This is a genomic window from Enterobacter cloacae complex sp. HYC080_NIDB (assembly GCF_056673325.1).
Genome location: NZ_CP114212.1, coordinates 2,701,043 through 2,758,713, shown reverse-complemented (window position 1 = coordinate 2,758,713; position 57,671 = coordinate 2,701,043). Strand labels below are relative to the sequence as shown.

Annotated in this window: 52 protein-coding genes; 25 read left to right on the top strand and 27 right to left on the bottom strand. The window is 53.4% G+C overall.

Annotated features, from left to right (window positions below; translation table 11 throughout):
- Positions 1-42: 42 nt before the first annotated feature.
- The 6 genes from O1723_RS13115 to O1723_RS13090 all read right to left on the bottom strand — a co-directional run bounded on the left by O1723_RS13115 (position 43) and on the right by O1723_RS13090 (position 5,978).
- Positions 43-564, bottom strand: a complete 522-nt coding sequence (locus tag O1723_RS13115) for a fimbrial protein (protein ID WP_032636988.1) — start codon at positions 562-564, stop codon at positions 43-45.
- A 6-nt stretch (positions 565-570) separates the two neighbouring features.
- Positions 571-1,098, bottom strand: a complete 528-nt coding sequence (locus tag O1723_RS13110; RefSeq protein WP_023332699.1) for a fimbrial protein — start codon at positions 1,096-1,098, stop codon at positions 571-573.
- Between the two features lie 16 nt (positions 1,099-1,114).
- Positions 1,115-2,116 carry a fimbrial protein gene (locus tag O1723_RS13105; RefSeq protein ID WP_023338248.1) on the bottom strand — a complete coding sequence of 334 codons (1,002 nt, stop codon included), beginning with the start codon at positions 2,114-2,116 and terminating at the stop codon, positions 1,115-1,117.
- Positions 2,107-4,650 (bottom strand): fimbria/pilus outer membrane usher protein, encoded by a 2,544-nt coding sequence (locus tag O1723_RS13100; protein WP_023337091.1) that lies wholly within the window; start codon positions 4,648-4,650, stop codon positions 2,107-2,109. Before O1723_RS13100 ends, O1723_RS13105 begins: the two co-directional genes overlap by 10 nt.
- A 38-nt stretch (positions 4,651-4,688) precedes the next feature.
- Positions 4,689-5,360, bottom strand: a complete 672-nt coding sequence (locus O1723_RS13095; protein ID WP_014883384.1) for a fimbrial biogenesis chaperone — start codon at positions 5,358-5,360, stop codon at positions 4,689-4,691.
- 78 nt (positions 5,361-5,438) lie between these two features.
- On the bottom strand, positions 5,439-5,978 hold the full coding sequence (locus O1723_RS13090) for a fimbrial protein (protein WP_014883385.1): 540 nt from the start codon (positions 5,976-5,978) through the stop codon (positions 5,439-5,441).
- A 392-nt stretch (positions 5,979-6,370) separates the two neighbouring features.
- On the opposite strand from O1723_RS13090, the gene pabC reads away from it, so the two are divergent.
- From pabC to ptsG, 6 genes are all read left to right on the top strand, one after another.
- The gene (gene pabC, locus O1723_RS13085; RefSeq protein WP_023332703.1) at positions 6,371-7,180 is read left to right on the top strand and encodes an aminodeoxychorismate lyase; all 810 of its coding nucleotides are present in this window, start codon (positions 6,371-6,373) and stop codon (positions 7,178-7,180) included.
- A gap of 1 nt (position 7,181) precedes the next feature.
- Entirely contained in the window at positions 7,182-8,204 is a 1,023-nt protein-coding gene (yceG, locus tag O1723_RS13080) for a cell division protein YceG (RefSeq protein ID WP_023332704.1), read from the top strand.
- Positions 8,194-8,835 (top strand): dTMP kinase, encoded by a 642-nt coding sequence (gene tmk, locus O1723_RS13075; protein ID WP_014883388.1) that lies wholly within the window; start codon positions 8,194-8,196, stop codon positions 8,833-8,835. Before yceG ends, tmk begins: the two co-directional genes overlap by 11 nt.
- Positions 8,832-9,836 (top strand): DNA polymerase III subunit delta', encoded by a 1,005-nt coding sequence (gene holB / locus O1723_RS13070; protein WP_014883389.1) that lies wholly within the window; start codon positions 8,832-8,834, stop codon positions 9,834-9,836. Before tmk ends, holB begins: the two co-directional genes overlap by 4 nt.
- 10 nt (positions 9,837-9,846) lie before the next feature.
- Entirely contained in the window at positions 9,847-10,641 is a 795-nt protein-coding gene (locus O1723_RS13065; RefSeq protein ID WP_023332705.1) for a metal-dependent hydrolase, read from the top strand.
- A 298-nt stretch (positions 10,642-10,939) separates the two neighbouring features.
- A complete protein-coding gene (ptsG, locus tag O1723_RS13060) occupies positions 10,940-12,373 on the top strand; it encodes a PTS glucose transporter subunit IIBC (protein ID WP_014883391.1) in 1,434 nt (477 codons plus the stop codon).
- A 98-nt stretch (positions 12,374-12,471) separates the two neighbouring features.
- Here the strand turns inward: ptsG and fhuE are convergent, their stop codons facing one another.
- Positions 12,472-14,661, bottom strand: coding sequence for a ferric-rhodotorulic acid/ferric-coprogen receptor FhuE (gene fhuE, locus O1723_RS13055; RefSeq protein WP_248191167.1), 2,190 nt, complete (start codon positions 14,659-14,661; stop codon positions 12,472-12,474).
- 349 nt (positions 14,662-15,010) lie between these two features.
- On the opposite strand from fhuE, the gene hinT reads away from it, so the two are divergent.
- The 8 genes from hinT (at position 15,011) to O1723_RS13015 (ending at position 21,098) form a co-directional block, all read left to right on the top strand.
- Complete coding sequence (hinT, locus tag O1723_RS13050; RefSeq protein ID WP_008500786.1) at positions 15,011-15,370, top strand: purine nucleoside phosphoramidase; 360 nt, start codon at positions 15,011-15,013, stop codon at positions 15,368-15,370.
- A gap of 1 nt (position 15,371) precedes the next feature.
- Positions 15,372-15,746 (top strand): YcfL family putative periplasmic lipoprotein, encoded by a 375-nt coding sequence (locus O1723_RS13045; RefSeq protein ID WP_023332707.1) that lies wholly within the window; start codon positions 15,372-15,374, stop codon positions 15,744-15,746.
- 10 nt (positions 15,747-15,756) lie between these two features.
- Complete coding sequence (lpoB, locus tag O1723_RS13040; RefSeq protein WP_479983836.1) at positions 15,757-16,404, top strand: penicillin-binding protein activator LpoB; 648 nt, start codon at positions 15,757-15,759, stop codon at positions 16,402-16,404.
- The gene (gene thiK / locus O1723_RS13035; protein ID WP_023332708.1) at positions 16,385-17,209 is read left to right on the top strand and encodes a thiamine kinase; all 825 of its coding nucleotides are present in this window, start codon (positions 16,385-16,387) and stop codon (positions 17,207-17,209) included. Before lpoB ends, thiK begins: the two co-directional genes overlap by 20 nt.
- A gap of 11 nt (positions 17,210-17,220) precedes the next feature.
- Positions 17,221-18,246, top strand: a complete 1,026-nt coding sequence (gene nagZ, locus O1723_RS13030) for a beta-N-acetylhexosaminidase (protein ID WP_032645350.1) — start codon at positions 17,221-17,223, stop codon at positions 18,244-18,246.
- Between the two features lie 34 nt (positions 18,247-18,280).
- Complete coding sequence (ycfP, locus tag O1723_RS13025; protein WP_014883398.1) at positions 18,281-18,823, top strand: alpha/beta hydrolase YcfP; 543 nt, start codon at positions 18,281-18,283, stop codon at positions 18,821-18,823.
- Positions 18,824-19,060: 237 nt separating this feature from the next.
- On the top strand, positions 19,061-20,365 hold the full coding sequence (locus O1723_RS13020; RefSeq protein WP_023337096.1) for an NAD(P)/FAD-dependent oxidoreductase: 1,305 nt from the start codon (positions 19,061-19,063) through the stop codon (positions 20,363-20,365).
- Positions 20,366-20,558: 193 nt separating this feature from the next.
- Entirely contained in the window at positions 20,559-21,098 is a 540-nt protein-coding gene (locus O1723_RS13015) for a glycine zipper 2TM domain-containing protein (RefSeq protein WP_008500779.1), read from the top strand.
- Positions 21,099-21,157: 59 nt separating this feature from the next.
- Here O1723_RS13015 and comR read toward each other — a convergent pair whose 3' ends face one another.
- Complete coding sequence (comR, locus tag O1723_RS13010) at positions 21,158-21,793, bottom strand: TetR family copper-responsive transcriptional repressor ComR (protein ID WP_014883400.1); 636 nt, start codon at positions 21,791-21,793, stop codon at positions 21,158-21,160.
- Between the two features lie 244 nt (positions 21,794-22,037).
- Here comR and bhsA point away from each other — a divergent pair, with 244 nt between their 5' ends.
- Positions 22,038-22,295, top strand: coding sequence for a multiple stress resistance protein BhsA (bhsA, locus tag O1723_RS13005; protein ID WP_023332711.1), 258 nt, complete (start codon positions 22,038-22,040; stop codon positions 22,293-22,295).
- 73 nt (positions 22,296-22,368) lie between these two features.
- Here bhsA and ldtC read toward each other — a convergent pair whose 3' ends face one another.
- From ldtC to O1723_RS12990, 3 genes are all read right to left on the bottom strand, one after another.
- A complete protein-coding gene (gene ldtC, locus O1723_RS13000) occupies positions 22,369-23,334 on the bottom strand; it encodes a L,D-transpeptidase LdtC (RefSeq protein ID WP_014883402.1) in 966 nt (321 codons plus the stop codon).
- A gap of 148 nt (positions 23,335-23,482) precedes the next feature.
- A complete protein-coding gene (mfd, locus tag O1723_RS12995; RefSeq protein ID WP_248191169.1) occupies positions 23,483-26,929 on the bottom strand; it encodes a transcription-repair coupling factor in 3,447 nt (1,148 codons plus the stop codon).
- A gap of 150 nt (positions 26,930-27,079) precedes the next feature.
- The gene (locus tag O1723_RS12990) at positions 27,080-28,153 is read right to left on the bottom strand and encodes an acyltransferase family protein (protein WP_014883404.1); all 1,074 of its coding nucleotides are present in this window, start codon (positions 28,151-28,153) and stop codon (positions 27,080-27,082) included.
- A gap of 258 nt (positions 28,154-28,411) precedes the next feature.
- On the opposite strand from O1723_RS12990, the gene lolC reads away from it, so the two are divergent.
- From lolC to cobB, 5 genes are read left to right on the top strand one after another with little or no spacing between them, the layout of a single operon-like run.
- Complete coding sequence (gene lolC / locus O1723_RS12985; protein WP_014883405.1) at positions 28,412-29,611, top strand: lipoprotein-releasing ABC transporter permease subunit LolC; 1,200 nt, start codon at positions 28,412-28,414, stop codon at positions 29,609-29,611.
- Positions 29,604-30,305 carry a lipoprotein-releasing ABC transporter ATP-binding protein LolD gene (gene lolD / locus O1723_RS12980; RefSeq protein ID WP_023337100.1) on the top strand — a complete coding sequence of 234 codons (702 nt, stop codon included), beginning with the start codon at positions 29,604-29,606 and terminating at the stop codon, positions 30,303-30,305. Before lolC ends, lolD begins: the two co-directional genes overlap by 8 nt.
- Positions 30,305-31,549 (top strand): lipoprotein-releasing ABC transporter permease subunit LolE, encoded by a 1,245-nt coding sequence (gene lolE / locus O1723_RS12975; RefSeq protein WP_014883407.1) that lies wholly within the window; start codon positions 30,305-30,307, stop codon positions 31,547-31,549. Before lolD ends, lolE begins: the two co-directional genes overlap by 1 nt.
- Positions 31,550-31,602: 53 nt before the next feature.
- Positions 31,603-32,514, top strand: coding sequence for an N-acetylglucosamine kinase (nagK, locus tag O1723_RS12970; RefSeq protein WP_023337102.1), 912 nt, complete (start codon positions 31,603-31,605; stop codon positions 32,512-32,514).
- Positions 32,515-32,528: 14 nt separating this feature from the next.
- Positions 32,529-33,350, top strand: coding sequence for a Sir2 family NAD+-dependent deacetylase (cobB, locus tag O1723_RS12965; protein WP_014883409.1), 822 nt, complete (start codon positions 32,529-32,531; stop codon positions 33,348-33,350).
- Between the two features lie 45 nt (positions 33,351-33,395).
- On the opposite strand, the gene O1723_RS12960 is transcribed toward cobB, so the two are convergent.
- Positions 33,396-35,327 carry a methyl-accepting chemotaxis protein gene (locus tag O1723_RS12960; RefSeq protein ID WP_023337103.1) on the bottom strand — a complete coding sequence of 644 codons (1,932 nt, stop codon included), beginning with the start codon at positions 35,325-35,327 and terminating at the stop codon, positions 33,396-33,398.
- 237 nt (positions 35,328-35,564) lie between these two features.
- Here O1723_RS12960 and O1723_RS12955 point away from each other — a divergent pair, with 237 nt between their 5' ends.
- Positions 35,565-36,794, top strand: coding sequence for an EAL and HDOD domain-containing protein (locus O1723_RS12955; protein ID WP_023337104.1), 1,230 nt, complete (start codon positions 35,565-35,567; stop codon positions 36,792-36,794).
- Positions 36,795-36,841: 47 nt separating this feature from the next.
- Here O1723_RS12955 and potD read toward each other — a convergent pair whose 3' ends face one another.
- Genes potD through potA form a run of 4 tightly spaced genes read right to left on the bottom strand, consistent with a single transcriptional unit; the run spans position 36,842 to position 40,650 of the window.
- On the bottom strand, positions 36,842-37,876 hold the full coding sequence (gene potD / locus O1723_RS12950; protein ID WP_023337105.1) for a spermidine/putrescine ABC transporter substrate-binding protein PotD: 1,035 nt from the start codon (positions 37,874-37,876) through the stop codon (positions 36,842-36,844).
- Positions 37,873-38,664, bottom strand: coding sequence for a spermidine/putrescine ABC transporter permease PotC (potC, locus tag O1723_RS12945; RefSeq protein ID WP_014883413.1), 792 nt, complete (start codon positions 38,662-38,664; stop codon positions 37,873-37,875). Before potC ends, potD begins: the two co-directional genes overlap by 4 nt.
- Positions 38,661-39,518 (bottom strand): spermidine/putrescine ABC transporter permease PotB, encoded by an 858-nt coding sequence (potB, locus tag O1723_RS12940; protein WP_023337106.1) that lies wholly within the window; start codon positions 39,516-39,518, stop codon positions 38,661-38,663. The genes potC and potB overlap by 4 nt, the downstream gene beginning before the upstream one ends.
- Positions 39,502-40,650 (bottom strand): spermidine/putrescine ABC transporter ATP-binding protein PotA, encoded by a 1,149-nt coding sequence (potA, locus tag O1723_RS12935; RefSeq protein ID WP_176602112.1) that lies wholly within the window; start codon positions 40,648-40,650, stop codon positions 39,502-39,504. The genes potB and potA overlap by 17 nt, the downstream gene beginning before the upstream one ends.
- Before the next feature lie 237 nt (positions 40,651-40,887).
- Between potA and pepT the strand changes: the two genes are divergently transcribed.
- Together pepT and O1723_RS12925 are read left to right on the top strand one after the other, a co-directional pair.
- Positions 40,888-42,111, top strand: coding sequence for a peptidase T (pepT, locus tag O1723_RS12930; RefSeq protein ID WP_023337108.1), 1,224 nt, complete (start codon positions 40,888-40,890; stop codon positions 42,109-42,111).
- 117 nt (positions 42,112-42,228) lie between these two features.
- Positions 42,229-42,696 (top strand): REP-associated tyrosine transposase, encoded by a 468-nt coding sequence (locus O1723_RS12925; protein ID WP_032645233.1) that lies wholly within the window; start codon positions 42,229-42,231, stop codon positions 42,694-42,696.
- An 87-nt stretch (positions 42,697-42,783) separates the two neighbouring features.
- Here O1723_RS12925 and O1723_RS12920 read toward each other — a convergent pair whose 3' ends face one another.
- The 8 genes from O1723_RS12920 to rluE form a co-directional block, all read right to left on the bottom strand.
- Positions 42,784-43,905, bottom strand: coding sequence for a ribosomal protein uL16 3-hydroxylase (locus O1723_RS12920; RefSeq protein WP_014883418.1), 1,122 nt, complete (start codon positions 43,903-43,905; stop codon positions 42,784-42,786).
- A 91-nt stretch (positions 43,906-43,996) separates the two neighbouring features.
- Positions 43,997-45,460 carry a two-component system sensor histidine kinase PhoQ gene (phoQ, locus tag O1723_RS12915; protein WP_014883419.1) on the bottom strand — a complete coding sequence of 488 codons (1,464 nt, stop codon included), beginning with the start codon at positions 45,458-45,460 and terminating at the stop codon, positions 43,997-43,999.
- Positions 45,461-46,132: a two-component system response regulator PhoP gene (phoP, locus tag O1723_RS12910; protein ID WP_014883420.1), complete on the bottom strand. Its 672-nt coding sequence runs from the start codon at positions 46,130-46,132 to the stop codon at positions 45,461-45,463.
- A gap of 123 nt (positions 46,133-46,255) precedes the next feature.
- Positions 46,256-47,626, bottom strand: coding sequence for an adenylosuccinate lyase (purB, locus tag O1723_RS12905; RefSeq protein WP_014883421.1), 1,371 nt, complete (start codon positions 47,624-47,626; stop codon positions 46,256-46,258).
- Positions 47,627-47,645: 19 nt separating this feature from the next.
- Entirely contained in the window at positions 47,646-48,275 is a 630-nt protein-coding gene (hflD, locus tag O1723_RS12900; protein ID WP_014883422.1) for a high frequency lysogenization protein HflD, read from the bottom strand.
- Between the two features lie 26 nt (positions 48,276-48,301).
- Complete coding sequence (gene mnmA / locus O1723_RS12895; protein WP_014883423.1) at positions 48,302-49,414, bottom strand: tRNA 2-thiouridine(34) synthase MnmA; 1,113 nt, start codon at positions 49,412-49,414, stop codon at positions 48,302-48,304.
- A 40-nt stretch (positions 49,415-49,454) separates the two neighbouring features.
- Complete coding sequence (locus O1723_RS12890) at positions 49,455-49,928, bottom strand: NUDIX hydrolase (protein ID WP_014883424.1); 474 nt, start codon at positions 49,926-49,928, stop codon at positions 49,455-49,457.
- A 9-nt stretch (positions 49,929-49,937) separates the two neighbouring features.
- The gene (gene rluE, locus O1723_RS12885; RefSeq protein WP_023337110.1) at positions 49,938-50,591 is read right to left on the bottom strand and encodes a 23S rRNA pseudouridine(2457) synthase RluE; all 654 of its coding nucleotides are present in this window, start codon (positions 50,589-50,591) and stop codon (positions 49,938-49,940) included.
- Positions 50,592-50,708: 117 nt separating this feature from the next.
- Between rluE and icd the strand changes: the two genes are divergently transcribed.
- Together icd and O1723_RS12875 are read left to right on the top strand one after the other, a co-directional pair.
- On the top strand, positions 50,709-51,959 hold the full coding sequence (icd, locus tag O1723_RS12880; protein ID WP_248191171.1) for an NADP-dependent isocitrate dehydrogenase: 1,251 nt from the start codon (positions 50,709-50,711) through the stop codon (positions 51,957-51,959).
- Between the two features lie 329 nt (positions 51,960-52,288).
- Positions 52,289-53,500 (top strand): hypothetical protein, encoded by a 1,212-nt coding sequence (locus tag O1723_RS12875; RefSeq protein ID WP_133147739.1) that lies wholly within the window; start codon positions 52,289-52,291, stop codon positions 53,498-53,500.
- Between the two features lie 60 nt (positions 53,501-53,560).
- On the opposite strand, the gene O1723_RS12870 is transcribed toward O1723_RS12875, so the two are convergent.
- Genes O1723_RS12870 through O1723_RS12860 form a run of 3 tightly spaced genes read right to left on the bottom strand, consistent with a single transcriptional unit; the run spans position 53,561 to position 57,447 of the window.
- On the bottom strand, positions 53,561-54,688 hold the full coding sequence (locus O1723_RS12870) for a site-specific integrase (RefSeq protein WP_045350088.1): 1,128 nt from the start codon (positions 54,686-54,688) through the stop codon (positions 53,561-53,563).
- Positions 54,669-54,914: an excisionase gene (locus O1723_RS12865; RefSeq protein WP_071785721.1), complete on the bottom strand. Its 246-nt coding sequence runs from the start codon at positions 54,912-54,914 to the stop codon at positions 54,669-54,671. Before O1723_RS12865 ends, O1723_RS12870 begins: the two co-directional genes overlap by 20 nt.
- A gap of 52 nt (positions 54,915-54,966) precedes the next feature.
- Positions 54,967-57,447, bottom strand: coding sequence for a 3'-5' exonuclease (locus tag O1723_RS12860; RefSeq protein ID WP_333145644.1), 2,481 nt, complete (start codon positions 57,445-57,447; stop codon positions 54,967-54,969).
- Positions 57,448-57,671 lie beyond the last annotated feature (224 nt).

Here is a 57,671-nt window from a genome sequence, read left to right as displayed (position 1 = left end):
ACGGAGCGCATAGCGCTCCGTTTTTTTTAGTTCACATTTTCGTTACTGATAGGTGAAAGTGAACTGGACGGTGGTGTTAAATTCGCCTGCCGTGACGGTTCCCGTAGGGGTATAGAGGCGGGCCGCGAGAGGAAACTGCGCATTGTGCGTTGTTCTGTCTACATCGACGGTAATCGAGCCCGCGGGTGAGATCTCGGTGAGATGATCGCGGGTCATGATCTGCATCGCCATGCCTGTTGCATCCCCGCTGCTATTAGCAAATTTTGTCTGATCGTCACTGTCTGAATCGCCGGTCAAGGTAGCCTTAACACGTGTCGTTGAGCTGGGGCAGGATGAAAGCGTGAGTGAAAAATCCTGCCATTCTCCGGTTGCCCCAACGCGACTAAAGTTTACCGCTCGTGCTTGATCGAACCTTACTGTCTGATTTTTGGATCCCGCATCCACGGTACAGGCAGACGCCACGACCGTGCCGCTCAGATCGATAGTGGTTGCTTGCGCGGAGCTACAAAGTGCAAACACCAGGCATGCGAGAGTAGATTTTACCCGTTCTATCATCATCCCCATCCTGCATTACTGATAGGTAAAGGTGGCCTGTGCCTGGCCGATAATGGTGCCTGGCATCACGTTGCCGTTGGAAACGGCTCGGGCGCGCATTTTCAAATCATAGGCGTGCGTACTGCTGCTGATGGCGACATTTTGCAACGTGGCGCCACTCTTGTAAGCCGTGTTAGTCGTTTCGTCGGTCAACTCCAGCTTCAGGTTAGTGGCCGTTCCGGTATTTTTATAATAGTTAGTATCGGTATCCGCTGTACCGCCAAAAGTAACGCTAAAGCTGGACGTTGAAGCAGGGCAGTTTGTTAATGCAAGCGTAAAGTTAGTCCAGTTTGTTGCACTTCCGGCAGTGGCCAGACTATCAGCCTGTATATTGTCACCTAATTTTACCGCCAGCGAGGGGCTATCTCCATTGACCACACAGGGTGAGGCAACAACCGTGCCTGTAATGTCAATATTGACCGAGTTGGCTGAACACGCGCCAGAAAACAGACCTCCGCAGAGCGTTGCCAGAATCGCTATTTTTTTTCCATTCGCGATATTCATTTTCATTCCTTATGTATTAGTTGTAGGTTACTTTAAGTTCAATGGCCGATTTCACATTGCCAGCAGTAACGGTTGCAGCGTCATCAATATAATAAGCGACCTTAAAATCGGGCAGGGTGTAATCGCCTGAGCCGTCATAAAGGCCCAGATTGATCTCACTGTTGATCTTATGTGCAGAACCATCGGCGTTCTGTACCTGAATATAGACATTGCTGGCGTAACCATCGCCAGTGACCGTATTTAATACCCCATTATTGGCATTGTGTGCGCCGTATACCGCGAATAAGTTATAGGTGATCCCATTAATCGCGCCAGGGCAGTTTTTCAACTCAACTTTGGGTACGTCGGTAATGTTTGATGCGCCACTTGCCAGGCTTGCGCCATACAGTGGGGATAATTTTATTTCCTTTGGTGCGTTAATAGTACAGGCAGTTATAATTGGCTGACTGACTACGCCGGACAGAATCAGGCCCGAATCTAACGCAACACCATCACCATCAGGGTTATGTACGTTCATGGTTACGTCGGGGACAGAAATAATAGTACCTGCTGGTATTTTTTCACTTAATCTGACCAGGCGATACCATACATGGTAGTAACCGTCACGCGCGCTACCATCGACAATTGGCAGATTGATGCGGTAATTGGGAGCTGTGGGATTATCTTGCGGTGAATATCCCGGTACAGATGAAACATGGACCTGATATTGAATACCAATACCTGGATTGCTTGTTGCCCAGGTCACATTGTCGGCAAGTAATTGTCCGTTAACAGACAAATCAATATAGGAGTTTTTTCCTTCGCCGGGGATAGTCTCGGTATAAATGGAATCATTATCATACCAGTCTGTCGTGCCGCCCACGACATTCGGTATAGATAATGTAGAAAATCCATGGTGCATGACATGGAAAGATTGAACTTCAATATAATTTGCGTAGGCGCAATTTATGCCTGACAGACCACATGGAATAAAAATAACAGGGGTTAGCCATTTTTTAAGCATTTTATTTAACGACATGATGCGTTGACCTCTACAATTGCGCTTGATGATGTGCTCTCTGGTAATTGCCAGCGGGTATGACACTGCTTATTTGCACCCCATTTAACGGTTGCACTTCCCTGAAGTGACATACCAGCCAGATAAACCTGTCCACCATCACCGACAATCGAGGTGGTTTTTGCGTTCTTGTCGTCAGTCACGATTGCACCAAACGGAACAGGGCGCCCGTCACGACGGGTTAACGTCATCAAAACGCGTTTACCCACACGTGTGTCAAAATGTGCCCGGACAATAGCCCCTCGGGTTGGCGTAACCGTTTTCGCAGAAAGCTCAACGTCGGCATCATCCGGCAGTTGTTCGGTATTCAGCGACAGCGTGTTTTCACGGTATGGGCTGATAAACGGCACAACGGTATAGCCGCGGAAATCGGTGCTGACGCCCGTCTGGTTAGTGATATCAACACCGCTTGCTCCCGGCGCTTCAACCAGAGCGACGGTCTCACCTAATTCCTGACTCAGCGTAATGCCATTTGCATGCGCAACCACACCGCCGCTGATACCATAATTTACCCGGCGCTGATCGTGGTCGTAACTGTAGGCGCTGTTCATTCTGGCATAGGTACCCTGGTAGTCCAGGCTGGCGCTACCACCGTTACCCCCATCGTGGTTCGTCTCGCTTTCCTGCACGCTCCAGTTGAGGTTCTGATCTTGCAGCGCGGTGCCATTCAGCCCGACCGTATGGCTGGTGCTGCCATGTTTACTGGTATTGAGGTTGTAGGTGGCGCGACTGCTGCTGAGCCAGCGATCCAGCGGCACGCTGATACTCATTGAGAACACGTGGTCCTCGCTGTAAACGGTGTCGCTGTCGCGGGCATCAGTAGTGTTACGGTTAAAGCTGTAGTTCAGGCTCCAGGTGATGCCGTTCCAGCTGTTGCTGTAACCCGCGCCGATTGAGCGCATTGTTCGGTCGCTGTTCCAGTAATCCTCGCTGATGGCGTTCAACGAGATGGACCCCGCGCCTTCCCAGAGATTCTGGTTAAGCAATATCTCGGCACGATTACGCCGGCGTTCGGTATTGTCCTGCCAGTTACTGTCCCGCCAGGTGTCGAGTACTTCCTGCAGGGTGTAATAGCCTGAAGTTGAGTAGCGATAACCCGAAATGGCGATATTGGTCCCCGTTTCGAGAATGTTTTTACTGTAACGAACCCGCATTGACTGGCCGATCGCTTTTTCCTGATCCTGTTGGGTTGACCAGGCCTGCGTGCCATCGACGGATACGGCTCCCAGCCCACCAAAGTTTTTACCGATCCCCACAAGTAGCGACTGATAATGTTGCGATAGCTGTCCGCCGCCGTAGGCGGTAAATCCTGCTGGCAGGCCGTAGATGGCCGAGCCCTGAGTAAAGAATGTTTTATCGACGGCGCTGTCGTAAGGACGGTACTGACCGCTGGTCAGGCTGTACTTTAAACGACCTTCACGCTGTAGAACCGGCAGTGAGGCGAAGGGGACCAACTGGTGCTGTTCGCTGCCGTCAGCTTCTTTAATCGTCACGTCCAGATCGCCGCTACTGCCCGTGGGATACATGTCAGTGATCTCAAATGCCCCCGGCGACACATAGCTTTGGTAAATGGTGTAGCCGTTTTGTTTAATGATGACCTGGGCGTTGGTCCGGGCAATTCCGCGAACCACCGGTGCGTAGCCGCGCAGGCTGTCAGGCAGCATGTCGTCATCGGAGGCCAGTTGCGCACCCCGGAAAGGCACGCTGTCAAACAGATCGGAAGGGGAGTTGCTTTCGCCAAGTGTCAGCTGACTTTTGAGCGCGATAATATTTCGCTGAGCGTAGGTATATGCCGAATCCCAGTTATTCTGGGTATTGTCGCCGCTGGTATTGCGTGACCAGGTGCTGTAGTTACGAACGCGCCATGGGCCGATATTTAGCCCTGGGCGCAGGTTCAGGTAATAGCTGTCTGAATCGGTCATATCAGAGTGACGAGCCTGGGTGTTGCCGCCTGTAAAGCTGTAATTAAGCAGCAGCGCATTGATGCCTTCATCCAGGCGTTCTGGAGCAACATATCCACGCGCCTGGTTATTCATCGCCGCCTGAGGGATGCTCAACAAAAGTTGCTGTTTATTGAAGACGAACTGAGTAGCAGCGTTGGGAATAGCGGCCAGGTTTGCGCAATGGTTCTCTCCGGTCAGTTGCGGAAATTGCTCGGTTCGGACGCCAAAGTCACGTAGCATCTCCATGCTTATGCACGGTTGCAATGATGTCTGGCCGTGACTGTCCTTTTGCATGCTAAATTCAATGTCATGTGTGCCAGTCAATGTCTGATTGACCAGCACGTCAACGCGATAAGTACCCGGCATTTGGCCAACACCTTCTTCAAAGGCACTCAGGTCAGAAATGTCTTTACCTGGACCGTCAATACCCAGTAGCGCGGGGTTAAAATATTCCCGGGCACAGGCAGGGTGCGACAACGAGAATGTACACTGCAATGCGATGAAGCAGGCCAGCCTGGTTGGCGAGATCTTATTTTTTTTAGCTCTGATCATTCCGTGATCCTTTCGGAGTCCGAGTATCTAATGAGTGATTACTGCGTCTGGTGTTCCGCGCCAGCTGCGCCGAAGTCACTGATAATTTTCCAGCGAATATTGCCTTTGGCATTTGCCGGAAGACTGAAGGTCGCGCTGGACATGGGCGCAACGTATGTCGCATCCGTAACCGTACTGGCACCGACTTTGACTTCGCTGAAGTTCATGTAATAGGGGGTTGGGTTACTGACCGTAAGCTGTTGATCGCTGCGTTTCCAGCTAAGCTTGCTGGCAAACTTTTCCGGCATCTCAGTAAGCGATGCGGGGCGATAAATGAGTTTGATACGTGTCTTAATCGCAATCTGTAGGGTATTTACGTTGTCTAACTTTTCTGTTGCCGGAATGGTTTTAATGTTCATCCAGAACAGTGACTCACGATCCTGTGGCAGATTCCCGCCCGTATTAATAATACGCAGTTTGTTTTCTTCATTGCCAGCTAAGCGGAACAGGGGCGGCGTGACGATAAACGGTGTTTTACTGGTGTCGTTTTCATCTTTATCAACCCATGACTGAATTAAATAGGAGTATGGGTCTGGGTTTTTGACGTCCAGGGAAGATTCTTTTTTGTCTGCATGGTATATAATGCGAGTGCCTCCAATAATAACACCCGCTTGCGCTGTTGCCATTGAAAAAACAAATGCAGCGGCGATTAATGAATTCACTAATTTCATCTGGTTAACCTCAAAATAGCAATGCCGGGAAGCCCCGGCATTGCTTATAGCCAAAGGCGGAAATTTATCGCGCGATGATTAATTGTATGCCAGCGTAAAGTTAGCGGTACCGTTAGCGGAACCCGCCTCAACGGTAGCGGCAGTTGCGATATACTGTGCGCTGAAATTCATGGTAGCGGTGCCAGCAGTCGCATCGATGGTCGCTGCTTTAGATGCGGTTGCCAGCGGTAACGCGGTGCCGTCGCCGTTCAGCAACTGAATAGCAACGCCTTTGGCAACGCCAGTGGTGCCTGCGCCGGTGACTTCCAGATAGTCATTATTAGTGGCGTCTGGTTTGCCGGTGTATTTCACAACAACAGCTTTGCCTTTCAGGTCTGCCGGGCACTCAGACAGTTTCAGAGTAAAGCGAGTATTCGCGGCAACGGAACCAGCCTCTGGCAGAGCAGTTTTAGCGATATCACCTAACTTGACGGTCTGCGGTGCGGTCATTGTGGTGTCAATTTTACAACCTTGCTCGATGATATTACCGGTGAAATTTACCTGTCCATCATCGGCCTGCGCGGCAGAAACCATTCCGAGTGTAGTGATTAAGGCAACAGCCGCTACTTTTCCTTTCATTGATAATGTCCTTGAAGAGTGTGATTGATATAAAACACAGGTGAGTACTCATGGCACACGATGTGATGATGCTCGATAGTTTTCAGCAAGAAACATTGTCTTGTGTTTTTAAAACCATCTTGCGCACTTGGGTATTCACATGGGGGATTATATCTATGTGCTAAAATATGAACTATAAACTATATCTAATGAGTGTTTTTAATTTAACTTTAATAATCCTCTCCGTGAATAATATTTCATTTATTCATTAATAGATGAATAGCATTTCTCTCATGTATACAGGCGTAGACGCGCCCAACCTTCCTGTGCTTTTTTACATTTATTCGAAGATAACAGACTTGCGATATCCTCTTTCACCTGCCACCCTAGTCAGGTATTTATATGGAGGGTGAATGTATCTAATTAATGGTGAGTTACAAAAAAAGTTAGATGTGAACGATCGTAGCGTTCAGTTTGGGGATGGTTGTTTTACCACTGCTCGAATTAGCGGCGGCGTTGTTTCACTTTTCAGCCACCATCTGACACGTTTGCAGACGGCCTGCACAAGGTTGGCTATCCCGTTTGATGCATGGGAAACCCTTGCTGCGGAAATGCGGGATATGGCGCAAAAAAAGGGTGACGGCGTGTTAAAGGTTGTTATCACGCGTGGAGCTGGCGGTCGCGGCTATAGCCCCGCAGGCTGTCAGCAACCGGTGCGCATCCTGAGCGTTTCTGAATACCCAACGCATTACGCACGCTGGAAAGAAACCGGCGTAACGCTTGCTCTCAGCCCGATCCCCTTGGGTCGCAACCCTTATCTTGCAGGAATGAAGCACCTCAACCGCCTTGAGCAGGTGTTGATTCGTTCTCATCTTGAGCAGACGGATGCCGATGAAGCCCTTGTCCTTGACAGCGATGGGTGGCTTACGGAATGCTGTGCCGCAAATCTGTTCTGGCGCTGTGGGCAGGATGTCTTTACCCCACGCCTCGATCAGGCGGGCGTAAACGGCATTATGCGGCAGTTTATTATCGCCCAACTGGCACTGACCGCGTATCGCGTTGTCGAAGTGAATGCGCCGCTAACGGCGCTCGCGCAGGCTGATGAAGTGCTTATCTGTAACGCGCTAATGCCGGTTGTCCCCGTACAGCGCTACGCAGAGCGAGAGTGGCCCGCGCGCGAACTTTACCACTATTTAGCCCCAATTTGTGAGTCGTCCGATTAGCATGATGAAACTGTTACGCCTTGTTCTGTTACTGTTGGTTGTCCTCGGCGCTGCCGCCGGCGTCGGTGTATGGAAAGTTTTCCAGCTGGCGGACAGTAAGATCCTCATTAAAGACGAGACGATTTTTACCCTTAAAGCCGGTACCGGGCGGATGGCGCTGGGCGAACAGCTTTACAGCGATAAAATCATCAACCGCCCGCGCGTGTTCCAGTGGTTACTGCGTATCGAGCCGGAACTGTCTCACTTCAAGGCCGGTACCTATCGTTTTACGCCCGGCATGACCGTCAGGGAGATGCTGCAGCTGCTGGAAAGTGGCAAAGAAGCGCAGTTCCCGCTGCGTTTTGTCGAAGGGATGCGACTGAGCGATTACCTGAAACAGCTGCGTGATGCGCCCTATATCAAGCACACTCTGAAAGATGATCGTTACGAGACGGTCGCCGGGGTGCTGAAATTTGAGCATCCTGAGTGGGTGGAAGGCTGGTTCTGGCCGGACACCTGGATGTACACCGCGGGCACGACGGATGTCGCGATTCTTAAACGGGCGCACAAAAAGATGGTCGCGGCAGTCGATTCCGCCTGGGAAGGGCGTATGGAAGGGCTGCCCTATAAAGATCAAAACCAGTTCGTGACCATGGCTTCGATCATCGAGAAAGAGACTGCCGTTGCTGCCGAGCGCGATCGGGTCGCGTCGGTATTTATCAACCGTCTTCGCATTGGCATGCGTCTGCAAACCGACCCTACCGTTATTTACGGCATGGGCGAGCGCTACAGCGGAAAGATTTCGAGGAAAGATCTCGAGACGCCAACGGCGTATAATACCTACGTCATTAACGGCCTGCCGCCGGGCCCGATTGCAACGCCGAGCGAGGCGTCGCTTAAAGCCGCCGCGCATCCGGCCAAAACACCGTATCTCTATTTTGTGGCTGACGGAAAAGGGGGGCACACCTTTAACACCAACCTTGTCAGTCATAATCGCTCTGTTCAGGACTATCTGAAGGCACTTAAGGAAAAAAATGCGCAGTAAATACATTGTCATTGAGGGACTCGAAGGCGCGGGGAAAACCACCGCTCGCGACGTAGTGGTGGAAACGCTGAACGCGCTTGGCGTCACTGACATGGTCTTCACCCGAGAGCCAGGCGGCACTCAGCTGGCTGAGAAACTGCGCAGCCTGGTGCTGGATATCAAATCTGTTGGTGACGAAGTTATCACTGACAAAGCCGAAGTGCTGATGTTCTATGCGGCCCGCGTCCAGCTGGTTGAGACGGTGATTAAACCCGCTCTGGCCGATGGCAAGTGGGTGATCGGCGACCGTCACGATCTGTCCACTCAGGCGTATCAGGGCGGGGGACGCGGTATTGACCAGACAATGCTGGCAACGCTGCGTAATGCCGTACTGGGTGATTTTCGCCCGGACCTGACGCTCTATCTGGATGTCACTCCGGAAGTGGGCCTCAAACGCGCCCGCGCGCGCGGCGAGCTGGATCGCATTGAACAAGAGTCCTTTGATTTCTTTAACCGCACCCGCGCACGCTATCTTGAGCTGGCCGCGCAGGACAGCTCAATTCGTACCATCGATGCGACGCAATCGCTGGAAGACGTCACGCAAGACATCCAGCAGACCGTTACGCAGTGGCTACAGGAGCAGCAGGCATGAAATGGTATCCATGGTTGCGCCCGCACTTTGAACAGCTGATCAACAGCTATCAGGCCGGTCGGGGGCATCATGCGTTACTGATTCAGGCATTGCCGGGGATGGGGGATGATGCGCTAATTTACGCCATTACCCGTTTTCTGATGTGCCAGCAGCCTGAAGGGCACAAAAGCTGCGGGAAATGCCGTGGCTGCCAGCTGATGCAGGCGGGCACGCATCCTGACTATTACACGCTGGCGCCTGAGAAGGGCAAAAGCGCGCTCGGTATTGATGCCGTGCGTGAAGTTAGTGAAAAACTGTACGAACATGCGCGACTGGGCGGGGCGAAAGTCGTCTGGCTCAACGACGCTGCATTACTGACCGAGGCGGCGGCTAACGCGCTGCTCAAAACGCTGGAAGAGCCGCCGGAGAAAACATGGTTCTTCCTCTCATGCCGCGATCCGGGCCGATTGCTGGCAACGTTGCGCAGCCGCTGTCGTCTTCATCACCTTGCGGTGCCCCAGGAATCATGGTCATTGAGCTGGTTAGAACGCGAGGTGACAACGTCACAGGAAAGTGCGCTCTCTGCGCTTCGCCTGAGCAGCGGCGCGCCCGCAGCGGCGCTGGCATTACTGCAACCCGACGTCTGGTCGCAGCGAGAAACGCTCTGTAAGGCTGTCGAGGCTTCGCTCAACAGCCAGGACTGGTTGAGCTTGCTGCCTGCACTGAATAGCGATCGGGCCGTTGAGCGTTTGCACTGGCTGGCGTCCTTACTTTTGGATGCGCTAAAGCTCCAGCAGCGGGCAACGCTACTGACAAACCCGGACGCGTGGCCACTGGTGAACCTGCTGGCGAGCCGCCTTTCAGGAACGTCCTTGCACGCTATCCTTCATGATATCTGCGAAAGCCGGGAACAGCTTTTAACCGTAACGGGTCTTAATCGCGAGCTGTTACTGACCGACCAGTTACTGCGTATTGAACATTACCTGCAACCAGGCGTTACGCCGCCTGTTTCCCATCTCTGAGAGAGACATTATGTTTTTAGTCGACTCACACTGCCATCTTGATGGCCTGGATTATCAATCCCTTCACAATGACGTGGATGACGTGCTGGCAAAAGCCGCTGCCCGCGATGTGAAATTTTGTCTTGCCGTGGCGACGACGTTGCCGGGGTACCGCGCCATGCGTGAGCTGGTGGGCGTTCGCGATAACGTGGTGTTCTCCTGCGGCGTGCATCCGCTGAACCAGGATGAAGCGTACGATGTTGATGAGTTACGCCGACTGGCTGCGGAAGAGGGCGTCGTGGCGATGGGTGAAACCGGGCTGGACTATTTTTACACGCCGGAAACGAAACCGCGCCAGCAGGAATCCTTCCGCAACCATATCCGCATTGGCCGCGAGCTGAACAAACCGGTCATCGTGCATACCCGTGATGCACGCGCCGATACGCTGGCGATCCTCCAGGAAGAAAAGGTGACGGATTGCGGTGGCGTACTACACTGTTTCACAGAAGACAGAGAAACGGCGGGTAAACTGCTTGATCTAGGGTTTTATATTTCGTTTTCCGGGATCGTGACGTTCCGTAATGCAGAGCAGCTGCGTGATGCTGCGCGTTATGTTCCGCTCGACCGCATTCTGGTAGAAACAGACTCTCCGTATCTGGCACCGGTACCGCATCGCGGGAAAGAGAACCAGCCAGCCATGACGCGAGACGTTGCGGAATACATGGCCGTGCTTAAAGGCGTCAGCATCGAAGAGCTGGCCCGCGTCACGACGGAAAACTTCTCTGCGCTTTTCCATATCGACCCCGCCCGCCTGCAATCTGTCTGATACACCTGTTTTTTTTAGGCTCGTAATTAATAAACAAAACGAGTAAAGTTCACCGCCTCATTTGGGGCGGTGAGGATGTATTTAGACACATCCAGACATGCTTTTTGTAAATAACTGCAAGTTTTTCGTCCGTCTTAAGCTGAAACGTGATAGCCGTCAAACAATCCCAGAGGGAATTATTTTACTCTGTGTAATAAATAAAGGGCGCTTAGATGTCCTGTCCACGGCACGGTACTCCCCCCGGGCCAATGCGTGAAAGCGTAAAAAAAAGCACAAATACTCAGGAGCACTCTCAATTATGTTTAAGAATGCATTTGCTAACCTGCAAAAGGTCGGTAAATCGCTGATGCTGCCAGTATCCGTACTGCCTATCGCAGGTATCCTGCTGGGTGTCGGTTCTGCAAACTTCAGCTGGCTGCCAGCCGTAGTTTCCCATGTGATGGCCGAAGCAGGCGGTTCCGTCTTTGCTAACATGCCTCTGATCTTCGCGATCGGTGTGGCGCTGGGCTTCACCAATAACGACGGCGTTTCTGCGCTGGCTGCAGTGGTTGCCTACGGCATCATGGTGAAAACCATGGCTGTGGTTGCGCCTCTGGTTCTGCATTTACCGGCAGAAGAGATTGCCGCGAAACACCTGGCAGACACCGGTGTTCTGGGCGGTATCATCTCCGGTGCGATTGCAGCGTATATGTTTAACCGCTTCTATCGCATCAAGCTGCCTGAGTATCTGGGCTTCTTCGCGGGCAAGCGTTTCGTTCCGATCATCTCTGGTCTGGCAGCGATTTTCACTGGCGTGATCCTGTCCTTCATCTGGCCACCAATCGGTTCCGCGATCCAGACCTTCTCTCAGTGGGCTGCTTACCAGAACCCGGTTGTTGCGTTTGGTATCTACGGCTTCATCGAGCGTTGCCTGGTGCCATTCGGTCTGCACCACATCTGGAACGTTCCATTCCAGATGCAAATTGGTGAATTCACCAACGCAGCGGGCCAGGTATTCCACGGTGATATCCCACGTTACATGGCAGGTGATCCAACTGCAGGCAAACTGTCTGGTGGCTTCCTGTTCAAAATGTACGGCCTGCCGGCTGCTGCGATTGCAATCTGGCACTCTGCTAAACCAGAGAACCGTGCAAAAGTGGGCGGTATCATGATCTCCGCAGCGCTGACCTCGTTCCTGACCGGTATCACCGAGCCGATCGAGTTCTCCTTCATGTTCGTTGCGCCGATTCTGTACGTTATCCACGCGATTCTGGCGGGTCTGGCGTTCCCAATCTGTATCCTGCTGGGTATGCGTGACGGTACGTCCTTCTCTCACGGTCTGATCGACTTTATCGTTCTGTCCGGTAACAGCAGCAAACTGTGGCTGTTCCCAATCGTGGGTGCGTGCTATGCCGTTGTCTACTACACCATCTTCCGCGTGCTGATCAAAGCACTGGACCTGAAAACCCCAGGCCGTGAAGATGCAACTGAAGACAGCAAAGCAGGTGTGACCAGCGAAATGGCTCCGGCCCTGGTTGCAGCGTTCGGTGGCAAAGAGAACATCACTAACCTGGACGCGTGTATCACTCGTCTGCGTGTGAGCGTTGCCGATGTTGCGAAAGTAGACCAGCCGGGTCTGAAAAAACTGGGCGCAGCGGGCGTGGTTGTTGCAGGTTCTGGTGTTCAGGCAATCTTCGGTACTAAATCCGATAACCTGAAAACCGAAATGGATGAGTACATCCGCAACAGCTAAGCTGTGAGCAGGGGAGACTAAGGCAGCCGAATGGCTGCCTTTTTTATTGCTGCGGTTTGTTGTGCCGGGTAAGGCGCAGCCGCCACCCGGCTAAACACTCAGAAGTCGTAGCTCGCGCTCACCGAGACGTTCAACGGTGCGCCATAAACCACATAAGAGCCGACGTAATCGTAATACTCTTTGTCAAACAGGTTGTTGACGTTAGCCTGGACGGCAAACTCTTTGGTGACCTGATAACGGCTGAACAGGTTAACCAGCCCGTAACTGCCTTGCTCTGCACGTGATTGTCCCGCCGGGCCGCCGTCCACATCCGTCCACACCTTATTCTGCCAGTTTACGCCACCGCCCACGGTTAGTTCTGGCAGCATTGGCAGTTGATAACGGGTAAACAGCTTCATGGTTGTGCGCGGCTGATCGGAGCTGACTGCGTTGCCGTTTTTATCTTCAGCAATGTAGCGGGTTGCGCCGAACGTTAGCTGCCAGTTATCCGTCAGCGCGCCGTTAAGCTCGAACTCAATCCCTTTACTCACCACACCGTCCAGCGATTCATAAATGGATTCACCGCTCGGCATGTAGGTATAAGTGTTGCTCGCCACGTTATCCTGTTCAATGCGGAAAATTGCCAGCGAGGTGGTCAGGCGGGTATTGAACCAGTCCGCTTTCACACCGGCTTCATAGCTTTTACCCGTGGTTGGGTCGAGGTAACGACCACTGGCATTACGCTTGTCCTGAGGCTGGAAGATTGAGGTATAGCTGACGTAAGTCGACCAGTCTTCATTAATGTCGTAGACCAGGCCCGCGTAAGGCGTGACGTCATCTTTGGTACTTTCCAGACGGGTGTCCGGAGAGCCCGCCGGGTTATAGCGAATGTTATAGTTGGTATAGCGCGCCCCGAGGATCAGGTGCAGCGGATCGGCAAGCGAGAAGCGGGCGGAAGTATAGGCCGATGACTGACGGATGTCGTCCTGGCTATAGAGCTTCCATGGCGTCCACTGAGGATCGGCAATATCCCCGTTCCAGTTTTTGAAATTACCCACGTCGACCATGCCGTATAACGCATCCGGCATCCTATTGTCATAATGGTTGCGCTGGCGGCTTAAGCTGCCGCCAAACATCATTTCGTGCTGATGGCCAAAGAGATCGAATCCGCCCCGCAGGAAGGCATCAACCGCATCCTGTTTGCGCTCGCCTTTGTTCCAGCCACCATAGCCCACCATGCCTGCACCGGTCGCTTGATCGGGATAGCCGGACATATACATCAGTTTGCTGTCGAAATTCGTATCAGCATGCATGCCGTTGATGTGGGCTTCCCAGCCGTTGTCAAAGCGCTGAGTCAGGTTGGCGAAAATGCGGGTGTTATCTTTATCCGAATATGCCCACTTTGGCGCTACGGTCTGGCTATGATCGTAATGGGTTTTACTCCCGTCGCTGTTCCAGGTTGGCAATCCGCCCCAGGTCGGATCCTCGGTGTTGCTTTCCTGGTATTCATAGCCGACAGAAAGGGTCGTGCTGTCGGTCACATCTGCATCCACCACGCCGTAGAGGAATTTTTTACGGTAGTGGTAGTTATCAACAAAGCTGTCGTTATCCTGATAGCCCGTAATCAGGCGGCCGCGTATCTTGCCGGACTCCACCAGCGGCGCCTGCAGATCCAGCACGTAGCGCTGTTTATCCCAGCTGCCGTAGCTGGCACTGACATTACCTTTGAATTCATTGCTGTCTGCATGCTTGCGCACCATATTGACATAGGCCGCCGGGTTTCCCGTCCCGGACATCAGGCCGGTTGCGCCGCGTACCACTTCGATACGGTCATAAATCGCGGTATCGGCGGCAGTATCGCCGAAGTTCCACACTTCGCTGATGGAGGTCGGCAGGTCATCGTACGCATAGTTACTCACGAAGAATCCGCGTGAGTAAAATACGGTACGGTCGCTGTCCTGAACCTGCGCCGTCACGCCAGTGGTATTGGTTAACACCTGACCGATAGACTGCAGGTTTTGATCCGCCATGCGCTGCTGGCTGATGACGCTGACGGACTGCGGAATATCGCGAGGCACGAGGAGCAGTTTGGTCCCGGTGGTGGTGGTCTTGACGCTGTAGTCCCGATCCTGCCCGTCGGACAAGGCTGGCGCGTTATCGAAACCGCCATCAACCACAACGGTATCTTCGTCTGTGGAGGCGGCAAAACTCACGGCTGGCATCAATGCCATAGCAATACAGGCTGCCAGCAACGAAGGCGTTGCGACAGGCTGACGTTGGCCATCCCTGGTATGATGATTGAAAGACATGATCAAACCCTTAAGAACGGTGAAGGTTGGTAGCATCAGTCCCGCGATCGCGGTCTGACGTCGTTTTCTATGTTAAAAATGCCATGAAAATGCAAATGCGAAATATACGCATTGCCATTAATGCTGTAAACAGATGTGTCGAGCGGAACTGAAATAATGTTTCAGCCAGTGAATACGCCTGAGCGGTCACTCTTCATTCAGCTGATGAAGATTCAGGAAAGAATTCGGGGGAGAAGGTTGAAAGGACAGGAGAAACTCGCTCATACTCTTGGATTGTGTCACACAGTCTTCCCGAGAGTGTGTTATCAGCGGACGCACCACGCCAGATTTAACAAAAAAGGAAAAGGTCATGGCTGAAGAAACGATTTTCAGTAAAATTATCCGTCGCGAAATCCCCTCGGATATCGTCTATCAGGATGAACTGGTGACGGCTTTCCGGGACATTTCCCCCCAGGCACCGACACACGTCCTTATCATTCCCAATATTCTGATTCCGACCGTAAATGACGTAAAAACCGAGCACGAAGTGGCGTTAGGTCGTATGCTGACGGTGGCGGCGAAAATTGCCGAGCAGGAAGGCATAGCGGAAGACGGTTACCGTCTGATCATGAACTGTAATCGTCATGGCGGCCAGGAAGTTTATCATATTCACATGCATCTGCTGGGTGGACGTCCTCTGGGGCCGATGCTGGCACACAAAGGTCTTTGACATGTTTAAAGGGCGTATTGCAGCGCTGGTAATGACGATGATGATTGTGGGATGCAGCACGCGCCCGGCGATCCCCGTGAGCGATGAACAGACGCTGGTGATGGAGTCCTCCGTGCTGGCGGCGGGTATTACGGCGCAACAGCCCGCGTTAACCGTCAGTGAAATTAAGTCTTCAGCCTCCTCTGCGCTCTTTAACGAACGAAATGAACCCGTGACGGTCCACTACCGTTTTTTCTGGTATGACGTAAGAGGTCTTGAAATGCATCCGCTGGAGGCGCCGCGCAGCGTCACCCTCCCGGCGAGGTCGTCGGTAACGATCTATGACAGCGCCAGCTATTTGGGTGCACATAAGGTAAGACTTTATCTTTATCTGTAAGGGGTGAACTTTGATTAAAAATTTGAGCCGTTATGCGCTCGTGAACGCTTTCGCTCTGTTTCTGGCAGGGTGTGTGACCCGTACTGAACAGCCTGCACCTGTAGAAGAGGCTAAACCGGGTACTGAGCAGCCGACAAAGCCAACGGAGCCACAGCCAACCGTGCCGTCTGTACCGTCCATTCCGTCACAGCCTGGTCCAATTGAGCACCCGGACCAGACGTCACAGCCTACGCCGCGCGTGCGCCATTATGACTGGAACGGTGCAATGCAACCGATGGTCGGTAAAATGCTGCAGGCACAGGGCGTGACGGCAGGCGGCGTGCTGCTGGTCGACAGCGTGAACAACCGTACTAACGGTTCGCTGAACGCGGGCGAAGCGACGGAAACCCTGCGCAATGCCCTGGCGAACAACGGCAAGTTTACGCTGGTCTCTGCTCAGCAGCTCGCGGTGGCCAAACAGCAACTCGGCCTGTCGCCGCAGGATAGCCTCGGCACCCGCAGCAAGGCGATTGGGATTGCCCGCAACGTTGGCGCCCAGTATGTGCTGTACTCTAATGCGACCGGCAACGTGAATACCCCAGCCCTGCAGATGCAGCTGATGCTGGTTCAGACAGGCGAAATTATCTGGTCAGGTAAAGGTGCGGTTACGCAACAATGACAGCACGCGTGATGCGATCCTGACGCGCTATTTTCCGCAGTACCGCCTTATCGCGCCGCAGGCCCACTCCGGGCTTGGCGGCGCGAGTTGTATTCTGGAGCAGGGCGCGCACCGTCTGGTCTTACGACATAATCACGATCCCTTCGCGCCCGCTTTCCATTTTCGTCGTCAGTTTCGTGCCCTCAGACGTCTTCCGTCGGATCTCGTGCCGGAACCCCGTTTTTTCCGACAGGGCTGGATGGCCGTCGACTATCTTGAGGGCGAGGTGAAAAGCGCGCTGCCGGACACCCCGGAGCTCGCGGCGATGCTGTATCATCTGCACCAGCAACAGCGTCTGGGGTGGCGAATCGCGTTACTTCCGCTGCTTGAGCACTACTGGCAGCAAGCCTCCCCGAAAAGACGTACCCCAGTCTGGCTTGCGCATCTCAAACGGCTGCGTAAAGCGGGCGAGCCGCAACCGATTCGGCTCTCACCGTTACATATGGATGTACACGCCGGGAACATTGTGCATACGTCAGGAGGAGCCAGACTTATTGACTGGGAATATGCCGGAGACGGCGATGTGGCGCTGGAGCTGGCCGCGGTCTGGACGGAAAGTGACGCCGCGCGGCTGACGCTCATCAGAGAGTATGCCAGAGTAGCGCATATTGACGCCGACGCGCTGGCTCGTCAGGTGAGACGCTGGCGACCCTGGGTCATTATGCTGATGGCGGGCTGGTTTGAAATGCGCCTTCAGCAGTCCAGAGATAAACAATTTATTGCGCTGGCAAACGATGCCTGGCGTCAGTTACAAACGAAAGGATAAGAGAGGTGAGTGTGGGTCCAGTCATGTTGAATGTTGAAGGGTTTGAGCTGGATGCGGAGGAGCGTGACATTCTGGCGCATCCGCTGGTGGGCGGCCTGATCCTGTTTACCCGCAACTATCACGATCCGGCGCAGCTGCGCGAGCTGGTGCGTCAGATCCGCGCCGCGTCGCGTAACCATCTGGTGGTGGCCGTCGATCAGGAAGGCGGGCGCGTGCAGCGTTTTCGCGACGGTTTCACCCATCTGCCGGCTGCCCAGTCTTTCGCCGCGCTGCTCGGGACGGAAGAGGGGGGAAAACTGGCGCAGGACGCTGGCTGGCTGATGGCCAGTGAAATGATTGCTATGGATATCGACATCAGCTTCGCCCCGGTGCTGGACGTGGGCCATATCAGCGCCGCGATTGGTGAGCGCTCATACCATGAAGATCCGCGTATTGCACTGGCAATGGCGACCCGATTTATCGACGGGATGCACGATGCAGGTATGAAAACCACCGGCAAACACTTCCCGGGCCACGGAGCCGTGACGGCGGATTCCCATAAAGAGACCCCGCGCGATCCGCGCCCGGAAGCGGAAATTCGTGCCAAAGATATGTCGGTGTTCCGTTCACTTATCACCGATAACAAACTTGACGCTATCATGCCTGCCCACGTGATTTACAGCGACGTCGACCCGCGGCCGGCCAGTGGCTCTCCGCACTGGCTGAAAACCGTATTGCGCCAGGAGCTGGGTTTCAATGGCGTGATTTTCTCCGACGATTTGTCGATGGAAGGGGCGGCAATTATGGGCAGCTATGCAGAACGCGGTCAGGCGTCGCTGGACGCAGGTTGCGATATGATCCTGGTCTGCAATAATCGTAAAGGGTCTGTTAGCGTGCTGGATAACCTGTCGCCGATCAATGCAGAGCGTGTTACACAATTGTATCATAAAGGTTCATTTACCCGTCAGGAGCTGATGGATTCGGCGCGCTGGAAGACGGTCAACGCCCGGCTTGAAGACCTGAATGAGCGCTGGCAGGCGCACAAAGCCAGCCTGTAATCCCTCCCGGAAGGCGTCGCATGGTGAGAAGACAATGATCATCTATTTACACGGTTTTGACTCAAACAGTCCAGGTAATCATGAGAAGGTGTTGCAGCTGCAGTTTATCGATCCCGATGTCCGGTTGATCAGCTACAGCACGCGCCATCCGAAGCATGATATGCAGCATCTGCTCAAAGAAGTGGACAAGATGCTGCAGCTTAATATCGACGATCGCCCGCTGATTTGCGGCGTGGGCCTGGGTGGCTACTGGGCAGAGCGGATTGGTTTTCTGTGCGACATACGCCAGGTTGTATTTAATCCTAACCTTTTCCCGAATGAGAACATGGAAGGCAAAATTGACCGCCCGGAAGAGTACGTCGATATTGCCACCAAGTGCGTCAGTAATTTTCGCGATAAAAACCGCGACCGGTGTCTGGTGATCCTTTCGCGTAATGATGAGGCGCTCAACAGCCACCGGGCTGCGGAGCTTCTGCATCATTACTATGAGATTGTCTGGGATGAAGAACAGACCCATAAGTTCAAGAACATCTCCCCACATCTGCAGCGCATAAAAGCCTTTAAAACGCTGGGCTAAGCCCCAGTCAGTCACCTCCGGAACCCGGTCGCTAATGCGTACCGGGTTTCTTTTTGTCCAGAATTGTCTACTTTTAAGCCATCAAAACTTGATGCATATCAATTTTGGTATGACCAATGCGCCTGACGTGGTATTCTCAATTCACCTGAATGGTTTCAGTGCTGTAACCTGTTGTTAATTAAGGGTTATTTTTATAACTTTTAATTAACAATTGGTTAATAATTTGAGGGGGTCACGTTGACTACGCCATTGAAAAAGATAGTGATTGTAGGCGGTGGTGCTGGCGGGCTGGAGCTGGCCACACAGTTGGGTAAGAAGCTGGGTCGTGGTAAAAAAGCCAAAATCACGCTGGTGGATCGTAACCACAGTCACCTGTGGAAACCGTTGCTGCACGAAGTGGCGACCGGATCGCTGGATGAGGGCGTGGATGCGCTGAGCTATCTGGCGCACGCACGCAATCACCATTTCCAGTTCCAGCTGGGTTCCGTGGTGGATATCAACCGTGAAAGCAAAACCATCACCCTGGCAGAACTGCGTGATGAAAAAGGCGAGCTGCTGGTTCCTGAACGCAAACTGGCGTATGACACGCTGGTAATGGCGCTGGGCAGTACCTCTAACGATTTCAACACGCCGGGCGTGAAAGAGCACTGTATCTTCCTTGATAACCCGCACCAGGCACGTCGTTTCCATCAGGAGATGCTGAACCTGTTCCTGAAGTACACCAATAACATGGGTGCGAATGGCAAGGTTAACATTGCAATTGTCGGCGGCGGGGCAACGGGGGTAGAGCTCTCTGCTGAGCTGCACAATGCGGTGAAACAGCTGCACAGCTACGGCTATAAAGGGTTAACAAACGACGCGCTGAACGTCACGCTGGTCGAAGCCGGTGAACGCATCCTCCCGGCGCTGCCTCCGCGTATCTCCGGTGCGGCGCACAATGAACTCACCAAACTGGGTGTGCGGGTGCTGACACAGACGATGGTGACAAGCGCCGACGAAGGCGGTCTGCACACCAAAGACGGTGAGTACATCAAAGCGGATCTGATGGTCTGGGCGGCAGGTATCAAAGCACCTGATTTTATGAAAGATATCGGTGGTCTGGAAACGAACCGCATTAACCAGCTGGTGACGGAGCCAACGCTGCAAACCACGCGCGACCCGGAAATCTTTGCAATTGGCGACTGTGCTTCCTGCGCGCGCCCTGAAGGTGGCTTCGTGCCGCCGCGTGCTCAGGCTGCGCACCAGATGGCAAGCCTGGTGCTGCATAATATTCTGGCGCAGTACAAAGGCAAACCGATGAAGACGTATGTCTATAAAGACCACGGCTCTCTGGTATCGCTGTCCAACTTCTCAACCGTCGGTAGCCTGATGGGTAACCTGATGCGTGGCTCAATGATGGTAGAAGGGCGCATAGCACGCTTTGTCTATATTTCACTGTACCGTATGCACCAGATCGCACTGCACGGCTACTTCAAAACGGGTCTGATGATGCTGGTGGGCAGAATCAACCGCGTCATCCGTCCGCGTCTTAAACTCCACTAATCTTTCACTCCCTCCGGGCCCTCCGGAGGGAGTTTTTAGCATATCATGCTGCCCGTCATGGATTAGGTGCTTAAGAGTTCTCCTAAACATGATATATCCCTCTCCAGTGTCCACTTTTTGATCCTTTGTCTTATTGGCGAAGCCGTGGCTTCATTGCAAAATTGTTACCAATAGCAACAAAGGAGGAAGTCCCGTGAATAAATCTATGTTGGCGGGTATAGGGATTGGTGTCGCAGCGGCGTTAGGTGTGGCTGCTGTTGCCAGTCTCAACGTATTAGATCGCGGCCCGCAGTATGCGCAGGTGGTTTCTGCTACTCCCATTAAAGAAACCGTAAAAACCCCTCGTCAGGAGTGCCGTAACGTCTCCGTGACCCACCGTCGTCCGGTACAGGATGAAAACCGTATTGCCGGCTCTGTTCTGGGTGCGGTAGCGGGTGGGGTAATTGGTCACCAGTTTGGCGGTGGCCGGGGTAAAGATGTCGCGACCGTCGTTGGTGCGCTGGGTGGCGGCTATGCCGGCAACCAGGTGCAGGGTGCGATGCAGGATAACGATACTTACACCACGACTCAGCAGCGTTGTAAAACCGTCTATGACAAGTCGGAAAAAATGCTGGGTTATGACGTCACCTACAAAATTGGCGATCAGCAGGGCAAAATCCGTATGGATAAAGACCCAGGAACGCAAATCCCACTGGATGGAAATGGCCAGCTGGTACTGAATAACAAAGTGTAAAAAAGATGTTCTCTGAACTTAGCTCCTCAAGCGCTCAGGCTGAGGAGCTTTTTTTTACCTCAAATTTTGAGGAGTTCAGGCCACAAGCGTAGTGTGGTTTCGGTTATATTCTGCAGTTTTTCCAGCGTCGCGCCTTCACGCGCGCTGATCGACATACCCTGCAAAATACAGCTCAGGTACTGCGCCAGCATCTGCGGCTGACAATGCGCGGGAATTTCACCGCGCTGCTGGCGTTGAGCCAGAAATGCGCTGAGCGTCTCTTCCTGCATGGCATGACGCGATTTCACCGTATTGGCGATCTCTTTCGACGCTGCCGCCAGGGTGGCGGAGGTGTTAATCATAAAGCAGCCCGCGGGCGTATCTTTGCTGGTGAAGCAGGTGGCAACGGCGGTGAAGTAATCCCGTAGCGCCTGTTCAACGCTTTTCTCTTCACAAAACAGCTGGGCTTCGTGTTTCGCTGCAAAGCGCGAAATGTATCGGTCCAGCACTGCCCTGAACAGCCCCTCTTTGTTGGTAAATTCAGCATAGAGCGTCGGTGCTTTGGCGCCGGTGGCTTCTACCAGATCGGAAAGCGAGGTCGCTTCATACCCATGTTGCCAGAAGAGAGTCATGGCCTTATCAAGCGCTGCATCCCTGTCAAACACTTTTGGTCGGCCACGGCTTTTCTTCGCACAACTCGTGACGTCGGTTGTCATTTGCCGTTGGTCCTCTGTTGATTTGTTGAATAACCATTATAAAAATAAACGCAACCCATCACCAGTGCAGAATGCTTAAAAATAAATTAATCATATATGTATGAAAATTAAAGACTTTAAAAATTAATTAATGCTCGTTATAAAATTATGTTGACGCGTGAGCTGGATCACATTTATGATTTACCTATCGATCGTTAACTAAATCGCTAACGACCTCCAAATTCATCTGCCAAAGGTAAACATCATGAAAAACGTAAAAACCCTCATCGCTGCAGCCGTACTGAGTTCACTTTCTTTCGCAAGCTTTGCTGCTGTACAAGTTCAGTCAACGCCAGCCGATCAGCATAAAGTCGGGACGATCTCTGCGTCTGCCGGGACTAACCTGGGTTCACTGGAAGATCAGCTGGCACAAAAAGCGGAAGCAATGGGTGCAAAATCCTACCGCATCACCTCTGTGACCGGTCCTAACACGCTGCACGGCACGGCTGTCATCTACAAATAAGCCGGGCATAAACCCTCATTTATGCCACTGCAATAAAAAACGCCCTGCTAAGCAGGGCGTTTTACGTTCTGTTTTACATCGACTGCTGAACGATATCGTGATGCCGGGTGACATCGGTCGGCATGCCTGACCGGGCCTCCATCGCACGTTCCATCACCTGGCTCTCGGTATTCGCATTCGTTTTAAAGCTCACCATCGCAGCATTCAGGTTAATGGGTAACGTCTGCGGATCGTCGCCGATATTTTTTGAAAGCGGCTGGTGAATTTCGACCAGCCGTACGCCGCCCGGCTCCTCAGAGACTTTAATCGGTGTGTTGATAATATTCACTTTAGTCCCCGGCGTAACGACGTTGAACAGCGTTTTGATATCGTCATCGCGCAGACGAATACAGCCGGAGCTGACGCGCATGCCGATGCCAAAGTCGGCATTCGTTCCGTGCAGCAGGTAAACCCCACCGTATGCCGCCAGGCGGATCGCGTGGTGCCCCATTGGGTTATCCGGGCCAGCCGGAACAACCGCGGGAAGATCGATGCCCTGGGCTTTATAACGGGCGCGAATGTTGGCCGTTGGCGTCCAGGTTGGATTCGCCCGTTTATCCGAGACGGTCGTCACCATCGTCGGTGTCAGGGTGTCGCCGCCCAGTTGACCGATACCGATAGGGTAGACGGTCACTTCATTTTTACCCGGCGGATAATAATAGAGACGTAACTCAGCCAGGTTTATGACGATCCCCTCGCGCGGGGCATCCGGCAGGAGAGTTTGTAACGGGATCGTCAGTACGCTGCCCGCGCGCGGGACATACGGATCGACGCCGGGGTTCGCCTGCAGCAGAGCCAGAAAACCGACGTTATATTTTTTGGCAATGGCTTCCAGTGAACCGCCATTATTTTCAACCACATGAAAGCGGTTTTCCCCGACCAGCTTGCTGCCAGGCGGTGGAAGAGGCCAGGTGTTTGCGCGAGCGGGAAGTGCAACCGCGACGGCGGCAGCCAGCGTAAACAGGGTTATCCAGCGGGTAAAACGCGAAGAGGTCATCATCACCATAATCCATATAAATGATAAGGTTATTGTTTTATAAGGTGTTAATGATAATTATGGCGAAAGGGTGTGTCGGGAAGATCGGGTGAAGTGCAAAGAGTTTGTAAATTGTCCCCCCGGCAGCACTGGCTAACGGGGGGAGGTCAGATTACGCGACCGCGTTCTCTTCGAGCTGCCGCATAAAGTTACGCACCCAGTCCATACGGGTTTTGCGATCCGCCAGCTCCTGGGTAAATTTCAGACGGGTTGGCCCATCCAGGCGGAAATACTGCGGCTGTTTTTGCAGCAGGCCAATCAGCCACATCGGGTTGACGTGGTTCTTCTCGGCGAATTCAATGACGCCGCCTTTTTCATTACCTTCAAGTTTGCGGATCCCCAGCTTCTGCGCCTGCTGGCGCAGCCGCGCGATATCCAGCAGATTTCTCGCCGCATCGGGCAGCAGGCCAAAGCGGTCAATCAGTTCCACTTTGATCTCTTCCAGCTCATTTTCATTCTTCGCGCTGGCAATGCGTTTGTAGAATGACAGGCGGGTATTCACATCAGGAATGAAATCATCCGGCAGCAGGGACGGCATACGCAACTCGACCTCGGTCTGCTGGCTGGTGAGATCTTCCAGCGACGGCTCGCGTCCGGCCTTCAGGGCATCAACCGCGTTTTCCAGCAGCTCCATATAGAGCGAGAAGCCGATGGTTTCCATGGAGCCGCTCTGATCCTCGCCCAGCAGTTCGCCGGCACCACGGATCTCAAGATCGTGCGTGGCCAGCGCAAAGCCTGCACCGAGGTCTTCCAGCGAGGCGATGGCTTCCAGACGCTTTTGCGCGTCGGTGGTCATCGCTTTCGGATGCGGGGTCAACAGCCAGGCGTAAGCCTGATGATGCGAACGTCCGACGCGACCGCGCAGCTGATGAAGCTGCGCCAGACCAAAGTGATCCGCACGCTCAATAATGATGGTATTCGCCGTCGGGATATCAATGCCGGTTTCAATGATGGTGGTACACACCAGTACGTTAAAGCGCTGGTGGTGGAAGTCGTTCATCACCCGCTCCAGCTCGCGCTCGCGCATCTGCCCGTGGCCGATGGCAATACGCGCTTCCGGTACCAGTTCGGCCAGCCTGTCCGCGGCTTTCTGGATATTTTCAACGTCGTTATAAAGATAATAAACCTGGCCCCCGCGCAGTACCTCACGCAGGATCGCCTCGCGTACCACCAGATTATCGTACTCGCGGACAAAGGTTTTCACCGCCAGACGACGCGCCGGTGGTGTGGCGATAATCGACAGATCGCGCATGCCGCTCATCGCCATGTTCAGCGTACGCGGAATTGGCGTTGCGGTCAGGGTCAGAATATCGACGTCGGCGCGCATCGCTTTGATCCGCTCTTTGTGACGCACCCCGAAGCGGTGCTCTTCGTCGACGATCAGCAGTCCCAGATCTTTCCACTTCACGTCGCTTTGCAACAGCTTGTGCGTACCGATCAGAATATCGATTTTGCCTTCGCTTGCCTGTTCGAGGATCTGCGTCTGCTCTTTGGTGCTGCGAAAACGTGACAGCATCTCAATGCGCACCGGCCAGTTGGCGAAACGGTCGCGGAAGTTGTCGAAGTGCTGCTGGGCGAGCAGGGTGGTCGGCACCAGCACCGCCACCTGCTTGTTGTTTTCAACCGCCAGGAAGGCGGCGCGCATCGCCACTTCGGTTTTGCCGAAGCCGACGTCGCCGCAGACTAAGCGGTCCATCGCCAGCGGCTGGCACATGTCGCTCAATACGGCGTTGATGGCCTGGGCCTGATCCGGCGTGGTTTCAAACGGGAAGCTGTCGCAGAACAGCTGGTACTGCTCTTTATCATGCTTAAAGGCGAAGCCCTCTTTGGCCGCGCGCTGGGCGTAGATATCCAGCAGCTCGGCCGCCACGTCGCGTACTTTCTCCGCCGCTTTCTGGCGCGCGCGAGCCCAGGCATCGCCGCCCAGTTTGTGCAGCGGGGCGTTATCCTCCGCGCCACCCGCGTATCGGCTGATCAGATGCAGGGATGACACCGGAACATACAGTTTGGCGTCGTTGGCGTAGGTCAGCATCAGGTATTCACCTTTGATGCCGCCGGCTTCCAGCGTGGTCATTCCCTGATAGCGCCCAACGCCATGCTCCAGGTGAACAATCGGCTGGCCCGGATGCAGTTCGGCCAGGTTACGGATCAGCGTGTCCGGGTTAATGGTTCGACGGCTGTCCTGACGGCGCCGCGCGACGCGCTCACCCAGCAGATCGCTTTCGCAAATCAGCGCCAGGTTGTTGAGCGTATCAATAAACCCGTGTTCGGCGGCACCAATCATCAGATAACGGCCGTTTCCGGCCGCGTCGCTCAGGCGCTGAATGCGTTTCGGCGCAACTTTTATTCGACCCAGCAGCTCGCCGAGTGCTTCGCGGCGGCCTTCACTCTCAACGGAGAACACCACCGGGCCGGTAAAGGACTCCAGGAACTTGCGCAGATTATCCAGCGGCGATTTCTGCTGCGCCTGAACGGCCAGGTCCGGCAGCGTCCGGAAGGCGAGGTTGGTGTTGGCGGCCTTATCGGCAAGCGAATCGGTTTTGAGCTGGATCCGCGGCCAGCGCTTCAGCTCCGCATTGAGTTCGTCGGTACGCAGCCACAGCGCTTCCGGCGGCAGCAGCGGACGCATCGGGTCAACGCCCCGATTTTCGAAGCGGGCGCGGGTTTCGCTTTCGAAACGGCTGGCGCTGGCGTCGATATCGCCGGTGTTCACAATCAGCGTATTTGCCGGGAAGTAGCTGAACAGGGCAGGCAGCGGCTCGTTAAAGAACAACGGCTGCCAGTATTCGATCCCGGCCGGGAGCGTGCCTTTGCTGACCTGCTGATAGATGTGCTCGGCATCACGCTTGACGTCGAACTTATCGCGCCACTGGCTGCGGAACAGTTCGATGGCAGTTTTGTCCGTCGGGAATTCATGCGCGGGCAGTAAGTTAATGGACTCTACTTCCTCTAGCGTGCGCTGGGTGTCGGCGTCGAACACGCGCAGGCTGTCGATTTCATCATCGAAGAAATCGAGACGATACGGCTGGTCGCTGCCCATGGGATAAAGGTCAAGCAACGCGCCACGGGTTGCGTATTCCCCGTGCTCCATCACCTGATCGACATGACGATAGCCGGCACCGTCAAGCTGCTCGCGCAGGGCATCACGGGACAGGCGCTGGCCTTTTTTCATCACCAGCGCATGACCATGCAGATAGCTGTGCGGACAGACGCGCTGCATCAGGGTATTTACCGGCACAATCAGCACACCGCGCTGCATGGTCGGCAACTGGTAGAGCGTCGACAGGCGCGAGGAGATGATCTCCTGATGCGGAGAGAAGCTGTCATACGGCAGCGTTTCCCAGTCGGCCAGGCTGAACACCAGGCTATCGGTGAACTGGCGGATTTCGTCGCGCAGGCGCAGGGCATTTTGCATATCCGGGGCAACAAGCACCACCGGGCCGGGGTGTCGCTCAGCAATTTCTGCCACCAGCGTGGCGCACGCCGCGCCCGTAAGTTCACCCAACTGGCGCTGGTCGCCCGCTTTGACAGGCAAGGAATAACGATAGTGTTCAGGCATGGCTATGTCAGAGTCTCTTATGGATATACCAACAGTATTGGGGCATATCACTGATACGCAATGTCTTTATTATCCTCGATCGTTTTACATAAGCAAATTGTAACCGCACGGGGTGACTTTCCGCCCCCAAAACGGGGGGCGGAGAAGGCATTAGCGGGGGGACGGTGACAGGGAGAGCGTTGACGGAGGAGAGAAGAAAAGATCGCCAAACAGCGCGGTGGAGAGTTTGCGCACCCCGAGCCCGGCAAGGGTGCAGATAAGCAGGCTGGCAAACGGATAGACCAGAATTAAGCCCAGCTCTGCCCAGACCGGCCAGTATGCGGCATTCATCTCGCCAATCAGGAACAGGCTGAAGGCCTCAATGAGGATGCGGTGGGTGGTATAGATCGCAATGGTGTTGGAGCCAATCACGTTCAGCAGATTGTTGGGATGCACGGCGTAACGCTGCTCAATACTGTAGAAAAGCTTCATGATCAACACAATCGACAGCAGGGAAAGCAGGAGAGGAACGTTAGCAAACCACAGCACCACGGAGACGGCGGCGAACGCGCCTGTCGCCAGCCACGTGCGGCGCAGGTTGAAACTTTTCATCCACGCCATCAGCTCTGCGCCATACCACGCTCCGAGGCTGTAGTAGATCATGTTGCGTACTACGCTGTTCATTCCCCACCACGGCAACGGCAGGAAGTTGATCGCGACGCTCGCCAGTGCCAGCAGCCCGAGCACCGGTAGCTTCCAGCGGCTCAGTAGTTTACACAGCGTGAAGTAGACGACCAGAGCATACAGATACCACAGGCTGGTGCTGGCGGTGAGCATACCGCGTACAAATCCTGAGAGGGAATCGGCGTAGGCCGCGTTCGAGGAGGTGGCAAGCTCACGATCGGGCGCCAGCCAGGCATTCAGGTGGGTCAATGCCTGCCATTGCAGAATCCCCCACAGGACCAGAACCCAGACAATGCTCCAGATCCGTTTGTCGAGACTGGTTCGCCAGTTCACCTCATCGATATAACGACGGATCAGATAGCCGGAGATAAAGAAGAATACCGGCATGCGGAATGGGGCGAGGTAGAGATTAAAATAGACCCAACATTTCGCGAGAAGGCCGGATAGCGGATGTTGCAGCCCGCTCAGGTGCGGATAAAAGGTGATGACCGAATGATAGATAACCACCAGGCAGATACACAGCCCTTTTATCTGGTTAATCCATAATGCTTTTTGCTTCATTGTTCGCGACTACCTTAAATTGCCATAAACGAACGAGCAATTGTTCTGAAATGAAACCGGGATGTAACGGGTAACAGTCTGTATCAGGAGGTTTTTCGGAAAAGGTGGAGGTTGCGAGGCGACAATTCAGACAATAGCACGCTGATTTATCTGAATTTTTCAGAAAAATGATTACCAAAGCTTACGGTTTCAGTCATTTACGCTTAACGGATTCGCTTATATACTCGTGGGTCTGCTATCAGCAAACAGACGGATTTCATGTATCAACCTGTCGCACTCTTCATAGGCTTACGTTACATGCGTGGGCGCGCCGCGGACCGCTTCGGTCGCTTTGTCTCCTGGCTTTCGACTATTGGCATTACGCTCGGCGTGATGGCACTGGTGACGGTCCTTTCCGTCATGAATGGCTTCGAGCGCGAGCTGCAAAACAACATCCTGGGGCTGATGCCGCAGGCCGTTCTCTCCTCCACCAACGGTTCGCTGAACCCGCAACAGCTGCCGGAAAGTGCGGCGAAGTTACAGGGGGTCACGCGCGTTGCGCCGTTAACAACCGGCGACGTGGTGCTGCAAAGCGCCCGCAGCGTGGCGGTCGGCGTCATGCTGGGTATTGACCCTGCACAAAACGATCCGCTGACGCCGTACCTGGTTAACGTGAAGCAGACCGATCTGGCCGCCGGAAAATACAACGTTATTCTGGGTGAGCAGCTTGCCGGCCAGCTTGGCGTCAACCGTGGCGACCAGCTGCGTGTGATGGTGCCCTCTGCCAGTCAGTTTACGCCGATGGGGCGCCTGCCAAGCCAGCGCCTGTTTAACGTAATTGGTACTTTTGCCGCCAACAGCGAAGTCGATGGTTATCAGATGCTGGTTAACATTCAGGATGCTTCGCGCCTGATGCGTTACCCGGCAGGGAACATCACGGGCTGGCGCCTGTGGCTCGACGCGCCGCTGAAGGTTGATACCCTCAGCCAGCAAAAACTGCCGGACGGCACCAAATGGCAGGACTGGCGCGAACGTAAAGGCGAACTGTTCCAGGCCGTGCGTATGGAAAAAAACATGATGGGGCTGCTGTTGAGCCTGATCGTGGCCGTGGCCGCTTTTAACATCATCACCTCGCTGGGTCTGATGGTGATGGAAAAGCAAGGCGAGGTCGCCATCCTGCAAACCCAGGGGCTCACGCCGCGCCAGATCATGGCGGTCTTTATGGTGCAGGGTGCCAGCGCCGGGATTATCGGCGCGCTGCTGGGGGCGGGGCTCGGCGCACTGCTTGCCAGCCAGCTTAATAATTTAATGCCGATCATCGGCGCGCTGCTTGATGGCGCGGCGCTGCCGGTGGCTATCGAGCCGCTGCAGGTTATCGGTATTGCGCTGGCCGCGATGGCCATTGCGCTGCTTTCGACGCTTTATCCTTCCTGGCGCGCTGCCGCCACTCAACCCGCTGAGGCTTTACGTTATGAATAAGATCCTGTTGCAATGCGACAACCTGTCCAAACGCTATCAGGAAGGCGCTGTGCAGACCGACGTGCTGCACAATGTGAGCTTTAGCGTGGGCGAAGGCGAGATGATGGCGATTGTCGGCAGCTCCGGCTCGGGCAAAAGTACGCTGCTGCACCTGCTGGGCGGGCTGGATACCCCAACCAACGGCGACGTGATTTTTTCCGGCCAGCCGATGAGCAAAATGTCCTCAGCGGCGAAGGCCGAGCTGCGTAATCGCGAGCTGGGCTTTATCTACCAGTTCCACCACCTGCTGCCGGATTTCACGGCGCTGGAAAACGTGGCGATGCCGTTGCTGATTGGCAAAAAGAAACCGGCAGAAATTAACGCCCGCGCCAGCGACATGCTGAACGCAGTAGGGCTGGGTCACCGTGGCAATCACCGTCCGTCGGAGCTTTCCGGCGGCGAACGTCAGCGCGTGGCCATTGCCCGTGCGTTGGTCAACAACCCGCGTCTGGTACTGGCGGATGAACCGACCGGTAACCTGGATGCGCGTAATGCGGACAGTATTTTCCAGCTTTTGGGTGAACTTAACGCCTCGCAGGGCACCGCGTTTCTGGTGGTCACCCACGATCTGCAGCTGGCAAAACGCATGGGGTGCCAGCTTGAAATGCGCGACGGTCATCTGAATGCAGAACTGACCCTGATGGGAGCGGAGTAATGGCTTCACCGTTATCGTTACTCATCGGGTTACGCTTTAGCCGCGGTCGCCGTCGCGGCGGCATGGTGTCGCTCATCTCCGTCATCTCGACCATCGGAATTGCGCTGGGCGTGGCGGTGTTGATTGTCGGCCTGAGCGCCATGAACGGCTTCGAGCGCGAACTGAATAACCGCATTCTGGCGGTGGTACCGCACGGGGAAATCGAGCCGGTTAACCAGCCCTGGACCCACTGGAGCGATGCGCTCAACAAAGTAGAGAAAGTCCCGGGCATCGCTGCTGCCGCGCCCTATATCAACTTTACCGGGCTGGTGGAGAGCGGGGTAAACCTGCGTGCCATCCAGGTGAAAGGGGTGAACCCCGCCCAGGAAGAACGCCTGAGCGCGTTGCCGAAATATGTGCAGAACGGCGCGTGGGCAAACTTTAAGGCCGGCGAGCAGCAGATCATCATGGGCAAAGGCGTTGCAGATGCCCTGAAGGTGAAGCAGGGCGACTGGGTGTCGATCATGATCCCGAACGCCAGCGCCGATCACAAATTGCAGCAGCCGAAACGCGTGCGCCTGCACGTCACCGGTATTCTTCAGCTGAGCGGTCAGCTTGACCATAGCTTTGCGATGGTGCCGATGGAAGATGCGCGGCAGTATCTCGACATGGGCGACAGCGTGACGGGCATTGCCATTAAGGTGAACGACGTCTTTAATGCCAACAAACTGGTACGCGACGCGGGCAGCGTGACCAATAACTATGTTTACATCAAAAGCTGGATCGGCACTTACGGGTATATGTACCGTGATATCCAGATGATCCGCGCGATTATGTATCTGGCGATGGTGCTGGTGATTGGCGTCGCGTGCTTTAATATCGTCTCGACGCTGGTGATGGCAGTCAAGGACAAGAGCGGTGACATTGCCGTGCTGAGAACGCTCGGGGCGAAAGACGGTCTTATTCGCGCCATCTTCGTCTGGTACGGTTTGCTGGCAGGATTGTTCGGTAGCCTGTGTGGCGTGGTGATTGGCGTGGTGGTTTCCCTGCAGTTGACGCCAATTATCAACGGCATTGAAAAGCTTATTGGTCACCAGTTCCTGTCGGGTGATATCTATTTTATTGACTTCCTGCCGTCTGAATTGCACTGGCTGGACGTTTTTTATGTGCTGGTTACAGCACTTTTACTGAGTCTGCTGGCAAGCTGGTATCCGGCGCGTCGCGCAAGCCGAATTGATCCGGCGAGGGTATTAAGTGGCCAGTAATTACGTCATGATCTAGCGGCTTTTGGGCCGCCAGGTCAAAAGAGGAATGCACTATGTATTATGGATTTGATATTGGCGGCACCAAGATTGCGCTCGGCGTATTTGATAAAGACCTCAGGCTGCAGTGGGAAACGCGCGTTCCCACGCCGCGCGAGAGCTACGACGAATTTTTAACCGCCATTGCCGCGCTGGTGGCGCAAGCAGATGAACGCTTTGGCGTCAAAGGCAGCGTCGGCATTGGTATTCCGGGCATGCCCGAAACCGACGACGGCACGCTGTATGCCGCCAACGTACCTGCTGCCAGCGGCAAACCGCTGCGTGCCGATCTCTCTGCCCGCCTTGAACGCGACGTGCGTTTAGATAACGATGCCAACTGTTTTGCGCTCTCTGAAGCCTGGGATGATGAATTCCGTCAGTATCCATTGGTCATGGGACTGATCCTCGGCACGGGCGTCGGCGGAGGGATCGTGATCAACGGTAAGCCCATCACTGGGCGTAGCTATATCACCGGTGAGTTCGGCCATATCCGCTTGCCGGTGGATGCCCTGGACGTTGTCGGGCGTGAGTTTCCGCTGACCCGCTGCGGCTGCGGCCAGCACGGCTGTATTGAGAACTACCTCTCCGGCCGCGGGTTTGCATGGCTTTACGAACACTTCTATCATCAGAAACTTGAGGCCCCTCAAATCATTACCTTGTGGGAGCAAGGGGATGCGCAGGCGCGTGAGCACGTTGAGCGCTATCTGGATCTGCTGGCGGTATGTCTGGGAAATATTCTCACTATCGTCGACCCGGATCTGCTGGTGATTGGGGGAGGGTTGTCAAACTTCACTGCGATTACGGAACAGTTGTCCGGGCGTTTGCCCCGACATTTATTGCCGGTTGCACGCGTGCCGCGTATTGAACGTGCGCGACACGGGGACGCAGGAGGCATGCGCGGAGCCGCATTCCTTCATCTCACCGATTAGTTTACGAGGTTTCTATGCTGTCGCGTCGCCAGGGTCGACTCAGCCGTTTTCGCAAAAACAAACGCCGCTTACGTGAGCGCTTGCGTCAGCGGATCTTTTTCAGAGACAGAATGATGCCAGAAGCGATGGATAAACCCAGAGTGGTGGTGCTGACCGGGGCGGGGATCTCCGCTGAGTCAGGAATTCGAACCTTCCGCGCGGCGGACGGACTGTGGGAAGAACACCGTGTGGAGGATGTCGCCACGCCGGAAGGTTTTGCCCGCGATCCGGATCTCGTGCAGGCGTTTTACAACGCCCGCCGTCGCCAGCTGCAGCAGCCTGAGATTGCGCCCAATCCGGCGCATCTGGCGCTGGCGAAGCTGGAAGAGGCGCTGGGGGATCGTTTCCTGCTGGTGACGCAGAATATCGACAACCTGCATGAGCGAGCCGGTAACAAAAACATCATCCACATGCACGGTGAGTTGCTCAAAGTTCGCTGTGCCTGGAGCGGCCAGGTGCTGGACTGGAAAGAGGACGTGCTGCCAGAAGACAAATGTCACTGCTGTCAGTTCCCCGCACGCCTGCGCCCGCACGTGGTGTGGTTCGGGGAGATGCCCCTGGGGATGGATGATATCTACAGCGCGCTGGCGATGGCAGACGTGTTTATCGCCATTGGTACATCCGGCCATGTTTACCCGGCGGCGGGGTTTGTTCACGAAGCGCGACTGCACGGCGCCCATACGGTTGAGCTCAATCTGGAGCCAAGCCAGGTGGGCAGCGAGTTTGAAGAGAAACACTACGGTCTGGCAAGCGCGGTCGTCCCGGAATTTGTCGACAAGCTGCTGAAAGGGCTTTAGCGGCAATGGTGTAAAAAGGCACCCGTCCTGCGGGTGCCTGACGATTTACGAATGAAAGAACGCCAGCGTCTTCTCCAGCGATTTAGCCTGCTCTTCCAGTGAGAGCGCCGCGGCTGAGATCTGCTGCACCAGAGCGGCGTTCTGCTGGGTTGTGCTGTCCATCTGATTCACGGCGGTGCTGACCTGGCTAATCCCCCGATTTTGCTCGTCCAGCGCCTGAACGATATCGTTGATCACCAGATGCACATGCGACACCGCCTCGATAACCTGTTTCATCATCACGCCGGTTTCATTGACCAGCTCAACGCCTTTGTTGACGCGGCCAGACGATTCGGCAATGAGCTGAGAAATCTCTTTTGCTGCGTTAGCGCTCCGCTGGGCCAGGTTACGGACTTCACCGGCCACCACCGCAAAACCGCGTCCCTGCTCACCCGCCCGTGCGGCTTCTACGGCAGCGTTTAGCGCCAGGATATTGGTCTGGAAGGCAATGCCATCGACAATGCTGTTGATCTCACCGATCTTACGCGCGCTGTCATCAATCTCGCCGATCACCGTGACAACGTCGTTCACCAGCGTTTCGCCATGTCCGGCGAGGCTGGCGGCGCGGTCGGTCAGCGTGGTCGCTTTGTGCGCATTGTCGGCATTATTCTTCACCGTGGCCGAAATCTCTTCCATGCTGGCCGCGGTTTCCACAATCGCTGCTGCCTGCTCCTCGGTTCGCGAGGCAAGGTCAAGGTTACCTGCCGAAATCTCGCTGGTGCCACCCCGCACGGAATGGCTGGCATCGCTGATGTTGTCGACGATGCGTTTGAGCTGCATCTGCATGGTGTGCAGGGCGTAAAAAATACTGCGAGTATCTCCCGCGCGCACCGGAATTGTATTGTTCAGCTCCCCGCGGGCGACGGCCAGGGCAATTCCGGCGGCGTCAGAAGGTTCGCCACCCACCGGTCGGTCAACTTTACGCGTAAAGATTTGCGCCATGACCAGGCTCACCACTACGATACTGAGCACCATAAGGACAATGGCTTTCAGCAAAAATGCACGCGCCTCGGCCATCACCTCACTGACCGGAGTGACGATGGCCAGCTTCCACGGCGTCTGGCTGTTACCAATTGCAATATCCTGCCAGGTAATAAATGCCTCCTCCTTCAGCAGTGGATCGTTTTCCCGGATGACATCATGGCCCGTTATCTTTCCCGCGTAAGGTTTTCCGGTGGCCAGTTTGTCCGGGCTGAATACCACTTTATTTTCCGCTGAGAGGAGCAGGGCATAGCCAGTCCCGTTCCACGGCTTTATTGCCCCAGTCATGGCTTGCAGCGTGGCGAGTGAAAAGTCAGAGGTGACCGATCCCAGAAACTTGCCGTCAGCCATAATGGGGGCGGCAATGGAGGTAAGCATGACGTCTACGCCATTGTAGGGGTAGATATAGGGTTCGATGATCACCTCTTTTTGCCGTTGCTTCGGCAGCAGGTAATAATCGCCGCTGCCGGGTGTTTCCAGGTCCGTCAGCAGGTGCAGTGCGGGTTTGCCAGAGGCATCGCGGTCGACATAGCGGGCAAAGCGTCCGGCAGGATCCTCTCCGCTCTGTCCGGCAAAGGCGGCATCCTGATGGTCAAACGCGTTGGGCTCAAAAGCCATCGACATGGAGAGAAACTGCGGGTGGGCCGCAAGATAATGGATCAGCAGCTGGTTGAGACTTTGGCGATCGGAGATGCCCGCATCCCTCAGCGCCAGGGCACTGTTGCCCATATCCCTGGCGGCAGCCAGCGCGGAATCCATCTCCTTACTGACCTGCAAAGACTGCACCTCAGCAATCTGGCGGATATGTTTTTTGGCCAGACTGTCCTGCTGCGCCATCCACTGCCACATCATAAAACCAATCGTGGCGGTAAAGCCTACCGTCACGGTGAGAAAAATGGACAATAGCATTAACGTTTTGACGCTCATTTTTGATCTTCGGACCTTGGCGTTTTGCATTCTTATCTCCCGTAATCGTGTGCGTGTCGGTCAGGCACATATTACTTATCGGATATATCACTCTCTTTCTGTAGAGTACCGGGAGTATTTAATTTAAATTCTGAGAATATAAACCCTGTTAATTAGTGTGGATGCTTTTATTTTGTGCATTCAATCAAAATAGTGCTCGATAATGCTCGTTATCGTCGTGTAGAAAGAGGATGCTAATAAATATTAAGTGGTAGAGGAGGATGGGATATGTACGGATTTATCGCCAGACAACCCATTTTTAACCCGGAGATGAAGACGGTCGCCTATGAACTGCTCTTCAGAGAGGGAATGACAAACCGTTTTCCGGATGTCTCGGCGGAATATGCGACATCCAGAATGATATCAGATCAGTTTTTATGTGTACCCGCGCAACGGATCGCCGGGGAGCACACGTCGTTTATTAATTTTCCCTCCCGGATGGTCATCGACCGGAGCGGAGAAGCGCTCGATAAAGAGAGCGTGGTCATTGAGATACTGGAAGATGCGGTTCCGGGGGCTGAGCTGTTGCAGGCCGTCAGAGAGATGAATGCGCACGGCTACCACTTCGCGCTCGATGATTTCACCCTCGCTCCTGAATGGGATGCGTTTTTACCTTATATTTCGGTTCTGAAATTCGATGTCAGAAATTATACCTTAGCGCAAATTAAAGAGTATCTGGCATCGCGTAAAAAAGAGACCGCACATATAAAATATCTCGCTGAAAAAATTGAGACTAAAGAGGAATTTATTCGATTCAGAGATGAAGGATTTTCTCTGTTTCAGGGTTATTTTTTCTGCCGTCCGGAGATGATTAAATATAAACGCTTATCGCAAAATCAGCTTGCGATTTTCCGCCTGCAAATGGAAATCGGACGTAATAAACCTGATTATCGCATTATCGAATCGCTGATAAAAAGTGATCTCACCCTCTCCTGGAAAATTATGCGCTACATGAAGCACACGGCATTTAAACATGTTGGTGCCTGTAATTTCAGCAAGTTAACCCTGAGTGAGGTACTCCGCTATCTTGGGGAGAATCAGCTGAGACGGTTCGTTGCCGTCGTGGTCCTGGCGAGTGCGGACAATGACACCGTCAGCGAGCTTTATCCGTTGAGCATGATGCGTGGGAAATTCTGCGAATTGATCGCAGAGGCGATAAACGAACCGACGCTGGCTGAAAATGCCTTTCTGTGCGGCCTGTTCTCGCTGCTGGATACTCTCCTTGAACTGCCGATGACCGAGTTGATGAAGCAGATTGCGGTGCCGCAGAGCGTGAGCAACGCACTGTGCCATCAGGAGGGGCAGCTAGCTGATATGATCGCACTCTGTCGTTACTACGAGCAGCAGCAGTGGGAGGAGGCGACAAGACTGAGTCACGCACTGGGGCTGTCGGATGATGATGTGGTCGAGGCGATGAGAAGGGCGACGATTTGGGCTGGCGCGAATGCGGCCAGTTAATGCTTCCTCACGCCGTTAGCACGGCGTGAGGAATAGCGCGATGCCGTTTATCGGCCCGCTTTTAGTTTCTGGTAATACTCTTCGTAGAGGCGGCTGGCGTCACCAACGTCGTTCTGCCATTCCCCTTTGCTGATGGTGTCGGCATCCGGATAGAGTGACTTATCGTTAGCCACTTCAGGCTTCAGCAGCTTGCGTGCCGCGAGGTTCGGTGTCGGGTAGCCAATCGTTTCGGCAACCTGCTTCGCCACGTCCGGGCGCAGCAGGAAGTTAATCAGCTTCAGCGCACCCTCCACGTTTTTGGCATTGGCAGGGATCGCGAGGCTATCCATCCAGAAGATCCCGCCTTCTTTCGGCCACACTACCTCCAGCGGCGTACCGGCCTGACGGGCAACATACGCGGAGCCGTTCCACACCATGCCCAGATTCACTTCGCCTTCCATATACGGGTTTGCCGGGTTATCAGAGTTAAATGCCGCCACGTTAGGCATCAGCTTTTTCAGCTCGTTATAGGCCTCTTCAATCTCTTTTGGGTCCGTCGTATTGCCGGAGTAGCCGAGCTTACGCAGCGCTACCTGGAACACTTCGCGCGCGTCGTCGGTTAACAGCAGGTTGCCTTTGTATTCCGGTTTCCACAAATCGGCCCAGCTTGTAACGGTTTTCGGATCGATAGCCTCGCTGTTGACACCAATTGCGGTTGCGCCCCAGATGTAAGGAATGGAGTAGTCGTTATTCGGGTCAAACGGCTTGTTGAGCATCTCCGGATCGAGATTGTTGAAGTGAGTGAGCTTCGTTTTATCGATCTTTTGAATCATGCCCTCTTTGCGCATTTTGTCGACAAAGTAGGTAGACGGCACCACCAGATCATATGCGCCGTCTTTGTAGGTTTTGAGCTTGGCATACATGGTTTCATTCGACTCGTAGGTCGAGTAGATGACCTTGATGCCCGTCTCTTTCGTAAACTGTTCCAGCAGGCCCGGTGGCACATACTCGGTCCAGTTATAGAAGTAGAGCGTTTTACCGTCATCAGCGTGCGCGGCACCCATGCCAAGTACCAGTGCCGCAGCGGCGAGCATTTTTTTCATTTCATTGTCCCCTGAGATTTTGTTTTATCACGAGCAATAATCTGGCTGGCAATCACCAGAACCAGCGAAAACACCAACAGAATGGTCGCCAGCGCGTTCACTTCAGGTGAGACGCCGACTTTGACCATCGAATAGATCTTCAGTGGCAGGATTTCGTAACTCGGCCCGGTCACGAACGAAGAAACAACCACGTCATCCATCGACAGCGTAAAGCTGAGTAGCCATCCTGCGGCTACCGCGGGCATCGCCAGCGGCAGAATGATTTTGCGCAGGATGGTCATCTCGCTGGCCCCCAGATCTTTCGCCGCCTCAAGCATACGCACGTCAAACCCTTTCAGACGTGCAAAGACGGTAACCACCACAAACGGAAGGCAGAAGGTGATGTGGGAAAACAGCAGCGACCAGAAGCCAAGCTGAATGCCCAGCAGCATAAACAGCACCAGCAGCGAAATCGCCATCACGATATCCGGCGACATCATTACCACAAACAGCATGCCGCTGACGAACGGCTTACCGCGAAAGCGATAGCGATACAATGCCACCGCGGTGAGGGAACCGATCAGCGTGGCGAAGGTGGCGGAGAAAATCGCCATCGTCAGCGAGTGCTGAGCGGCCTGCAGCAGACTGTCATTATTCATCAGCAGGCTGTACCAGTTGGTGGTAAAGCCCTGCCAGTTGATGCCGAAGCGTGAACTGTTAAACGAATTCACGATCAAAATGATAATCGGAATATAAAGGTAAGCGTAAATGGCGGTCATAAAACCGCCGCGAAGCAGTCGACCGATCATTCGAGTTCCACCTTTTTATTCAGCAATCGTGAGGCCCGCCAGTAGACCAGCAGCATCAGCCCCATTACCACCGTCAGCGTAATGCTGGTCGCGGATCCGAACGGCCAGTCGCGGATGTTCAGGAACTGGCTCTTGATCACGTTACCAATCAGCAGGTTTTTTGCCCCGCCCATGAGATCTGACACGTAGAACAGCCCCATTGCCGGGAGCATCACCAGCAGACAACCGGCGATAATGCCGGGCATGGTCAGTGGAATGATAATGCGGATAAAGGTTTGCAGCTTGTTAGCACCCAGATCTTTTGCCGCTTCCAGCAGCGGTTTATCGAGCTTCTCGATGCTGGAGTAGAGCGGCATCACCATAAACGGCAGCAGAATGTAGACAAGGCCAATAATCACCGCACCCGGAGTAAACATGATGCGTACAGGGGTATCAATCACCCCCAGCCACAGCAGAAACGCGTTGAGGTAGCCTTTGGTGCTCAGGAAGATTTTTAACCCGTAGATGCGAATCAGCGAGTTGGTCCAGAACGGCACAATCAACAGAAACAGCAAAAGCGGGCGCACCTTTTGTGGCTGCCCGGCCAGGAACCATGCGAAAGGATACCCCAGTAGCAGGCAGGCTACGGTAGCAATCAGCGCCATATTCAGCGAGTGCAGAAGCACGTCAAAATAGAGCGGGTCGAGCAGGCGCGCGTAGTTATCCAGCGTAAAGACCAGCTTAACGAAGTGGGCATCGTCGCGGGTCAGAAAGCTGGTGGCGATGATCATCAGGTTGGGTAAAAAGACAAATAACACAAGCCAACCGACGATAGTGGTAATCACCACCTTCTGGAATTTACTTGTGTTCTTCATCAGCCAGTACAACCTCCCAGCTTTCTACCCAGTTGATAACCATTTTCTGGTCGAGAGAGTGGTCGAAGTCAGGATCGTCCTCGTTAAAGAATTCGCTGACCATTACCATTTTGCCATTTTCCAGTTCGACGACGGACTCCAGCGTCATCCCTTTGTAATTGCGCTCGCGGATATAGCCGATAAGCCCTTCGGCTTCGGTATTACCGTGAATTTCATCGACACGCAGATCTTCAGGACGCAGCAGGACGTTGAGTTTTTGTCCCTTCTCGACGGCGAAGTTCACGGTGATATTGCATTCACGTCCTTCCACGTTCGCGCGCACGCGCCGATCGTCCAGACGTTCAATCACCGTGGCATTAAAAATATTGATTTCGCCAATGAAGCTGGCGACAAACAGGTTTTTCGGCTCTTCGTAAATTTCACGCGGCGTGCCGTCCTGCTCTATTTTGCCATCGCGCATCACCACAATACGGTCTGACATGGTCAGCGCCTCTTCCTGGTCGTGGGTGACGAAGACAAAGGTGATGCCAAGCTTACGCTGTAGCGCCTTCAGCTCGTTCTGCATCTGCTTGCGCAGTTTGTAGTCCAGCGCGGAAAGCGACTCATCTAATAGAAGCAGGCGCGGTTTATTGACCACGGCGCGGGCAATGGCCACGCGTTGCTGCTGACCGCCGGAGAGCTGGTGGGGTTTTCGCTGAGCAAACTCGTCCAGCTGCACCATCCGCAGGGCTTCCGTGACGCGCGGGGGGATCTCGCTGGCCGGCGTTTTTTGCATCCGCAGGCCAAACGCCACGTTCTCAAACACGGTCATGTGAGGGAACAGGGCATAGCTCTGAAAGACGGTATTGACGTGGCGATCTTCGGCAGGAACCTGGGTTATGTCCTGGTTCTCAAGATGGATGTGGCCATTATCGACGCTTTCCAGCCCGGCGATAAGGCGCAGTACGGTTGTCTTGCCGCAGCCGGAGGGGCCAAGCAGCGTAAGAAACTCGCCGTCATTGATGGTCAAATTGAGGTCGGAAATGACATCTTTGCCATCAAAACTTTTACGAATTCGTTCAAGTTGCACCAGCGGTGAACGAGAACGGGGTTGTGTATTCAATTTTTGCACTGTCCCATATAGACGCCTCAGGCAGCAGGCCGAAGCGGGGTTTGTGTGTAACCACCTTGGTGACTCGTAATGAGGGCGGACATTCTACGGCAAACCTCGGGAATCGCCAATCCTTGTCACTGATTCATAAGCTACATTTACTAACGCAGAACGATATAAACGGAAAATATTCTCGTTTGCGGGATAAAAGTGACCTGACGCAATATTTGCGTTTTGATGCTTATTGATAATGTTGTCACAAAAAGTGAGGGTGACTGCATGGATAAATTACTTGAGCGTTTTTTACAGTACGTTTCGCTGGATACCCAATCTAAACCGGGTGTCCGCCAGGTGCCAAGCACCGAAGGCCAGTGGAAGTTATTAAACCTGCTTAAAGAGCAGCTCGACGCCATGGGGCTGGTTAACGTCACGTTAAGCGAAAAGGGCACTGTGATGGGCACGCTGCCGGCGAATGTCCCGGGTAATATCCCGGCGATTGGCTTTATCTCCCATGTCGACACCTCTCCGGATTTTAGCGGTAAACATGTGAACCCGCAGATTGTTGAAAACTACCGCGGCGGTGATATTGCGCTGGGCATTGGCGACGAAGTGCTCTCTCCCGTGATGTTCCCGGTACTGCACCAGCTGCTCGGTCAGACGCTCATCACCACCGACGGGAAAACGCTGCTGGGTGCAGATGATAAGGCGGGGATCGCGGAGATCATGACGGCGCTGGCGGTGCTGAAAGGCAAAAACATTCCGCACGGGGATATCCGGGTTGCTTTCACGCCGGACGAAGAGGTGGGGAAAGGCGCGAAACATTTCGATGTGGAGGCTTTTAACGCGCAGTGGGCCTACACCGTCGATGGCGGTGGCGTGGGCGAGCTGGAGTATGAAAACTTTAACGCCGCTTCGGTGACCATTAAAATTGTCGGGAACAACGTTCACCCCGGCTCAGCCAAAGGGGTGATGGTGAATGCGCTGTCGCTGGCGTCGCGTATTCATGCTGAAGTCCCGGCGCAAGAGAGCCCGGAGATGACAGACGGGTATGAAGGTTTCTATCACCTGACCAGCATTAAGGGCACCGTGGATAGCGCCCAGATGCACTACATCGTGCGCGATTTTGACCGTAAAGCCTTTGAAGCGCGCAAGCGTAAGATGATGGAGATCGCCAAAAAGGTAGGCAAAGGGCTGCATCCTGACTGCTACATTGAACTCATCATCGAAGACAGCTATTACAATATGCGTGAGAAGGTGATGGCGCATCCGCACATCATTGATATCGCCCGGCAGGCAATGCGCGACTGCGATATTGAACCGATCTTAAAACCGATTCGTGGCGGTACCGACGGTTCGCAGCTGTCATTTATGGGATTGCCGTGCCCGAACCTGTTTACCGGTGGCTACAACTACCACGGCAAGCATGAGTTTGTGACGCTGGAAGGAATGGAAAAAGCGGTGAAGGTGATTGTGCGCATAGCGGAGTTAACCGCGAAGCGGTGAGACATTGCCCGGTGGCGCTGCGCTTACCGGGCCTACGATCGAAATGTAGGCCGGGTAAGGCGAAGCCGCCACCCGGTATTCAGGCAAGGAGCCCCATCAAACTATCGTCGCCACTATATTCCCGGCGGCACCTGGTTTTTCACCGTTAACCTTCAAAACCGCCAGAGTGATTTGCTTACCCGCCATATCGACAGCTTACGTGCTGCAACCTTAACGGTTAAACGTGCGAAACCCTTCACCATTAACGCCTGGGTTATTCTCCCTGAACATATGCACTGTATCTGGACCTTACCGGAAGGAGACAGTGACTTTTCGGCACGCTGGCGTGATATCAAAAAAACGTTCAGTCGTAACATCGACATGCGTCATATCTGGCAGCCGCGTTTCTGGGAGCACACCATTCGAAACGAAGAGGATTACCGGCGGCATTTGGATTACATCTACATCAATCCGATGAAGCATGGGTATGTCAGAAAGGTTATCGACTGGCCGTTTTCAACGTTTCATCGCGATATTCACGAGGGATTATATCCTGCCGATTGGGCAGGTGAGATCGAGGAGTTTGCGGCGGGGGAGCGGAAGTGACATTGCCCGGTGGCGCTGCGCTTACCGGGTCTACGATCGGAATGTAGGCCGGGTAAGGCGAAGCCGCCACCCGGCACATCTCAAGACTCAATCCTCAAAAAACCAATACCCGCTGTTAACCAGCGCGGCCAGCATGGCGAGGAATGAGGGATCTTCCAGCGCATCGCCAAAGGTTTCAGCAGTCAGAACCATATGGCTGGCAATCGCTTCCAGTGCAGGACGGTGCGGGGAATCCAGCTTCTCGCCATTGACGAAGACCTCTTCACCGATGCGCAGCACGCGCAACCCGCCCAGACGAACCAGCTTGTCGCCCTGCTGAAGGGCATCATAAATCTCGTCAGCCTGATAAGGCGGCTCCGGAGGCGCCACGTCCAGCTCGTGGCGGGACTGGCTAATAAACTCGCCAAACCACTGTCTGAAATGTTCCGGCTCGTTGATCAGATCCAGCATCATACCGCGCAGCTTGTCCAGCTCTGCTGGCAGAATATCTGCCGGATGTTCGCGCGCAGGCACATCCGGATCGCTGTAGCGATAGCTGCCCAGCTCGCGTTGCAGAACATAGTCGGCAAAGCCGCTGATCATCTCGCGACCGCTCGGTGCGCGGAACCCAACCGAGTAGTTGAGCGAGTTTTCCAGGGAGTAACCCTCATGCGGGAACCCAGGCGGAATGTAGAGAATATCGCCTGGCTCCAGCTCTTCATCAATAATCCCTTCGAACGGATCCACCTGAAGCAGGTCCGGATGCGGACAGTGCTGTTTCATCGGCACTTTCTCGCCCACGCGCCAGCGGCGGCGACCCGTACCCTGAATAATAAACACGTCGTACTGGTCCAGGTGCGGACCCACGCCGCCACCCGGAACGGAGAAGGAGATCATCAGATCGTCCATCCGCCAGTCGGGCAGGGCGCGGAACGGGCGCATTAGCGCGGCAGTAGGTTCGTGCCAGTGGTTGACGGCCTGCACCAGCAGGGACCAGTTGTTTTCTCCGAGATGATCATAGCTTTCGAAAGGACCGTGACTGACCTGCCATTTCCCGTCCTGGTGACTGACCAGGCGGCTGTCGACTTCGTTTTCCATGGCCAGACCGGCCAGTTCGTCAGGCGAAATAGGGTCGACAAAGTTGCTGAACCCACGTTTCAGAACCACCGGGCGTTTTTGCCAGTAACGTTCAATAAACTCGGGCCAGTTAAGCGTTAAGTGATAATCCATATTTTTTTATTCCGCAGGTTCTTACTGACACGGATTATAACGGAAGCTCAGCCCCCCGGCTGCGAGATCCTCGCATTTTTCACATAACGGGTTAACTATCGTTCGATGTGGGCTGCTGGCGACCAAAAATCACTTCCATTCTGGCGCCGCCCAGCAAACTTTCGCTGGTTTCAATTTTTCCATCGTACTGGTCGACAATTTCACGTGCGACGGCTAACCCCACCCCCTGGCCGGGGCGCAGCGTATCGGCGCGCTGGCCGCGATCGAACACCACATCACGTTTATTGCGCGGGATCCCCGGGCCATCATCTTCAACGATAATATGTAACTCGTTATCCGTCTGACGCGCAGACACTTCCACAAACTCCAGGCAGTATTTACAGGCGTTATCCAGCAGGTTGCCCATGACTTCCATGAAGTCATTCTTTTCGCCGACAAAGCTTATCTCAGGCGAGATATCGAGGCTGATGTTCACCCCTTTACGCTGGTACACCTTGTTGAGGGCGGACGTAAGATTATCCAGCAGCGGTGCCACCGGGTGCAGCTCGCGGCTCAGAAGCGCGCTGCCGGAACGCATACTGGCGCGGTGCAGGTAATAGCCAATTTGCTGTGAGATTCGACTGATCTGCTCCAGCATCACCGGCTCGGCATCATCAACGCTCAGCTTTGAACTGCGCATTGAACGCAGGGTACTTTGCATCACGGCCAGCGGTGTTTTCAGGCTGTGAGTGAGGTCAGTCAGGGTTGTACGGTACTTATCATAGCGTTCGCGTTCACTTTTCAGCAGGCGATTGAGATTACGTACCAGACTTGTCAGCTCACGGGTGGTTTCCGGATTGAGTTTTTCGCGATGGTGTTCCTCAAGCTCGCGCACCTCTCGCGCCAGGGATTCAATGGGGCGCAAGCTCCACCACGCCGCCACCCAAAGCAGCGGGATTACCAGCAGCAGGTTAGCGGCCAGAACATATACGAACCAGCTCCAGACCCTGTAGGAGCGCTTGAGCTCGACAGGAATGGTGTCGATCACCACAATGGTCAGCTGCGGCATGTTCATCGTCGCCGGGTAGATATTAATCGCCACGGAGTGCGTCATCTCCGTTTCGGCATCATCCTCGCGGATTTCATTGAGTTTCTGCTGCATAGAGCGATCTTCGCGAATCAGCGAGCTGGTGGTGTTAAGATCGGCTTCTATCTCATGAAAACCATTGGTTTTAAGCCACTCCGGACGAATGCTTTTAACCAGCCACGGGATATCTCTTTGCGCCCACAGCAACTTCCCTTTTTCGTTGTAAATCAGGGCCAAAGTAGGGCTCTGTTGATTCAGGTTCTCGGGCATTTCAACGCTGATACGGTTGTTTTCCCATTTCGCCAGAGTGTAAAACAGATTACTTTCGCCACGTAACAGTCGAAAAGTCGTTTTATCGAAGCTGACGCTGTAACCCACCAGGGCGACCATACCGTAGGAGAGCGACAGCACCAGCACCACTGCGGCCGTTGCCAGCAAAAAACGAACCCGCAGTGAGAGGGGCAGAATATGGCGCAAAATCTGTCTCATTTAGCGTAATTCAAACAGGTAGCCCTGGCCGCGGACGGTCGTGATCACATCCTGCGGGTACTGCGCCTGAATTTTCTTACGCAAACGCCCCATCAGCACATCAATAGTATGGCTCTCGCGCAGCTCCGCGTCCGGGTAGAGCTGGAGCATTAAGGAGTCTTTGCTCACAACCTTGCCACTGTTACGAATCAGCGTTTCCATGATGGTGTATTCGAATGCAGTCAGCTTGATCACTTCATTGTTAATCGAGAGCTCGCGTCGGGAGAGATCCACCTGGAAAGGCGGAATGGAGATAACCTGTGAAGCCAGCCCGCTGTTGCGGCGTAATAGCGCCTGCATGCGCGCAGCCACTTCTTCAATATGGAACGGCTTGGTGACGTAATCATCCGCACCGGCGCTGAGCACTTCAACTTTGTCCTGCCAGCCCTCGCGGGCGGTCAGAACCAGCACCGGGAGAGAAACATCATGGCTGCGCCAGCGACGAATTAACGACAGACCGTCTTCATCAGGCAAGCCTAAATCGACAATGGCGATATCCGGCAGATGTTCATTGAGATAATAATCGGCTTCTTTTGCATCTTCAGCATCGTCCACCTGATGTCCCATCTCCTGAAGCTGAACCTTCAGGTGGTGGCGTAGCAATGCGTTATCCTCAACAACCAGTACGCGCATCATCTTTTCTCCCAGAATATGTAGTACGAATAGTTTAACGCTGATTATGTTGCCGTGGGGATAAACATTCAGTAAACCGGGGAAAAGCAACCCCCTTTCCGGGCGGAAAGGGGGGAAGGGGTGTTACTTCAGCTCGTCGACCATGGTAATGGCGCGGCCAATGTAGTTCGCCGGCGTCATGGCTTTCAGGCGCGTTTTCTCTTCTTCTGGCAGTGCCAGACCGTCAATAAACTGTTTCATGCCTTCAGCATCTACACGCTTGCCGCGAGTCAGCTCTTTCAGTTTTTCATACGGCTTTTCGATGCCGTAGCGACGCATCACGGTCTGAATCGGCTCCGCCAGCACTTCCCAGTTGTGATCCAGTTCGTCCAGCAGACGATCGCGATTCACTTCCAGTTTGCTCACGCCTTTCAGGGTGGACTGGTAAGCGATCAGCGCGTAGCCAATGCCCACGCCCAGGTTACGCAGCACGGTGGAATCGGTCAGGTCACGCTGCCAGCGGGATACCGGCAGTTTGCTCGCCATATGCTGCAGCACCGCATTCGCCAGGCCCAGGTTGCCTTCGGAGTTTTCGAAGTCGATTGGGTTCACTTTATGCGGCATAGTGGAAGAACCAATTTCACCGGCGATGGTTTTCTGCTTGAAGTGGTTGAGCGCAATGTAGCCCCACACGTCACGATCGAAGTCGATCAGAATGGTGTTGAAGCGCGCGATGCAGTCAAACAGCTCAGCGATATAGTCGTGCGGTTCAATCTGCGTGGTATACGGGTTCCACTGAATACCCAGGGAGGTGACAAACTCTTCGCTGAACTGGTGCCAGTCCACTTCCGGGTAAGCGGCGATGTGGGCATTGTAGTTACCGACTGCACCGTTGATTTTGCCAAGAATTTCAACCTGTTCCAGTTGGCGGTACTGGCGCTCCATGCGGTACGCCACGTTCGCCATCTCTTTACCCATGGTGGAAGGGGTGGCTGGCTGGCCGTGAGTACGGGAAAGCAGCGGAATGTCGCGGTATTCCACGGAGAGCGCTTTCACCGCGTCGATGATCTTACGCCAGTAAGGCAGCACAACCTCTTTACGCGCGGTAGAGAGCATCAGCGCGTGAGACAGGTTGTTGATATCTTCAGAGGTACAGGCGAAGTGAATGAACTCTGACACCGCGTGCAGGGCAGGGACGCTTTCCACTTTCTCTTTCAGGAAGTACTCAACCGCTTTCACGTCGTGGTTGGTGGTGCGTTCAATGGTCTTAATGCGCGCGGCATCTTCTTCGCTAAACTCAGCAACGATTTTATCAAGGTAATCGTTTGCCTTTTCGTCAAAAGCAGGAACTTCCTTGATTGCTGCCTGGGCGGCCAGCTTCTGCAGCCAGCGTACTTCAACCTGAACACGGAACTTCAGCAAACCATATTCGCTGAAGATCCCGCGCAGCGCGCTGACTTTATCGCCGTAGCGTCCATCGACAGGGGATACGGCGGTCAGTGAGGATAATTCCATAATTCGCAACTCCGGGAGGTTAACAATGAGCAAGAATTTGTTTTGCCTGAGTGGTCAGGCGATTACGAGAAAACATTAACTGCAGACGGCCACCGCCAACCTGATGCCACAGCACGGCGGCGCGGATCCCTGCCAGCAGGGACGCACGTACTTTTGCCTGCACCTGTGGGCTTTGCAGCACGGCAGGGGATCCGGTGACCTGAATACGTGGGCCCAGCGGGCTGATGACATCAACGTAAATACCGGCCATCGCGCTCAGCAGCGTTTCGGATTGCAGATCAAAATGGTCGAGTTGACGCTGGAGCCCGCCGATACGATCGCCCAGGGTATTGAGCGCGCCTTTCGCCGCGCTCAACTTACGCTCAAGTACCATCAGGCTTAAGGTGTAGCGGGTCAGTTCTGCGTTTAACCCTTGACGACTACTGGCGTTAAGTACGCCAAGTAGGGTTTCAAGACCGAGACGAAGATTGGTTTCACTCCCACCAAATACACCCAGAGTTGAACCGGGGTTAAGGTCGATAACGCTGTTGAGTGAAACGTGCAGGGCATCGGCATCGCAATGACCCTGATGCGCCAGCTGTTGCACCAGACGGGCAGACTGGCAAATTCCTGCCAGCGCCAGGGTGATGTCGTAGTAGTTCTTCGCCACATGGTCTCCTTTATGTGTGCACTCTGTTAAACAGCGGGCAGCGGCAGGCGCTGTTCAATGATCCCGCCGCCCAGGCAGATTTCGCCGCTGTAGAAGACAGCAGACTGACCTGGGGTGACGGCGGCAACCGGCTCGTCAAAACGCACGTCAATGCGATCGTCATCGAGCGCGGTAACGGTGCAAGGAATATCGGTCTGACGGTAGCGCGTTTTCACCGTGCAGCGCAGCGTGCCTTTCAGCGGCTCGCGATCGACCCAGTGCAGCTGTTGCGCGATAAGGCCAACGGACATCAGACGCGGATGGTCGTGCCCCTGGGCGACAACCAGAATATTGTTTTCGACATCTTTGTCGACCACATACCACGGATCTTCGCTGCCATCTTTGGTTCCACCGATACCCAGACCTTTGCGCTGGCCTAAAGTATGGTACATCAGCCCCTGGTGCTGGCCGATCTCATCGCCATCAACGGTGACAATTTTACCCGGCTGTGCAGGCAGGTAGCGGCCAAGGAAATCACGGAATTTGCGCTCACCGATGAAGCAGATGCCGGTAGAGTCCTTTTTCTTCGCGGTGATCAGGTCCAGCTCTTCCGCGATTTTACGTACCTGCGGCTTTTCCAGCTCGCCAACCGGGAACAGGCTCTGGGCGATCTGTTCGTGGCTCAGGGTATAAAGGAAGTAGCTCTGATCTTTGTTGCCGTCCAGACCGCGCAGCAGCTGGCTTTTGCCATTCACATCTGCACGACGCACGTAGTGGCCGGTCGCAATGTAGTCTGCGCCCAGATCTTCCGCAGCGAATTCCAGGAAGGCTTTAAATTTGATCTCTTTGTTGCACAGAATATCCGGGTTCGGGGTGCGCCCCGCTTTGTACTCTTCCAGGAACAGTTCAAAGACGTTATCCCAGTATTCTGCAGCAAAGTTAACGGTGTGCAGTTCAATGCCGAGCTTATCGCACACGGCTTGCGCATCGGCGAGATCCGCAGCGGCAGTGCAGTATTCCTCGCCATCATCTTCCTCCCAGTTCTTCATGAACAGGCCCTCCACCTTATAGCCCTGTTGCTGTAACAGGTAGGCGGAAACGGAGGAATCGACACCGCCGGACATGCCGACGATCACTTTTTTCTGGCTGTTATCTGACATGGAATACTCACGACATTGAACTTCAAGGCGGCGTATTCTATCACGCCCCCCCACCATTGGCACCCTCTGTAAACGGCCAGTTAAATGCGCCGATGACTTCCAGCGGTAAGCGGCCAGCAGACTGCCAGCAGCGAATGCTTTCCGCAACCAGCGGCGAGCGCAGGTTTGGCGCGTTAAGGATCTCCTCGGCAGTCACCCACAGGCAGCGGTCGATATCGTCATCCTGCGGCTCTGTGGCGCACATTTCGCTAAGCTCGACGGCAAACAAGAAGCGCAGGAACGGGGTGCTATCGGGCGCAATCCACTGATGCAGTCGGATAAAGTGCTGGGGTTCGGCGTGTATGCCGGTCTCTTCCCACAGCTCGCGTTTTGCTGCCTGCAGTAAGGTCTCATTGGCTTCAAGGTGCCCGGCTGGCTGGTTCCACAGCGCTTTACCGTTAATGCTCTCTTCGACCACAAGGAATTTACCCTGGGCGTGGACCACGCAGGCGACCGTAACATGAGGTTTAAACATAGTGACTCCTTAAGCGGTAACGTCTCGCCATTCACCGTTTGCCAGCGTTTCCAGGGTGTAGCTGCCCATGGCGTAGCGAATCAGACGCAGAGTAGGGAAGCCGACGTGAGCGGTCATGCGCCGGACCTGACGGTTGCGGCCTTCATAAAGGGTAATTTTGAGCCAGCTTGTCGGAATGGATTTGCGTTCGCGGATGGGCGGATTGCGCGGCCATAGCCACTCCGGTTCATTCACGCGTTCAATACCTGCAGGCAGGGTTGGGCCATCGTTCAGCGTTACGCCACGGCGTAATTTCTCCAGCGTTTCTTTGTCCGGTTCGCCTTCGACCTGCACGAAGTAAATTTTGCCCGTGCGTTTTCCCGGCTGTGTGAGCTTTGCCTGCAGAGCGCCGTCGTTGGTTAAAACTAAAAGTCCTTCGCTGTCCCGGTCCAGACGCCCGGCGGCGTAAACGCCCTGGACGGGAATGTAATCCTTCAGCGTGCTGCGTCCGGCCTCATCGGTGAACTGCGGCAAAACATCGTAGGGTTTATTGAACAAAATAACCCGCTTCGGCTGGGTTTCTTGCGGTCTTCTGGCGGCTTGTCGCGAGCTGAATCGCTCAACCCGGTGTTTTGTAAAAGAAGTTTTCTTCATGGTATTTTCAGGCGTTATCAATTGCCGCATTATAGCCTAATAACGAAGACCTTTCATGGCGCAGGACATTCAGGTACTATCGAAGGGCTCATTACAATTTATTAACATAAGATCAGTAACAACCAGAAGCGCTCGAAGGAGAGGTTAATGGAAAGCAAAGTAGTTGTTCCGGCGGAAGGTAAAAAGATCACCCTGCAAAACGGCAAGATTAACGTTCCTCACAATCCGATTATCCCGTTCATTGAAGGTGACGGTATCGGTGTAGACGTTACCCCGGCAATGCTGAAAGTGGTTGATGCCGCTGTTGAGAAAGCCTACAAAGGCGAGCGTAAAATTTCCTGGATGGAAATTTACACCGGTGAGAAATCGACTCAAGTTTATGGCCAGGACGTCTGGCTGCCAGCAGAAACGCTGGACCTGATCCGCGACTACCGCGTTGCTATCAAAGGCCCATTGACCACCCCAGTCGGCGGCGGTATCCGCTCCCTGAACGTGGCACTGCGTCAGGAGCTGGACCTGTACGTCTGTCTGCGTCCGGTGCGTTACTATCAGGGCACCCCGAGCCCGGTTAAGCACCCTGAACTGACCGATATGGTTATCTTCCGCGAAAACTCAGAAGACATCTACGCGGGCATCGAGTGGAAAGCAGACTCTGCAGACGCAGAAAAAGTGATTAAATTCCTGCGCGAAGAGATGGGCGTGAAGAAAATTCGCTTCCCTGAACATTGCGGTATCGGCATCAAGCCATGCTCCGAAGAAGGGACTAAACGTCTGGTGCGCGCGGCTATCGAATACGCGATCACCAACGACCGTGACTCTGTGACTCTGGTTCACAAAGGCAACATCATGAAGTTCACCGAAGGTGCCTTCAAAGACTGGGGTTACCAGTTGGCGAAAGAAGAGTTTGGCGGTGAGCTGATCGACGGTGGCCCGTGGCAGAAGATTAAGAACCCGAAGACCGGCAAAGAGATCATCGTTAAAGATGTGATCGCCGATGCGTTCCTGCAGCAGATCCTGCTGCGTCCTGCTGAATACGACGTGATTGCCTGTATGAACCTGAACGGTGACTACATCTCTGACGCCCTGGCAGCACAGGTTGGCGGTATCGGTATCGCCCCTGGTGCAAACATCGGTGACGAGTGCGCTCTGTTCGAAGCGACCCACGGTACTGCTCCTAAATATGCAGGTCAGGACAAAGTGAACCCAGGCTCTATCATCCTGTCCGCAGAGATGATGCTGCGTCATATGGAATGGTTCGAAGCTGCAGATCTGATCGTTAAAGGTATGGAAGGCGCGATCAACGCGAAAACCGTTACCTATGACTTCGAACGTCTGATGGAAGGCGCTAAGCTGCTGAAATGTTCAGAGTTTGGCGACGCGATTATCGCGAATATGTAATCCAGATACTGGGTTAATCAAGAACGGGAGCCGATTGGTTCCCGTTTTTATTATTAGTTTTTGAACGGTTATCAAAAGTTTATCAAAATCTTTTATCAAAATCACCTCTCGTTTTATAATGAAAGATGAGCTCTAATAGTTGGACTAAATATCATATAGTTCATACATGATTGATAAAAAAATTTAACGGAATGTCTGGCGTGATTTAATTTTGTTAATGATATAGGAGTTCACAAAGGTAAGGATACATCTTTTCAGGGGGGGGTAATCAACGAAAAACCATAGATTAGCAGGAAGAAGTTTTAATAATTAACTAGGAGGGTAAAGTTGTGAATTTTTTGTTGCTCGGTGCTGGTGCGTCTAAATCATACTCCGTTAGTCCTACCGGTGTAAGAATGCCCATTGCAAAGGATTTTTTCTCTACATTTGATAAGTTAGATATTTCTGGTCATCCATGGGTACTTATCGATGGATTATTAGACTTTATCGAGAGGGTAAAGAAAGAAAATCCTATGGATTTTTTTTCAAGAGATGTAGATATTGAAGAGTTATATACAGAGATAGAAGAGAATTTGAATCGCTATGTAGGAAAAGATGCTGGTCTTGAAAGAATCATGGCGTTCAAATCATACACTCAATTAATATTCATTTTCTCTGCTGTAATAAATTCCATTCAAAATGGACCTATATCACGTCCACATTCAGCCCTGGCAAAAATGTTAAGTAACGATGATATGGTTGCTACTTTCAATTGGGACACTCTTATGGATAGAGCGTTAAATAGCGAGACTGAATGGACAACTGATTATGGATATGGTTTTTGGCCCAAAAGCATATACAGAAATCGCTGGGTGCCGCCAAATGAAAAGCAACCCACATCACCACTTCTTATCAAATTACATGGGTCTGTGAACTGGCTAAGTAGTCATCCCATGAGTCCTGAGAAGGATGTTGTTTTAATGCAAGAATCAGCACCTGACACCGTATGGATTTACGAAAGTACAGAAGAGCCTTATGCGTGTTTTGCAGGACGGTATACACCCGGTTATGAAGATTTTTCTTATGGATACTATCCTCCTAATATCTTGGATGATCGAGGGAGGGCTGCTGGTGCGGGACGAAAACTGGTTAGCGCAAGATTGAAATTACCATGGGTGCCTGAAGGCACAGCTTCTTCTGAGGGATTAGTATCAATACCTCTTATCATACCGCCCGTGAAACAAAAAAATTATAATGGATACGGGATGTTATTTGATAACCTTTGGGAAAAGGCACAAGAAGGTCTAACAAATGCAGAACACATAATTATCATAGGCTATTCCTTTCCGCGTACAGACTTGAAAAGTAATCAGCTATTTTTAGATGCATTTTTGAATCGCAAAAACATTCCTTATATTACAATCTTGGATCCATACCCAGAGAGAGTAGCGGAGAAGTTTCGATTTGAATTCGGAATACCTAACTCCCATCTAAGGGTGATTAAAGGGTTTTTTACAGATGAAACCGATGTGAATGAATTATTCAGTTTTCAAAATTCATAGTGATAGTAAGGCTCTGCAGTTGGAAATAGCTCCTGGATTCTACTGCAGGGCGTCATTAGCCTAAAGCCCAACTGTAATCCAGCTCTTACCTCGATCATCATGGTATCGAGCTGTTTGATTAGGGGATTTATGCCCCAGCAACTTTTGGGTGTCGATACCTTGAGCTTCATAAAGACGTTCTGCTAGAGATCGTTGTTCATGGAAAGTAGCCGGTGTGCCATCCCCCCAATTTATTTTTGCTCGATCACGGGCCTTGCTGAAATTCATTGTTATTGTGTTCGACTTAACCTGTGCACCTCGTTCTGCCATTGAGGTTGCCCGGAAGAAGTGGATTAGATATGGACTCACTGCATAGTCACGGCAACGTGCAACTACATCCCTCAAACTCCAGTCAATCGCGTTAAGCCTTAGTGATAGAGGGATCGCTAGCTTGCTCCCTGTTTTCTCCTGAACGACATGCAGATGGTCATCCCAAATATCGCTAAACTTCATGTTGGAAATATCCCCGAGGCGCTGACCAGTAACGAGCGCCAAAAGCATTGCATTGCCCATGTATTGATGTTGGGCATCAGCTATTGCGAAAATTTTTTGCCATTCGTCAAGGTTAAGACGTTGTCGGGTAATCCGTCGGCGTGGTTGTTTTGTAGCAAGAGCCGGGTTATAACCCGGCGGTACCTCGCCATAATGCTGTGCTTCTTTGAACACATCTATTAACACTGAGCGTATGACCTGAGCCATTCGCGGCTGGCCCTCTTCAACATAGGACTCCAGTATCTGGGCAACATCCCGAACATCGACGGATGAAATCAATTTCATTCCCACGCTCTCACGAAGTAGGGCTACTGGTTTAGCCTTTTGCTTATGAGTGTTCGGCCTGATATCACCATTCTCCAGTCTTTCATCCTGAATTTTCCAATAACGATCCAACCATGTATTCGTTGATATCGCTTTTCCTTTGCTGGAGGCGATCTTGTCACTGATAGCCAAAACCTGTCTGGTACGCTGTTCAGCTAGTCGCTCATTGGCTTCGATTGCTATTGCTGTTGCTTCGGCCTCGTTAGTTCCAAGGCTATGAAACTTACCTGTAATGGGATGCTTATACCGCCAGTAGATTTTATTTACCTTACGACTGTAGAGCGGATAAAGATTAGGTATCTTGACGTTGTTTTTACGTGGTCGGGCAGCCATCAGACAGTATCCTTTGAAGCATAGGCGAATCAGATTTTTTAATCACAGGCTGGGTTAAATTACCTGTAATCTCGGCATCTTCTCTTACCCGCCAGTATCTTCCTTCTTTGGTAGCTGGGGGAGTGAACATGCTCTCTTTAGCATATCGACGTAAAGTATTCAGACTTGGGGGATTACTCCGGTATTTTTCCGCAGCCCATTCTTCTAAAGTCAGCATTTGAAGCATGTGATTTACCTCATAATGGCCCATATCAGGGCCATTTTCTGAAATTAAAAAATCAGTGTTCAGTCAGACGCTGCCAGATTGCTGACACGTATTTGACCTGATGAAGAGCATCCGAAATAGCCTTGTGATGTTCTCCATCAAATGGGATCTCATAGCGAGGCTCGCAGCCAACGGCTGTACCCAACTCGACAACAGTTCTTACATCCCGGTTATTCCAGAATTTCCATGGGCAGGTGATCCCCGTCCGGTCATAAGATGCCTCAAGCAGGACATTGTCATAAGTGGCACCATTCCCCCAGACCTTCACAGAATCAGGGCCGTTAGCCGCATTCTCGGTTATAAACTCATTTAGCTGTAGTAGGGCATCATCGAGCGGAATTGCATCATCCATCACTAACTCAGAACGAGCTTCAGGCGAAGCTTTGAGCCAGAAGATTATGGTAGAGGCATCCGGAACCCCGCCGCTGGCCATGGCAGATTCCAGGCTAATCACTTTGTAAAATTCCGAGCCGGTATTACCTGTTGATGGATCAAAAAACACGGCCCCGATAGATACGACTGGTGAGTCAGCCTTTTTGCCAAAAGCTTCAATGTCGACCATAAGGTGTGTATAGAGCATTTCAGGCTCGGCATGATTATGATGACCGGAATCACTATTTATGGCAGTTGTGCTGCTATAAGTTCCAGTAGAGCTTGCGCTTGAGATAGTTTCTTCCGTGCCTTCTGATAACGCAGCACCGTCCGGGATTTCATCATTGCCAGTTTCTTCCATCTGCACATTATCAACGTACTCCGCCGCGGTATTTAGTTGGTCGATTACAGCGTTGCTGGTGGTCAGCCCTTCAATAGAAAAAAGACCATTACCAACTTTTTCGAGGACCGGCTGCGTGCCGCCGTCGACTTGTGCCCCTTCATTCTGGCCGCCAGTTTCAAAAGCAGAATCAGTCACTACCTCGTTTGTCCAGCTCACCTCAGGATTATGGCGCGCAGCCGCAAGAGTTTCGTCTGATTGAGCAGAATGATCGCTTTCAGTCAGGTTCGCGTTAATGAATCCGCTGAGACGTGCCGGATACAGGTAATGCTCCGGGTGAGCGCTGCGGATAAGTGCAAAGATAGCTGCACGGGAGTAATCCAAAACCCCCGGAGTTGCGCGAAGAGCTCTAGACCATTCTTTGAATGGACTTTCTTTTTTACTAACGATCTCTTTTGCCCGACGGAAAACACCACCTGGGGTATCATAAATGTTGAAATCCATTGGTAACGTGGCCAGCGCAATCTCTAAATCGAGAGTGTCGAGATCATGTTTAAGGTCAGGGTTTCTGTCGGTCTTGTTGCCTCCGCCAGCATTCGTACCGCTTTCAGTACGCTGTATTTCTGCAATGCGATTGCCTTTGGCCCATTCTTTTACCAGCAGGCCGCGGTCAATGTAATCAGTCGCCGCCCAGATTCTGGTGAATCGGAGAACCAAAGCGAGTTCGTGACGCTTTTCCTGCCTGAACACTTTGCGAATGGCGTCGGTATAGCGCCACAGGTCTTTGGTGTCGTAACCCTTAACCTGTTCGCAGTTTTCTGCCGCCAGCAGCAGGTTCTGGAGATAGCTATTGTCAGTGTCCATCTCCAGCGCGCTGATACCTTCGTATTCATCGCGTGTAATGTGGTGGCGCAGTTTGTCGGAGGTGAACTGGGCGAGTAGCTGCTTGCGGAAGGGCATGCTAACGACTGGATAACGTGTGGTTTCGTCATCATTTTCGTCAATCTGGATACCGTTATCAGGTGCAAGCCCCTGACCTGCTATAACGCCGGTCTCACTGGTGCTTTCAGATTTCAGAGGGGTAAATTTGCCACTGCGCCAGTCTTCAACTAATTGGTTGCGATCGCTGGTATCTGCTTTAGCCCAGTCAGCCATGAATGCAGCGATATCTTCAGTTTCGTGCGCTTCATCTGGCGCGAATACCTGCTTAATCGCCTGAACGAGTTTCCACTCAGCGTTCAGGCTGAGTTCGGCAACTTCAGGGATGTCGTTCTTCGCCAGCAGCAGGTTCTGAAGATAGGTGTTGCCTTCATCCAGTGACATTTCGCTGGCAGCCAGCTGCTGCTCTTTAGTGATATGTGACTGGTATTTGTCGCTGTTCATGTGCACGGCAAAACGGACCGCTGGAGTGCGGTTTTCAAGAGGAACACTCTCGACGGTACTTTCGACTTTAACGGTCGGTTCCGGTGCTGCAGTGTTGTCCACGGCTTCAGTTGATCCAGCACCAGCCTTTGGCAGCCAGGTGCGTCCATCGTCCTGGAGTTCGTAGCGTTTGCACCATGTGTAATCCACTGTGCTTTCTTCCGGCAGGTCGTTGTAAACAGGGAAATCGGTACGGATAGGCTTGCTATAATCCTTGCCCCGGCCGGTTTCAATGCCAGCATCTTCCAACTCAACATCCAGCTGCAAATTGGCTCGTGCTTCTGATTTAGCCGTGAACCAGATAACGGCATCTTCTTTGCCGGATTTCTGCGTTGCCTTGATTAAATGAAAGAATTCCATATCGGGTCCTTAATTTTGGTTGTAAGATACCCGCAGCTAGTGATTGCCGCCTTGGGTAGTGGTCATTGGTCAAAACTCGATTCCGGAAAGCTTTGGTCGGCTGACCGGGTACTTAACCCGCCTTGCGCGGGTTTTGTGCTTTATGAAGCGGTGGGATCGCCTTTTTGAGCCAGGGCGTAGCAAATGCGGCGGATTACCGCCCAAAAATAGGGCAGATGTACGGC

Bases quoted from the DNA above. Each gene is read 5' to 3' on its own strand.
- O1723_RS12955 (WP_023337104.1), top strand. From the start codon at position 35,565: ATGTACGGATTTATCGCCAGACAACCCATTTTTAACCCGGAGATGAAG.
- O1723_RS13100 (WP_023337091.1), bottom strand. From the start codon at position 4,650: ATGATCAGAGCTAAAAAAAATAAGATCTCGCCAACCAGGCTGGCCTGC.
- pabC (WP_023332703.1), top strand. From the start codon at position 6,371: ATGTATCTAATTAATGGTGAGTTACAAAAAAAGTTAGATGTGAACGAT.
- O1723_RS13115 (WP_032636988.1), bottom strand. From the start codon at position 564: ATGGGGATGATGATAGAACGGGTAAAATCTACTCTCGCATGCCTGGTG.
- lolE (WP_014883407.1), top strand. From the start codon at position 30,305: ATGGCTTCACCGTTATCGTTACTCATCGGGTTACGCTTTAGCCGCGGT.
- O1723_RS12920 (WP_014883418.1), bottom strand. From the start codon at position 43,905: ATGGATTATCACTTAACGCTTAACTGGCCCGAGTTTATTGAACGTTAC.
- phoQ (WP_014883419.1), bottom strand. From the start codon at position 45,460: ATGAGACAGATTTTGCGCCATATTCTGCCCCTCTCACTGCGGGTTCGT.
- tmk (WP_014883388.1), top strand. From the start codon at position 8,194: ATGCGCAGTAAATACATTGTCATTGAGGGACTCGAAGGCGCGGGGAAA.
- phoP (WP_014883420.1), bottom strand. From the start codon at position 46,132: ATGCGCGTACTGGTTGTTGAGGATAACGCATTGCTACGCCACCACCTG.
- purB (WP_014883421.1), bottom strand. From the start codon at position 47,626: ATGGAATTATCCTCACTGACCGCCGTATCCCCTGTCGATGGACGCTAC.
- rluE (WP_023337110.1), bottom strand. From the start codon at position 50,591: ATGCGGCAATTGATAACGCCTGAAAATACCATGAAGAAAACTTCTTTT.
- O1723_RS12865 (WP_071785721.1), bottom strand. From the start codon at position 54,914: ATGCTTCAAATGCTGACTTTAGAAGAATGGGCTGCGGAAAAATACCGG.
- O1723_RS12860 (WP_333145644.1), bottom strand. From the start codon at position 57,447: ATGGAATTCTTTCATTTAATCAAGGCAACGCAGAAATCCGGCAAAGAA.
- ycfP (WP_014883398.1), top strand. From the start codon at position 18,281: ATGATCATCTATTTACACGGTTTTGACTCAAACAGTCCAGGTAATCAT.
- ldtC (WP_014883402.1), bottom strand. From the start codon at position 23,334: ATGATGACCTCTTCGCGTTTTACCCGCTGGATAACCCTGTTTACGCTG.
- comR (WP_014883400.1), bottom strand. From the start codon at position 21,793: ATGACAACCGACGTCACGAGTTGTGCGAAGAAAAGCCGTGGCCGACCA.
- O1723_RS13095 (WP_014883384.1), bottom strand. From the start codon at position 5,360: ATGAAATTAGTGAATTCATTAATCGCCGCTGCATTTGTTTTTTCAATG.
- lolD (WP_023337100.1), top strand. From the start codon at position 29,604: ATGAATAAGATCCTGTTGCAATGCGACAACCTGTCCAAACGCTATCAG.
- pepT (WP_023337108.1), top strand. From the start codon at position 40,888: ATGGATAAATTACTTGAGCGTTTTTTACAGTACGTTTCGCTGGATACC.
- ptsG (WP_014883391.1), top strand. From the start codon at position 10,940: ATGTTTAAGAATGCATTTGCTAACCTGCAAAAGGTCGGTAAATCGCTG.
- cobB (WP_014883409.1), top strand. From the start codon at position 32,529: ATGCTGTCGCGTCGCCAGGGTCGACTCAGCCGTTTTCGCAAAAACAAA.
- O1723_RS13045 (WP_023332707.1), top strand. From the start codon at position 15,372: ATGTTTAAAGGGCGTATTGCAGCGCTGGTAATGACGATGATGATTGTG.
- holB (WP_014883389.1), top strand. From the start codon at position 8,832: ATGAAATGGTATCCATGGTTGCGCCCGCACTTTGAACAGCTGATCAAC.
- O1723_RS12960 (WP_023337103.1), bottom strand. From the start codon at position 35,327: ATGCAAAACGCCAAGGTCCGAAGATCAAAAATGAGCGTCAAAACGTTA.
- potC (WP_014883413.1), bottom strand. From the start codon at position 38,664: ATGATCGGTCGACTGCTTCGCGGCGGTTTTATGACCGCCATTTACGCT.
- O1723_RS13090 (WP_014883385.1), bottom strand. From the start codon at position 5,978: ATGAAAGGAAAAGTAGCGGCTGTTGCCTTAATCACTACACTCGGAATG.
- O1723_RS13065 (WP_023332705.1), top strand. From the start codon at position 9,847: ATGTTTTTAGTCGACTCACACTGCCATCTTGATGGCCTGGATTATCAA.
- mfd (WP_248191169.1), bottom strand. From the start codon at position 26,929: ATGCCTGAACACTATCGTTATTCCTTGCCTGTCAAAGCGGGCGACCAG.
- potB (WP_023337106.1), bottom strand. From the start codon at position 39,518: ATGAAGAACACAAGTAAATTCCAGAAGGTGGTGATTACCACTATCGTC.
- O1723_RS12890 (WP_014883424.1), bottom strand. From the start codon at position 49,928: ATGTTTAAACCTCATGTTACGGTCGCCTGCGTGGTCCACGCCCAGGGT.
- O1723_RS13105 (WP_023338248.1), bottom strand. From the start codon at position 2,116: ATGTCGTTAAATAAAATGCTTAAAAAATGGCTAACCCCTGTTATTTTT.
- O1723_RS13110 (WP_023332699.1), bottom strand. From the start codon at position 1,098: ATGAATATCGCGAATGGAAAAAAAATAGCGATTCTGGCAACGCTCTGC.
- mnmA (WP_014883423.1), bottom strand. From the start codon at position 49,414: ATGTCAGATAACAGCCAGAAAAAAGTGATCGTCGGCATGTCCGGCGGT.
- hinT (WP_008500786.1), top strand. From the start codon at position 15,011: ATGGCTGAAGAAACGATTTTCAGTAAAATTATCCGTCGCGAAATCCCC.
- nagK (WP_023337102.1), top strand. From the start codon at position 31,603: ATGTATTATGGATTTGATATTGGCGGCACCAAGATTGCGCTCGGCGTA.
- fhuE (WP_248191167.1), bottom strand. From the start codon at position 14,661: ATGTCTTTCAATCATCATACCAGGGATGGCCAACGTCAGCCTGTCGCA.
- O1723_RS12870 (WP_045350088.1), bottom strand. From the start codon at position 54,688: ATGGCTGCCCGACCACGTAAAAACAACGTCAAGATACCTAATCTTTAT.
- O1723_RS12990 (WP_014883404.1), bottom strand. From the start codon at position 28,153: ATGAAGCAAAAAGCATTATGGATTAACCAGATAAAAGGGCTGTGTATC.
- yceG (WP_023332704.1), top strand. From the start codon at position 7,182: ATGATGAAACTGTTACGCCTTGTTCTGTTACTGTTGGTTGTCCTCGGC.
- icd (WP_248191171.1), top strand. From the start codon at position 50,709: ATGGAAAGCAAAGTAGTTGTTCCGGCGGAAGGTAAAAAGATCACCCTG.
- potD (WP_023337105.1), bottom strand. From the start codon at position 37,876: ATGAAAAAAATGCTCGCCGCTGCGGCACTGGTACTTGGCATGGGTGCC.
- bhsA (WP_023332711.1), top strand. From the start codon at position 22,038: ATGAAAAACGTAAAAACCCTCATCGCTGCAGCCGTACTGAGTTCACTT.
- lolC (WP_014883405.1), top strand. From the start codon at position 28,412: ATGTATCAACCTGTCGCACTCTTCATAGGCTTACGTTACATGCGTGGG.